Below are 57146 nucleotides of genomic sequence, written 5' to 3'. Positions count from 1 at the left end.
GACAGGGGTAAGCTGCCCGTATGACAGAGCCTCAGCGCCGCTTCACGATCTCCGTTCCCCCGGACGTGAGTCAGATCCTGGAGAGCCAGGGCAACCGCATGGCCAGTGCCTACGTCACCGAATCGGTGCGTCGGCGCAGGCGGGTGGAACAGCACAAGGAGTTGTTGCTCGCCTCCGGCATTCACGTCACTGACCAGGGTGTCGCCGAGGCTCGAGCCCGCCGCCTGGCCGTGGAGGCCGAGTGGCCCTCGGAGCGGTTCGAGGCGGAGCGCGCCAAGATCCGCTCCGCCATGGAGGCCGAGATGAACGGTGATGACACGGCACCCCGCGCCGACGCCGCATGACATCGCCGACAACACCACCAGTCCGGCTCATCCTGGACCGGTCGGCCCTGCTGGGATACGCCGTCCTCCGGACCGTGCACGTGGGTGAGCCCGTCCACGAGGTGATCGAGGACGGGGTGCGGTTCGGGGTGCCGGTGGTGGCAGCGGCCGAAACGTTGACCATGGCGACCGGCAAGGACCTGGCCCTGCTGCACAAGCTGCTGGCCTTGACTTCCTGCGCGCTGCTGCCCGAGCAGGCGGAGGATCTACCGGAGCTGACCTTCTGGCAGCGCAGGACACGCCGTTTCGACCTGGCCGCGGCCGCCGTGGCGGGCCTGACCCACGACGCCGCAGTGCTGACCAGCGAGGGGCCGGGATACTCCGACGGGGTGCCACTGATCCACTTTCCGGGATGAACGACGGCGGGCCGAGCGTCAGCTCCGGGCCCTGGCCCAGGAGAGGAAGCGTTCGGTCATCCGGGCCGGCGGATGATCCGGGTGGAGTTGGGTGAGCTGGTTCGTCGCCTCGTGCATCAGGGTGCCGAGGTAGATCAGCAGTGCGGTGCGGCTGGTCCGGTACTCCGTCAGCAGGGCGAGCTTGGCCGGCTGGCAGGGCCACTCCCTGCCACAGTTCCGGCACCGCCACAGCGGACGCATGGCGACGTGCGGGACGGGCGGCCGGACCACCATCACCGCCACCGCGCGGCGGGCCGCTGGTCTGTCGGGCTCAACACATCGACCTCCTCGGGGGCGGGGAAGGGGCCGCTCCCGCAAGGGGGAAACGGGAGCGACCCCGGGGACAGGGCCCGCCGCCGCCATTCCGGCCACCAGCGGACCCGCCACTGGTGACAGTGTGGTGACGAGGCGACTACCGTCGATACGTGCTCACGCCATTCGTGCAGCTCAGCGGTCCAGGTGAGCACCCATGAGGGACACGCCGGGCCAGACCGAGCGAAGGTTGGGGAATCGATGGGGACCGTCACCGACTACGTGCTGGAGGAACTGCGACTGTTCCGGACGGGGTCCGGGCTCAGCCAGGACGACTTCGGCAGGGGCATCGGCTATTCGGGTTCACACGTCAGCTCGGTGGAGACCGGCGGGCGGCCGCCCACGAAGGAGTACATGAGGGCGGTCGACACCCACCACCAGACCGGCGGACGCTTCCTTCGCATGCTGGACGGGTTGGCCCGGCTCGACGCGGAGCCGGCCTGGCTCCGCGAGTGGATCGAGTTCGAGCGGGAGGCGACCACGCTGCGCTGGTTCGAATTGGCCTACGTGCCGGGCCTGCTCCAGACCGAGCGGTACGCCCGCGCGACACTGGCCGGTGGCCGGTTCGACGCCGAGGACGTGGACCGAATCGTCGCCTCCCGGCTGGAGCGGCAGGCGATCCTGCACCGCCCGCGCCCGCCGCAGCTCATCGCCGTCCTGGACGAGGCGGTGCTGCGCCGGCCGGTGCTCGACCAGCCGGGCCTCATGGTCGAGCAGTGCGAGCACCTGACCGAGTTGGCGACGGCGGAGCATATCCAGGTGCACATCGTCCCGACGGATGCTGGGATGTATCTGGGGCTGGCCGGTCAGTTCATCATCGCCGAGATGCCGGACGGTGAGCGGGTGGCCCACGCGGACAACCAGCTCACCGCGCAGTTCGTCGATGCGCCGACCGACGTCGCTAAGCTGGCGAAGACGTGGGAGATCGTGCGGAACGAGGCGCTCCCCCGCCGGCAGTCAACCGAGCTGATCAAGGAAGTGGCGAAGTCATGGGCATGCTGACCCCACAGTGGCGAAAGTCGACCCGGTCCGGCGGCAACGGCGGGTCCTGCGTCGAGGTCGCCGACAACCTGCCGAGCGTGGTGCTGGTGCGCGACACCAAGGACCGCGACGGCGGCACTCTGCACGTCGACCCGACAGCCTGGAAGGCATTCGTCGAGTACGCCAAACAGCACTGAACCCGAAACTCGGAGAAGACACGCCGCGACCGGCCGCCTGCGCCGATCTTGCAGTTTCGGTCGCCGAAAAGCCTGGAATCCCCCCTTACGTCGGGACAGTAAGTGCAAGATCGCGGCCGGGTCCGGGCGATCATGGAGTTATGGTGCCTGGTTTGGGGTTATGCGCGGACTTTGTCGCCCACCACAACTCCATGATCGACGAGGCGCCGAGCGGCACTGACTTCGCCACGCGGCGCTCGTTCCACGGGCGGTCCTCCCGGACCAGGCATGCTGGGACGATGATCGCGCGCTTCAAGGACCTCTGTCTGGACGCCACCAACCCGCTCGCGCTCGGCGCCTTCTGGGCCCGGATGCTCGACGCTGACGTGGCCGATGCCGGCGACGACGACACCCGGGTGGACCCGCGCTCGGCGCGCTCCAGCGCCGAGTCGATCTGGGTGAACAAGGTGCCGGAGCCGCGGGTCGGCAAGACCCGCGTACACCTGGATCTGCGGCTGGCCGACGCGGACCCGGCGGCGCTGCTCGCGGACGGCGCCCGACTGGTCCGCGAGCAGGCCGGCGACGAGACCTGGTGGGTGTTGGACGACCCGGAGGGCAACGAGTTCTGTGCGTTCCCGGCCCGCGAGGGCACCCGGCCCGGCCCGTTCGAGCTGGTCGTCGACTCGACCGACCCGGCGGCGCAGGCGACCTGGTGGGCGGGGGTGGTCGGCGGCACCGTCGAGCACGAGTCGACCACCTCGTCGGTGGTCGGCGCGTCCGGGTTCCCCTGGGACTACTGGGTGTTCGTCGGGGTGCCCGAGCCCAAGGCGGTCAAGAATCGCCTGCACTGGGACGTCGACCTGGTCGACCCGGAGCCGATGGCGCTGATCGCGGCGGGCGCGACACTGCTGCGGGAGCCGTTCGACGAAGCGCACTGGTGGTGGGTGCTGGCCGACCCGGAGGGCAACGAGTTCTGCGCCTTCGCACCACGCCCCACCGGGTGAACGACCGACTACCGAGCGCGGGCGTCGTCGGCTAGCGTTTTCGTAGCGCCGTAGCCGGCGCGTTCGCCACTGCCGTCGACACGCCTCCGGCCGACCCCATGCCTGTCCGATCGGTTGGTAATCGCGGGAACGTCCCACCGCCGCTCCCCCGGTTCGGCAGGATCGTCCCAACGAGGAGGTGCCGTCGTGCAGGACACCCGCGCTCTCGCCCTGACGTTCGAGGTGAGCGGCCTGCCACCGGTCAAAACCGAAGCGTTGTCCATCTTCGCCGCCGGGCATCGGCAGGCGACGAGGGTCCGCACCTTGCTCCAGGCCGCCCTCGCCGCGGCCCAGCGCACCGGCTGGACGCCGTTGCCCGGGCCGGTCGAGGTTGACCTGGTGTTGCGCTGCCCGCCCGGGCACCGTACGTCCGACGCCAGCACCCTGCTCGGCGGCGTCTGCGCGGTGTTGCAGGACAAGAAGCGGGTGTCGACCATCGGCCTCGCGCACCTCGGCGTGCTGGTGGACGTCGCCCTCTACGACGACGACCGGCAGATCCGCCGGTTGTCGTACCACGAGGAACCGGCCGAGGAATTCTCGTACCAGGTGCGGGTCGCCGCCGTGCCGACCGGGGTTTGACCGACGTCCGCGGTGGGGTATCGCGGACGCCGACGAAGGGAGCACCGATGTCGGAGCCACATGTCACGCTCGACCCCCGCGGGCTCGACCCTGTGCAGCAGAAGCTGCGCGGCCCGCTGGAGGAGCAGCTGACCTCGGCGCTTCAGGCGGCCATCGACCGGGTCGGCGCCGACTACGCCGGCGAACCTGTCGAGCAGGTCTGCCAGCGACTGTTGGAGGAAACCCGCTCCGGGTTGCATCCCGACATCGCCGCCGGGTTCAACCCGGACATGGACGAGTTCTGCCGGGTGGCGGTGGCGATTGTCCGGCGCGAGGCCGGCTGAGCCGCAGCGCTCGTCAGTATCGGCCGAGCTGGGCGTACGGGCTGAGCACGATGCGCGGTGACAGGGCCGGGTCCAGCCAGGTGAGCACGTCGACCAGGTGACCGTGTGCGAGGGAGACGCAGCCAGCGGTGGCGTTGCCGGCGCTGGTGCTGAACTGGTGCAGGAAGATTCCGCTGCCCGCGTTCGGCACCGGCTTCGGCACGTTCGGCGCCATGTTGTAGGTGATCACCCCGAAGTGCGTGTACGCGGGGACCTCCTTCCACAGTGCCTCGCTGGCCCCACCCGGGTTGGTCGCACTGTGGTGGAAGGTGTTGTACAACGCCGACGACGGGTTCTCGTTCCACCAGTCACCGCTGACCAGCCGGTGGTAGGGAAAACGCACGCCCGGGTTGGCGGCGATGCCGTACATGGTGGGGCCGATCGAGTAGACGCCTGTCGGCGTGGTCGGCACCCCCTCCACGTGGTTGTCGCTGAAGCCCTTCGAGCCGATCCGGGCGGGCAACGACGCCGACGCGGGGTGCCAGCCGTTCCAGGTCCGCACGTACGCCTCCAGCGTGGCGTAGGTGGTGGTGTAGCTGCTGGCGCCGACGATGATCACCTGCTTCGTCTCCGCCGGCAGCGTGGTCAGCGCGCTGGCCCGGTTCTGGGGGCGGCTCGGCAACGGTCGCGGCGTCGGGGGGGTCGTGCCCCAGCCCGGCTGCACGCTCGCGCCGAGTGCGGGAGCGGCCGGGGTGAGCACGGCCGGGGCGGCCAGACCGGCCGCCGCGCCGAGCAGGAGAGATCTGCGCTTCATGCCGCCATCCTGACAGTCGAACCGACGCGCGGTGTGCCCCGCTGGGCAGTGGCGAACGATTCGCGGGGCGGGTCAGGACCGGGTCCGCAACTACCCGGCCCTGACCCTCGGCCGTCCGGCGGAGGAGCGGACAGCTCCGGCACCCCGCCGCGCGGGCGTGGCATGACGTCACGCGCCGCAACGGGGTGAGCCGGCCACTCCGCACTCAGCTCCACGGTGCTCACCCGCCGAACGCCGACGCGCCCCGACACACCCCGAAGGGCCGTGAGCGCCGGACCAGGTTAGGCGGGCTCCGACCGGCCGGACAAGCCGCGTCGGGCGGCCGGGGGCAGGACTGATCTCACGGTGAAAATCGGGCAGGTCGACGTAACGCGACCATGATCGCCGACGCTGTTTGGCTTCGGTACGGTCAGAAGTGCCGCAGCAGGTCCCGGAACGCGGCGAGCCGCAACACCCCGTCGTCGGTCGGGTCCAGCTCGTCGTCCTCCAGCACCCACGTGTTCGCGTTCGGGATGAACACCGCGTTCAGCCCGGCCGCCCGCGCCGGCACGATGTCGGACTTCGGGGAGTTGCCGATCATCCACGCGCCGGCCGGCGCGAAGCCGTGCTCCCGAGTGAGCCACCGGTACGTGTCGACGTTCTTCTCGGCGACGATGTGCGCGGCCCCGAAGTGGTGCAGCAGGCCGCAGGCGTCCAGCTTGCGCTGCTGCTCCTCCTGGTCGCCCTTGGTCAGCAGCAGCAGCTCGTGCCGGCCGGCCAGCTCGTCGAGCGCGTCGGCCACCCCGGGCATCAACTCCACCTGGTGCTCGACGAGGGCCACCGCCAGCCGGTCGATCTCCTGGCGTTCGGAGTCGGTGGCCGGCCGCTCGCGCAGCCGCTCCAGGCACTCCGCCAGGCTGCGCAGGAAGACCTTGCTGCCGTATCCGTGCGCCACCGCGTTGGCCCGCTCGATGTCGTCGAGAACGGTCCGCAGCTCGGCCCGGTCCAGGGTGGGGTGGTCCAGCCAGCCCAGGAAGTCGTCGATCACCCGCTCGAAGACGACGTTGTTCTCCCACAACGTGTCGTCCGCGTCGAAGATCAACACCTGTGCCTGCCGTCGCGCCGCCACGTCGACCGTCATGCCATTCCCTCCCCGCGCCCACCGCCCGATGGGCCGAGAGACAGGATAGGCGGCAGACAAACGGCGATTCCCATGATTTTTCCGCTCGACAGGTTCGGGACGGCTCTTGAGGAGTGCGGCATGTTCACCATGAAGTGGGTCACCGGCGTGGCGATGCTGGCCTGCGCCAGCGCGCTGGTGGGGTGCCAGGGCGGTGCGGACGAGGCGCCGCGCACCGCGGCGGGCACGCCGACGCCGTCGGGCGCCGCGACGGGTGCGCCGACGGCGGCGGCGCCAGCCACCTCATCGGCGGCGGCGACCGACCCGCTGCTGTCCGGCAAGCGCGAGGTCACGATCACCCGGGTGCAGGGTTCGGGGAAGGCGCTGGAGCTCAGCGGACGGATCGAGGAGGGCGGCGACACCGGCGGCCGCTCCCTGTTCGTGCCGACACCGATCGGCGGCGACCGGTACGTGATCAAGGCATTCGGCCCGAAGGAAGACCACCCCGCCAACGACGACCCGTCCTGCTGGCAGGTGAACGGTCTGGACATCGAACCCGAGCTGACCATCGGGGCCGTCGTCTGCGACCCGGACGACCCGATCCAGCGGTTCACCATCATCGCCAAGGGCAACGGCACGTACGCGATCGGCAGCGAGACCCGGTTCCTCCAGCACCTTCCCGGCAGCGGCCTGGTCCTCAAGGAGTTGGGCAACTCGAAGCTGAACACCACGTTCCGGTTCACCGACAACGGCCCGGCCGACCGCAAGCCCATCAACTGACCACCGTCGAGGGCGGCGGCCGCCTGGTCACGGCCACCGCAGCAGCCGTTGCGCGATCAACGCTTCGCGGTCCTCCTGCCCCTCGGGTCGGAGCCGGCCACCACGGGTGAGCATCACCACGCCGTGCAGCAGGCTCCAGCCCACCTCGGCGAGGGTGTCCGGGTCCCGCCCCTCGGCCAGCGGGGTCAGGGCCGCCCGCAACTCGGCGAAGACCGCCCGCGGCGCGGCCGGCACACCATCCACGCCGAGGGCCAGGTCGGGGGTCAGCGCGAGCATCGCGTCATAGACCTCCGGATTCGTGTACGCGAAGTCGAGGTACGCGGTCGCGACCGCCGGCCAGACACCCTCGGGGCTGCCGGCGGTCTCCGCATGCGCCTCGGCGAGATCGGCGGCCAGATCGGCGAAGGCGCACACCGCGACCGCGGCGATCAGCGCGTCCAGATCGGCGAAGTGCCGATAGATGTCACACATGTCGATCTCGGTCCGTTCGGCGAGCCGTCGGGTGGTCACACCCGCCCAGCCCTCCGTCTCGGCCAACTCTCGCGCGACCGTGACGAGGACGTCACGCCGGTCCTGTTCAGTGGCCTTCTCGGCAGGTCCGGGCACGTCCACGAGCGTAAGGGCGTACACCTGCCGTAGCGGCCGGGTGACGGATTGGTGACTGTTGTGGGTCGCCGGCCCCTTAGCTCGACGTGCCACAGCCTCCCCCTGGCTCGTTAGGCGAGGAGATCACCGCGACGGGAGGGCACGTGGTTCGGCGACACCGGCGCGTGGCGAGCCGATGAGGAGCACCCCCGACAGACTGTTGCGCAGCGAAGCCACCCGCCAGCGGGCCACCTTTCTGGAACTCTTCCTCGACCTGGTCTTCGTCTTCGCCCTCACCAGGATCTCGGCGCGGCTGATCGCCGACTTCACCGACGGCCAGCGCGGGGTGTACGCGGGCCTCGGCCAGGCTCTGCTGCTGTTCCTGGCGCTGTGGGCGGTCTGGTCGGTGACGGTCTGGTCGACAAGTTGGCTGGACCCGGATGCCCCGATCGTCCAGACCGTCATCATCATGACGTTGGTCGGCGCCATGACGATGGCCGTCGCCGTGCCACAGGGCTTCGGCACACGGGCCTCCCTCTTCGCCATCACCCTGGTGACCCTCCAGATCGGCCGAGTGGTGTTCTTCCACGTCGCCGGGCACGGCCGGCCGGACCCCCAACAGTCGATCCGGATCCTGTTCTGGTTCGGCTTGAGCGCACCGCTCTGGGTCGTCGGCGGGCTGGTAAACGACGGCACGGTTCGAGGGGCACTCTGGACCATCGCCGTGCTGACCGACTACGCCGGGCTGTTCCTCGGCTGGCCGACCCCCCGACTCGGCGCGCAACGGCTCGGCGTCCAGATGATCGCGGCTGAGCACCTGGCCGAGCGGTACCAACAGTTCCTCCTCATCGCTCTCGGCGAGGCGATCTTCGTCATCGGCCTCGCCTTCAGCGGCAGCGAGTTCCACAACGACCAGACGGGTGGGTTCGTCCTGGCGCTGGCGAGCACCGTCCTGCTCTGGCGGATCTACTTCCACGTGGCGGGAGGGATGCTGGGCGCCGCCGTCGACCGTTCCCGTAACCCGGCCCGACTCGCGACTGACATGGCGTTCGCCCACATGGTCATGATCGCGGGGATCGTGCTGACCGGCGTCGGCTTCGAGCTGTTCATCGCCGAGCCGCTCGGGCACCTCCCGGCGGCCTGGCTCATCGCCATCTTCGGCGGGCCGGTGCTCTTCCTCGCCGGACGATCGGCGCTCGAATACCAGGTCTTCGGTCGGGTCTCCCGGTCCCGGCTGGCCGGCCTGCTGGCCTTCGGCCTGCTGGCCTTCGGCCTGCTGATCCCGGCGGCACTGCACCTCAAGCCGCTCACCGCCGGCGCGGTCGCCGCCGTGGTGCTGCTCGGCGTCGCCGCAGCGGACGCCCGGCAATCTCGCCACCGGTCGCCGGAGACGCCCACGCCCCCGTACTAAGGTCTGTGTCGAAGCGCTGGTCAGCCGCAGAGAGCCTTGTTCAGGAACGCGTCGACGGCGTCGTCCGGGTCACCGGGGACGTCGGGCGTGAGCATGATCGTGACCTGGCGGCGCCGGTCTTCGGTCAGATAGGACCAGGACTGGTACGCCAGGGCGTCGCCGTCGTTGCCGTACACGCGGACCCCGCAGGAGGTGTCCCGCCACCAGGCCAGCCCCAGCCCGTACCTGCCGCCCTCGACACCCGGTGTCTTCATCTCCTTGAGCAGGTGATCCGGCAGGAGGCGCCCACCCAGCAGTGCGGCGAAGAACCGGTTGAGGTCGCTCGTCGTGGAGATCATCTCGCCACCTGCGCCCATAACCGACGGGTTCATCCTCGTGTAGTCGACGAGGCTCGTCTCGCCGTTCTGCAGTATCGGCACGTAGCCGTGCGGATGCGGGTCGGCGATCCGCGACGATGCCCCCGGCACCGAGGTGTCGCACAGCCGCAACGGTTTGATGACTCGGCGCTTGATCTCCTCGCCGTACGACCGGCCGGTGACCTTCTCGACGATCTGGCCGAGCAGGAGGTAGGCGGTGTTCGAGTAGGCGAAAGCCGAACCCGGCGGGTCGAAGACCGGCGGATTGGCCACCGCCCGCTGGACAAGCTCGGCCGGGCTCCAGGTCCGCCACCGGTTGTTCAGGAACTCCGGTTTCGGCGGCAGCGGCAGCGTACGCAGATAGTCGTACAGGCCGCTGGTGTGGTTGAGCAGCTGGCGCACTGTGATGCGGTGACCGTCCGGGACGACTCCGGTCAGCCATCGGTCGACAGTGTCGTCCAGCCGCAACGACCCCTCGTCGACGAGTTGCAGGACGACGGTGGCGAGGAACGTCTTCGTGATGCTGCCCACCCGGAATCGACCCCCCAGCGGGACCGGCCGTGGCTCGCCCAGTTCGGCGACTCCGCTGGCGCCTCGCCAGAGGCCATGCTCGTCACGCACCTCGGCCAACGCACCCACCGCCCCGGCGGCCACGACCGCGTCCAGCCGCTTCTGCAGTGAGCCGCGATCCGCCTCCTTCGATGCGGCGCTGGCAACGGCCGGCACCCCGATCACCGCCAGAGCCGTCGTCGCAGCTACCAACGCCCGATGCACTCGCTTCATCCCGACCCCCTGGGAACAGTTCGTCGAGATCGAGCCTGAACCAGTGGGCGGGACGGACATATCCGGGAACACCCGGGCCTACCCCTGAGAGCGGACCCGGACGAATCCAGGCGGTCGATCAGCGGCGCAGCGCCGTCTCGCTCCGCATGTGCGACAACTTCTCCGGGTTACGCACGGCGTAGACCCCGCTGATGAGACCGTCGTCGACCCGCAGCGCGAGGACCGTGTCGACCGCGCCGTCGAGCCGCAGAACCAGCGCCGGGTGACCGTTGACCTGGGCGGGGTGCAGCGACATGGTCGCCACCCTGGCGTGTGTGCTGCAGAGCAGGCGGGCCACCTTGTCGGCCCCGGCGACAGGCCGCAGCACGGCCTGCTTGATCCCGCCGCCGTCGCCGAGGAGCACGACATCCGGCGCGAGGACGTCGAGCAGGCCCTGCACGTCGCCGGTCTCGACCGCCAGCCGGAACGCGTCCAAGGCCCGTCGGGTGTCCGCCGGCGAGACCGTCCCCCGGGGCCGGCGCGCGGCTACGTGCGCCCGCGCACGGTGCGCGATCTGACGGACCGCTGCCGAACTCTTGTCGACCGCCTCGGCGATCTCGTCGTACTTAAGGTCGAAGACCTCCCGGAGTACGAACACCGCCCGCTCGGTCGGCGCCAGCGTCTCCAGCACCAGCAGCATCGCCATCGAGACGCTCTCGGCGAGTTCGACGTCGTCGGCGACGTCCGGTGCGGTCAACAGCGGCTCGGGTAACCAGGAGCCGACGTAGGACTCCCTTCGCCGGCCGACCGCCCGTAGCCGGTTGAGCGACTGGCGGGTGGTGATCCGGACCAGGTAGGCACGCTTGTCCCGCACCGCCGCAAGGTCTGCGTCCGCCCACCGCAGCCAGGTCTCCTGGAGTACGTCCTCCGCGTCGGCGGCCGAGCCGAGCATCTCGTACGCGACGGTGAAGAGCAGGTTCCGGTGGGTGACGAATGCGTCGACAGCGGTGTCCGCCCCAGCGTCCATGCGTTCTCCAGTCTCGTCGGTCTCGTCCGCGTCGCCCACAGGACACCACTTCCCCGTCTTCTGTGACAGCCGGGACCCGTGCGCCGTGTCACGTGTGCCGAGCCGTCACGGCGAGCGGGCCGGCGGTGTCTGGTGGGCGACCTGACACGAAAGGGAAGACTCATGAACCTGGCTCTGTGGATCGCGGCCGGACTGCTGGCCGCACTCGCCCTGGCCGGCGGCATCACCAAGACATTCGTACCCAAGGAGAAGTTGGCCGCGGCCAACGGCGGCGGGTGGACCGACGGTGCCAGCGTCGGCTTCGTCAAGACCCTCGGCGTCCTGGAACTCCTGGCCGCGGTCGGTCTCATCCTGCCCGCCGTGCTGGACATCGCACCGGTGCTGGTGCCGGTGACCGCCATTTGCTGGGTTCTGCTGATGGTCGGCGCGATGATCACCCATTTGCGCCACGGCGAGGCGAAGTTCATCGGGCTGAATCTGCTCTACCTCGCGGTGGCCGCGTTCGTGGCCTGGGGCCGCCTCGGGCCCGAACCCTTCACCGGCTGACCTGAGCCCACCACGCCCCGGGCTGATCGACAGTGCCCCGCTATCCTCGCGCGATGACGTCACGGACCCCGCTGCGGAGACGCACGAAGCACGTTCTCGTGGCCGTGTCCGTCACGCTGGGCTTGCTGTCGTGCCTGTGGGTCCTGTCGTTCCTGTGGTTGCAGATGTTCAAGACCGAGGGCTCGTTGCCGCCGAAGTCGCGGATGCCGGAGGTGCCGTCCGGAGCGACGATCGCCGACGAGAGCATGGAGTGCGCCTCCGGTGGATGCTGGCGAACGATCACCGTGGTGCCCGCTGCGGGGCAGTCCCCGGAGGACCTGGCGCGCCAGATGGGTCTCTCCGAGGACCTGAGTCTGCCGCCGACCCTCTTCGACCCCGCGTCTGTCTACGTGGGGGCCGACCCCAAGGACTGCAAGCTGATCGTCCACGTCGGCTATCAGTGAGCGCCAGGGCAGGACGCACGGTGTTCGCCCCGGCCAGGGCCCGGGTTGGGCCCTGGCCGGGACAGCTGGTCAGCCGATACTGCCGGCACGTCGCCGGCGCTGGCCCAGCAGCACCAGGACGATGCCGAGGAGAGCCAGCATCGCGCCGATGCCCAGCGGCGCGGCAACTGTGTCACCCGTCACCGGCAGGATTCGCGGCACGTAGCGGAAGGTGAGCTCGTTGGAGGCTCCCCCGTCGGTGCTCACGACGACAGTGGTGTTCCGGGCCGCGCAGGCCGGCGTGCGGAAGGTCAACGAACGCCCGTCCGGCGCCACGGTGACCAGGCTCGCCGCGATCGTCTGGCCGCAGATGGTGACCACGGTCCGGCCTGGAACGAAGCCGGAACCACCGACCGTCACGGTCGTGCCGCCACCGGTCGGCCCCTGACCCGGGGTCAGCTCGTCGATGACCGGCGCGGCGATCCGGTAGGCGAACCCGTTCGGCTCGACGACGTCGTCACCGGGCAGTTGCACCGTCACGTCCACCGGGCCGGGCAGGCCGGGTGGGGTGACCACTGTCAGCGAGGTGCCGCTCGGGTCCACGACGAGGTTGGTCCCCGGCGTGTTGCCGAAGTTCACGCCGGTCGCGCCGGTGAGGCCGGTCCCGGTGATCGTGACAGTGGTGCCACCGGAGGTCGGCCCGGACGTCGGCGTCAGACCGGTCACGTCGGCGTCACCGCCGTCGGCCAGGTACGTGTAGTCCAGTGGCGCCGCCGAACCACTCCCGGTGGTCACCACCACCACCGCGGGGCCGATCGCGCCGGCCGGGGTGACCGCCGTCAACGACGTACCCCCCGCGTTGACCGTGATGTCGGTGGCGGGCGCACCGTCGAAGGTGACTGTCGTGCCACCGGGGCTGAAGCCAGCGCCGGTGATCGTCACCGTCTGACCACCCGACTCCGGACCCTCGTCCGGTGTGATCGACGCGGCGACCGGAGCCGCCGACACATAGGTGAACCCGTCCGGCACGGTCGCGTCCGCGCCCGGGATCAGCACCGTCACGTCCACCGGGCCAGGCAGGCCGGGCGGGGTGACCACGGTCAGCGAGGTGCCGCTCGGGTCCACGACGAGGTTGGTTCCCGGGTTGTCGCCGAAGCTCACGCCGGTCGCGCCGGTGAGGCCGGTCCCGGTGATCGTCACCGTCGTACCACCGGTGTTCGGGCCGGTGTTCGGCACGATCGAGGTGATCGTCGGCGCGATGTACGTGAACGTCGGCGCGGTCACCCTGCCCGCCGGGAACACGAGCTCGACCAGCGCCGGCCCGGCGGGGTTCGGCGGGGCGACCACACTGATCGTGGTGCCGGCAGGGTCGACGGTGAATCCGGTGCTGGGCAGGCCATTGAAGTCCACAGCTGCCACACCGTTGAAGCCGGTGCCGGTGATCGTCACCGTCGTACCACCTACGGTCGGGCCGGACGGTGGCGTGAGACCGGTGATCACGGCCGCGCTGCCGTCGGCCAGGTACGTGTAGCCCAGCGGTGGCGCCGTGCCGTTCACCGTACTGGCCACGACCGACGCGGGGCCGACCGCGCCGGCCGGCGTGACCGCCGTCAACGAGGTGCCCGCGGGCGCCACCGTGACGCCGGTCGCCGGCACGCCGTCGAACGTGACAGTGGTGCCGCCCGGAATGAAGCCCGTACCGGTGATCGTCACCGTCTGGCCGCCCGACTGCGGGCCCTCATCCGGGCTGATCGTCGCGGCGGTGGGCGCCGCCGGCGGACGTTCGCAGTTGGCCTCGGCCACGATCACGGTGCCGACCGGGATGGTCGTCGGCACGCCGAGGATGGTGCCCGACAGGGTGAGGACGGCTCGCACGGTGACCGCTGTGGCACCGGTGGCGGTGGTCGTCTCGGTCCGGGTCAACGAGGCGTTCAGGCTCGCCCCCACCAGACCCGGTACGACCACGGCCGCGCTGCCCACGACGGCGGGGTCGTTCGCCGTCAGCGTCACCGGCGAGCCGAAGAGCTCCAGCCCGTTGAGTGTGGTGGCGGCGTTGGTCGCGCCGACCTGCGGGCAGGTAGCGGTGGCGGTGACCTCGGTGGCGTCCAGCACGTCGACGCCGAGCACTGTCAGGTTGAAGCCGTCGACGCTGGCGGACGCCGACGACGAGGCCGCCGCCCGGGTGGCGGTGACCTCCTCGACGGTGCCGCCGGCTGTCACCCCGAGCGCCCCGGGCGTCGAGATCGCCAGCAGCGTCTCGGTGTCGGTGCCGCCAGCGGCCGGCGCGGTGGCCGTGCCGATCGCGGCGTCGGCGGTGATCACAGCCGTGCCGAGCACCTCCGCCGACAGGTCGACGACGACACCTCTGGCGTTCGCGTCACCCGGTGCTGCCCGAGCCGGCGTCCCCGCTCCCAGGGTCGCCAGGCCGGCGACCAGCATCGCCGTGGATGCGGTCGTGATTCTTCGCAGGACAGAACTCACCGATTCCCCCGTTCAGTTCGACTGACGGGCCTGCTCGGTGTGTTGGCACCCGTCAACGAGCGAACGAGACAGAAAGGTACAAGTTATGGCATTTCCGACATTGCGCAGTTGTGGGCGGGGCAAGGGCGGGCGGGGTCAGCGGCGGAGGGTGAGGATCAGGTCGGCGACCAGGGCCGTCCAGCCGGTCTGGTGCCAGGCGCCCAGGCCGGCACCGTTGTCGCCGTGGAAGTACTCGGGGAAGGCGATCAGGTCGCGCCAGTCCGGGTGGGTCTGGAACATCTGAGCGGCACCGTAGATCGGCCGTCGACCCCAGTCGTCCTGAGTGAAGAGCGCGATCAGCCGGGCCGAGAGGTCGTCGGCGATCTCGTCCAGGGTGTGCTTCACCCCGGAGCGGGTCGGGTACTCCACCTGGAGGTCGTCGCCGAAGAACGCCGCGTAGTCACGCAGCGCGCTGATCAGCAGGAAGTTCGTCGGCATCCAGATCGGACCGCGCCAGTTCGAGTTGCCCCCGAACAGTCCGCTCGTCGACTCGGCCGGTTCGTAGCCGACGGAGAACTCCTGCCCGCCGAGGGTCACCGAGAACGGCTTGTCCAGGTGCGCGCGGGACAGCGTACGGAGGCCGAAGTCGGAGAGGAACTCGTCCGGGTCGAGCATCCGGGCGAGCAGGCGGACGACCTGCTCCGGGCCAACCATGGACAGCAGTCGCTGCTGCCGACCGTCGGGGCCGAGGCGGCGGGTGCCGATCACCTGGGCGTACTCCGGGCGGTTGGTCAGGAACCAGCGCAGCCGGGCGCCCAACTCCGGTAGGTGGTGCAGGGTCCTCGCGGTGAGCCGGGTGGTGGCCGCCAACGGCAGCAGCCCGACGACGGAGCGGACCTTCAGCGGCACCTTCGTGCCGTCGGCGAGGCGCAGCACGTCGTAGAAGAAGGCGTCCTCCTCGTCCCACAAACCCTGCTCGTACGCGGCGGCGGCGATGTAGGCGAAGTGCTCGAAGAACTTGGTGGCGGTGTCCACCCAGGTCCTGTCGTGTTCGGCGAGCACGATCGCCATGTCCAGCAGGTTGAGCGCGTACATGCCCATCCAGCCGGTGCCGTCGGACTGTTCCAGCACACCGGCGACCGGCAGCGCCGCCGAGCGGTCGAACGGCCCGACGTTGTCCAGCCCGAGGAAGCCGCCCTCGAAGACGTTGTTGCCGCCGGTGTCCTTGCGGTTGACCCACCAGGTGAAGTTGAGCAGCAGCTTGTGCATCACCCGGGCCAGGAACTCGTAGTCCCGACCGCCATCGATCTCGAACACCTTCAGCGCCGCCCACGCGTGCACCGGCGGGTTCACGTCACCGAACGCCCACTCGTACGCCGGGATCTGCCCGTTGGGGTGCAGGTACCACTCGCGGAGCAGGAGCAGCAGTTGCTCCTTGGCGAAGGTCGGGTCGACCCGGGCGATGCTCACGCAGTGGAAGGCCAGGTCCCAGGCCGCGTACCAGGGGTATTCCCACGGGTCTGGCATGGAGATGACGTCGAAGCTGGTCATGTGCCACCAGGCGCTGTTGCGCCCGTGCCGACGCCCGGCCGGCGGTGGTGTCGAACCCGGGTCGCCTTCGAGCCACCGTTTGACGTCGAAGTGGTAGAACTGCTTGCCCCACATCAGCCCGGCGATGGCCTGCCGGGCGACCAGCGCCTCGTCGGGTGTGGCGGCCGGCGGGATCACTCCGGCGAAGAACCGGTTCGCCTCGGCCCGTCGCGCCCAGACCACTGCCTCGAAGCCGTCGCTGAGGTCGGCCGGGGGCGGCGGCGCGGCGGCCGGCGGCGAGGCGGTGCGGGTGAGCCGCAGCCGGATCTGGCGCTGCCCACCGGCGGGCACGTCGAGCACGTAGTGCAGCGCGCCCTTGGTGCCCTCCCGGGCCGGGTTGACAGTGGCCGCGCCGTTGACGACGTGGTCGTTGATGCCGTCCTTCGGGTACGGGGAGCGGCCGGGCAGGCCCCAGAGCCGTTCGGCGTTGGTGTCGTTGTCGCAGAGCAGCGGCACCGGCCCACCGTCGCCCTCCAGCAGCAGTTGGCCGAACACCCGGTGCTCGCCGACGAGCCGGGTGCCCTGGCCGGTCAGCTTCGGGATCCGGTCACCACCGGGCAGGCCCCAGGACCAGGTGTTACGGAACCACAGGGTGGGCAGGACGTGCAGGGTCGCCGCCCGGTCGCCCCGGTTGGCGACGGTCACCACCATGCACAGGTCGGTCGGGGACGCCTTGGCGTAGTCGACTGTCACCGCCCAGTACCTGTCGTCGTCGAAGATCCCGGTGTCCACCAACTCGTACTCGGTGTCGTCGCGGCCGCGCAACGCGTTCACCGCGACGAGTTCGTCGTACGGGAAGGCGGCCTGCGGGTAGTGGTAGCGCCAGCGCATCCAGGAGTGGGTGGGCGTGGAGTCCTCGTACCACCAGTACTCCTTGACGTCCTCGCCGTGGTTGCCGCCGTCGCCGCCGAGGCCGAACATCCGCTCCTTGAGGATCGGATCCTTGCCGTTCCAGAGGGCCAGGGCGAACGCGAAGGTCTGTCGTTCGTCGCAGACGCCGGCCATCCCGTCTTCATTCCACCGGTAGGCTCTGGACCGCGCGTGGTCATGCGGGAAGTAGTCCCAGGCCGTACCGTGCTCGCTGTAATCCTCCCGTACCGTCCCCCACGCCCGTTCGGACAGATAGGGACCCCATGCTCGCCAGTCCTGCTCCCCCGAGTCGGCCTGGGCGAGCCGGAGCCGCTCAGCGTCGGGTGGCGAGGCGTCGGAGGACGATCGGTCAGTGATCACGTGCACATCTTTGACGTCGCCTCGGTACTTGACCACAGCGGCCATTCTCGTCGTGGCGTGTTACACCTTGCCGCCGGTGGAGGAAAGTTGATCGACATTCATTTCGGCCCGCAGGTGTGCGGCGATCTGACCAGCGCGGCCAGCCGGGAGTGGCTGGTCCCCGACGGCCTCGGCGGCTATGCGATGGGCACTGTCGGAGGGCTGCGGACACGTCGGTACCACGGTTTGTTGGTGGTTCCTGGCGAAACGCCGGCGTCCCGCCAGGTGGGACTGGCCAGTCTCGATCCGGCGGTCACCCTGCCGTCCGGCGCGCGGGTGCGCCTCGGCGCGCACGAGTGGGCCTCCGGCGACGTGGACCCGCGCGGGTTCGAGCTGTTGGAGCGCTTCGACCTGGTCGACGGGCTGCCCCGGTGGCGGTGGCGGATCGGCGCTGTGGTGATCGAACGGGAGGTGGCCATGCTTCCCGGCCGCTCCTGCGTCGCTGTGGTGCACCGACTGGTCGCCGGTGGTCCCGTCCGGCTGGAGCTGTCGGCCGCCTGCACCTGGCGGGACGCGCACGGTGAACGGCGGGCCGACGGCCCGATCCCGCAGGTCGAGGCGGTGGCCGACGGCGCGGTCGTCGAGGGCGCGTACCGGCTCGCCGGGCCGGGTTGGGCGCCCGAGGGGCAGTGGTGGCTGGGCGTGCACCACCGCGAGGAGGCCAACCGAGGGCTGCACCCGGACGAGGACCTGTGGTACGCGGGCCGCTTCGCCGGCGAGTTGGAACGCCCCGGCGACACGGTGTCGGTGCGGGCCTGGGCCGGTCGACTCGACGAGGAGCCGCCGCCGGCAACGGAGATCGTGGCGGCGGCGCGACGGCGCAACCGGCGGGTGGTGGCGGCGGCGAAGCCGGCCGACGACGTGGACGCCACCCTGACGCTGGCCGCCGACGCGTTCGTGGTGCGCACTCACCAGGCGGCGGTGGACGTGGTGGCCGGGTACCCGTGGTTCGGGGCCTGGTCGCGGGACACGATGATCTCGTACGAGGGGTTGTTCCTCTGCACGGGTCGCGCCGACGAGGGGCGGGAGCTGCTGCGGGCGTACGCGGCGACGCTGTCCGAGGGGATGCTCGCCAACACGGCCGACACCGGTCGGGTGGAGTACAACACAGTCGACGGCACGCTGTGGTTCCTGCACGCGGTGAGCAGGCACGTCACCGTCACCGGCGACACCGACCTCGGCGACGAGCTGCTGCCCGCGCTGCGTGCCGTGATCGACGCCCACGTGGCCGGCACCCGGTACGGGATCCGCGTCGACCCGGCCGACGGGCTGCTCACCCAGGGCGCCGCCGGCACGGCGCTGACCTGGATGGACGCCCGGGTGTACGGGGTGCCGGTCACCCCGCGTACCGGCAAGCCGGTCGAGGTCAACGCGTTGTGGATCAACGGACTGGCCGGGCTCGCGGAGCTGGCCGAGCTGGCCGGGCAGGACGCGGACGAGCTGTGGCGACGCCACGGGCAGGCCACCGCCTCGTTCCGGGAGCGGTTCCCGGCCCCGACGGGCTGGCTGCACGACGTGCTGGACGCGCCCGCGCCGGCGTACCCGCTGGGTGGCGCCGCCCTGCACGACGACGACGCGTTGCGCCCCAACCAGCTGTTGGCCTGGTCGCTGCCGTACGCGCCGTTGGAGCCGGACGAGGCGACGCTGCGGCGGATCGCGGAGGGGCTGCTCACCCCGCTCGGGCCGCGCAGTCTCGCCCCGGACTCCACCGAGTTCGTGGGCCGGCACCGGGGTGGCCCGGCCGACCGAGATGGGGGCTATCACCAGGGCACGGTCTGGCCGTGGCTGCTCGGCCCGTACGTGGACGCCGCGCGTCGAGGAAAGATGTCCGTCGATGACTCATTCGTCGGCATTGAGTCACATTTGATGGAATACGGGTTAGGCTCGGTGAGCGAGACGGCCGATGGCCTCGCGCCGCACACCGCTACCGGCTGCCCGTTCCAGGCATGGTCGGTGGCCGAGCTGCTGCGGGTGCGGCGAAAGAGCCAGTAGCGCTTTACACGACCGCAACGGTGGTGTCGCCGCTGGTTATCGCGATCCCGGCAGGATTGGCCCCGATCCAGACGCGACGGCGACATCGATTCCGGTGTCGGTCGGCGCGCGCCCGGGGACAACTCAAAGGGGGCCGCATGGCACTCGACGCCCACGTGATCGACATCAACCCCGCCCGGCAGCTGCGGGTGCTGATGCTCTCCTGGGAGTACCCGCCGGTGCTCGTCGGCGGTCTCGGTCGACACGTGCACGCCCTCTCCGTCGCCCTCGCCGCCGCCGGCCACGAGGTCACCGTCGTCACCCGCCACTGCGAAGGCGCACCCCTGGAGGAGTACGCCGACGGCGTGCGCATCCTGCGCGCCCCCGAAGACCCCGTCGCCTTCCCCCTCGCCACCGGCTCGCTGCTGGCCTGGACCATGGCCTTCAACCACACCCTCACCCGCACCGCCCTACGCGCCACCCAGGCCGGCTCGTACGACGTCATCCACGCCCACGACTGGCTCGTCGCCCACACGGCCGTCACGCTCGCCGAGCACCTGGACCTTCCCCTGGTCACCACCATGCACGCCACCGAGGCCGGCCGGCACCAGGGCTGGCTGCCGGAGGAGATGAACCGCACCATCCACGGCGTCGAACACTGGCTCAGCAGTTCCTCCATTCGGGTGATCGCGTGCTCCGGGTACATGCGCGACCAGGTGACCGCGTTGTTCGACGTACCGGCCACCCAGGTCGACGTGGTGCCCAACGGGGTCGACGACCGGGCCTGGCGGGCCCGTCCGCGCGCTGTCGCGTCAGCCCGGGCACGGTTCGCCGGGGACGGCCCGTTGATCGGGTACGCCGGGCGGCTGGTCTACGAGAAGGGCGTCCAGCACCTGGTGCACGCCGTACCCCGGCTCCGCGAACGGCACCCCGGGCTGCGCGTGGTGATCGCCGGCGACGGCCCGTACCGCACCGAGTTGGAGGCCGAGGCCCGCCGGCTGGCGCTCAGCTCGACAGTCCGGTTCACCGGGTTCCTCGACTCCACCCAACTGCCGGCGATGCTCGGCGCCACCGACGCGACAGTGGTCCCCAGCCTCTACGAGCCGTTCGGCATGGTGGCACTGGAGGCGGCGGCCGCCGGAGCGCCACTGGCGGTGGCCCGTACCGGCGGCCTCGCCGAGATCGTCGAGTCCGGCGTGACCGGGGTGACGTTCCCACACAGTGACCCGGACGCGCTCGCCGGCGCGGTCGGTCAACTGCTCGGCGACGAGGTCTTCGCCCGGCGGCTGGCCCGCCGGGCCCGCACGATGGTCGGCGAGCGGTACGGCTGGGCCACCATCGCGGCCCGCACCGCCGCCAGCTACGCCACCGCCCGACGCGAACACGGCCCCGTGCAGGCCCGCCGCGCCGCCGCCCGACTGGCCGGCGGGCGGACCAGGCTCGCCATCCCGGAGGGGAACCTGTTCGCCGCCGCCGCCGAGCACGCCGCATGCTGAGCTGAGTCGGACGACCGATAGGTGACTTCCGATCCGCTGGTTAGGGTGTAGCCCGGACAGCGGCTGAGGAGGAGCGTGCACAGGTGCTGATCGCCGGTCGGTACCGGCTGCTCGACCTGGTGGGTCGCGGGGGCATGGGTCGGGTGTGGCGTGCCCGCGACGAGATGCTGCACCGCGAGGTGGCGGTCAAGGAGATCGTCCCACCGAGCTGGTTGGACGATCGCGAACGGGCCGAGGTGCGCTCGCGCACCATGCGGGAGGCACGCGCCGCGGCCCGCCTCAACCACCCCGCGGTGGTCCGGCTCTACGACGTCGTCGCGGTCGACGGCAGCCCATGGATCGTCATGGAGTACGTCCCGTCCCGCACCCTCCAGGACGTCGTGGACGCCGAGGGGCCCCTGGAGCCGGCCCGCGCGGCCCGGATCGGCCTGGCCGTGCTCGACGCGCTGCAGGCCGCGCACACCGCCGGGGTGCTGCACCGCGACATCAAACCGCAGAACGTGCTCGTGGCGCACGACGGTCGGGTGATGCTCACCGACTTCGGGCTGGCCACCTTCGACGGTGGCGACGGCGCGATGACCCGCCCCGGCATGGTCCTCGGCTCCCCCCAGTACGTGGCCCCGGAGCGGGCCGCCGAGGGGGTGTCCACGGTGGCCGCCGATCTGTGGTCGCTCGGCGCGACCCTGCATGCCGCAGTGGAGGGGCAGTCCCCGTACGCCCGCAGCACCGCGATGGCCACCCTGAGCGCGCTGGCTGCCGGCCCACCGGATCCGGCCCCGCACGCCGGGGCGCTCGCGCCGGTGCTCGACGGGCTGCTGCGCCGCGACCCGCGCGACCGCCTCGACCACGACACGGCCCGTCGGTTGCTCAGAACGGCCGCGACCGGCCGTGCCGACGGGGCGTCGGCGACCGACCGGTCATCGGCCGACGGGCCGGCCCCACGGTCGGTTGGCCAGCCCGCAACGGCCGACGACCCTGACGACCAGGACCCCACCGTTCCGCTGCCCGACCCGGACGCCCCGGCCGCGGCCGGCGCTGCCTCCCCCACGCCGGCCCCGGATCCGGCGGCCGCCGGGCGTACCGCGCGTCGGGTGGCGGTGGTCGCCGTGGCGCTGCTGGTCGCCGTCGTGGCCGGCGTCGGCACCGCGCTGACAGTTGCCGGTGACAAGCCCAGCGACATCACCGCCTCGTCCTCCCCGCCGCCGAACCGTCCGCCCAACGGCGGGCCGTTCGGCCCCGGCCCACCGCCCGGCCCGCCGCCGAATGGGCGCGACATCCCCCCGCCCCCGTTCGCCTGTGTCCGCCCGGACATCGCCGGTACGGCCGTGCAGGCCGGCACACCGAACTCGGGCGAAGAGTTCCGGCCGCCGCCCGGCTGGGTGTGGCACGCCGACACCGCCGGCTTCCGGGTCTCCGTACCGGCGACGTGGCTGACCTCCCGCGACGGCACTGTGGCGTGCTTCCAGGACCCGGCGACCGGCCGGGCCTTCAGCGTCGCCGAGGGTGGCGCCGTCGATCCCCTGGAGCGGCTGCGGACCGCCCGCGAGGCGGCAGCCGGGGCCGGTTCCCTGCCGGGGTACGACGAGATCCGGCTCGCGGCGGGCGATGGTGGAGCCGAGTGGGAGCTCCGCTGGCAGACACCGCACGGGCCGTGGCTGCGCGCCCGGCAACAGATCCTCGGCGCCAACCGCTGGACGTTGGGTTGGATCACCCGGGACGAGGACTGGGCCGGGGCCGCCGCCGACTGGGATCTGGTGCGAAAGAGTTTCCGACCACCCCGCTGACCTGCACCGTATGGCCATGATCGGGACCACCGTCCGGCGTGGATCGAGGCCGCTCAGTGGATGAGAAAGCCGACATTGGTGGCTATCGTGGATCCCGGGGTGACCGAGGGGGAGCGACCGTGCATCAGTTGCTGATCGCGGGTCGGTACCGGCTGCTCGACCTGGTCGGCACCGGCGGAATGGGCCGGGTGTGGCTTGCTCGCGACGAGATGTTGCATCGCGACGTGGCGCTGAAGGAGGTCGTGCCGCCGTCCTGGCTGGCCGAGACCGAGCGCGAGGAGTTGCGGCTCCGAACCCTGCGTGAGGCCCGCACCGCCGCCCGGCTCAACCATCCCAACGTGGTCCGCCTCTACGACGTGGTGCACGACCGGGACAGCCCCTGGATCGTGATGGAGTACGTGCCGTCGCGGTCGGTGCAGCAGATCATTAGCGCCGAGGGACCACTGAGCCCGCAGCGCACCGCCCTGATCGGGCTGGCGGTGCTCGCCGCGTTGCGCGCCGCGCACACCGCCGGAGTGCTGCACCGCGATGTGAAGCCGCACAACGTGCTGGTGGCCGACGACGGGCGGGTGGTGCTCACCGACTTCGGGTTGGCCACCTTCGACGGCGGTGACGGTGCGATGACCGGGCCCGGCACGGTGCTCGGCTCGCCGCAGTTCGTCGCCCCCGAACGGGCCCGCGAAGGGGTGTCCGACGCCCGTACCGACATGTGGTCGCTGGGCGCGACGCTCTACGCGACGGTCGAGGGGAAGTCACCGTACGCACGCTCCAGCGCGATGGCGACGCTCAGCGCGCTGGCCACCGAACCACCGGATCCGATGCGTCGGGCCGGTCCGCTGCGTCCCGCCCTCACCGGCCTGTTGCAGCGCGACCCCTGGCGGCGGTTGACCGCCGCCGAGGCGGAGCCACTGCTGCGCAGCGCCGCGGCGAGCCACGACGAGCCCGCCGGGTCGGTCCGGTCCTCGGCGGTCGCGGCGGTCCGCAGCGCCGGCCGGGCCATCGCACCCCGCCCGGTCGAACCGGTGGTCCCGTCGGACGAGCCGGCGACGCCGATCCCGCGCCCGCAGCGCCGACCCCGCCGGCGACGGCGCCTGATCGCCCTCGGTGGCGCGGCCACGGCCCTGCTCCTCGCGGGAGGCGTCACGCTGGCCCTGGTCAACCGGCACGACGAGCGGACGCCACCGTCCGGCTCCGGTGGTGGCGCGCCGACCTCCCGGCCGGCGGCGTTCGCCTGCGCGTCGCTCCCGCCACCGTCGGCGACCCCGGTGGTGTCGGTGTCGCCCCCGAGCGACGTGAAATATGGGCTGCGCGAGGGTTGGACCTGGTACGACGACCCAACCGGGTTTCGGATCGCCGCGCCGGTGGGTTGGGCGCGCTGGACCGAGGGCCCGGTGACCTGCTTCCGGAAGTCCGGAGGGTCCCGGGTGCTCAGCGTGGAGGCGGGGCCGGCCCGAGCGGACCCGGTGGCGCACTGGAAGGCCGAGGAGGCTCGACTGACCGCGAGTGAGGCGCTGCCGGACTATCGCAAGGTGGACATCTCCGCGATGGACATCTTCGAGGGGGGCGCGGTGTGGGAGTGCGGCTGGCAGAACGCCCTGGGCGTTCCGGTGCACAGCTTCCGGCTGCTGGCCAACACCTCGGCCGACCGCTCCTACACCGTCTCGTGGTTGACAGAAGAGTTCGACTGGCAGGTCAACGCGGCATACTTGCCGATGATCCGGCAGAGCTTCACCCCCACCCTGTGACGCGGTCCGATGTGGACCTTCCGGGTGATGCCCCTGCGGCGCCGACGCTGACTACAGTGGCGTAGTTTTGGGCGCTCAAGATCCCTGGGGAGGGTGAGCCGAGATGATGGGACCGCAACACGCGCTGTCCGGCGCGGCGGTGTGGCTGGCTGGCTCCTGGGCACTGGAGCAGTTCGCCGACTACCACCAGTCGCCGCTCGCGTTGGCGGTGGGCACCGCTGTGTGCGCCGGTGGCGCGCTCTTTCCCGACCTCGACATGTCGGGCAAGGTGACCAAGAACCAGGGCGGGGCCACAGTGGCCCGCACCTTCGGGGTCTTCTCGCTCTTCGCCGCCGAGGTGATGGAGAAGATCTCCCTCGGGGTCTACTACGCCACGAAGCTCAGCAAGGACCCGCGGCGCAGCAACGGGCACCGGACGCTGACCCACACGCTGCCGTTCACAGTGCTTGTCGGTTGGGGCACCACCGCGCTCTGCGCCGCGTACGGCAAGTGGGCGGTCATCACCATCCTGTTCTTCATGTTCGGCCTGGCGTTGCGCGGGTTGTTCGACGAGTGGGCCGAGCGGGCCGGATGGGTGATCATCACTCTCGCCTCGGCCGGGGCGGCCTGGTTCACCTTCGCCAACCTGCCGGGCGGACGCGGTTATCCGCTGATCGGCACCGCGCTGGGCATCGGCTGCTTCGTGCACATCCTCGGCGACATGATCACCCGAGCCGGCGTGCCGATCCTCTGGCCGATCCCGATCAAGCGCCGCATGTGGATGATGATCGGCCTGCCGAACAGCATCGCCCTGCGCGTCGGCAGCAAGGCCGAAGTGGTGGGGATGCGCATCGCACTGACAGTCGTCTCGGCGCTCGCGACCGTCGGCCTGATCGCGCCCTCGGTGCTGAGCCGATTCGACATCGACATATGACCGATCCGGCACCGGCAGTCCCGCCGGTCGCGGACGAGCGCGTACCGGAGTTCTGCCGCGCGCTGGGGCTGCCCGGCCTCGCCGACGTGCACGTGCACTTCCTACCGCCGCGACTGCTGCGTCGGGTGTGGGCCTACTTCGACGCCGCCGGGCCGCTGGTCGGCACCGAATGGCCGATCCTCTACCGCTGGAGCGACGCCGACCGGGTCGCGCACCTGCGCCGGCTCGGCGTGCGGGCGTTCAGCGCGTTGGCGTACGCGCACCGGCCGGGCATGGCGGCGGACCTCAACCGCTGGACACTGGATTTCGCCCGCGACACCCCGGGGTGCCTGGCCTCGGCCACGTTCTACCCCGAGCCGAAGGCCCCCGGGTACGTCGAGTCGGCCCTCGCCGAAGGTGCCCGAGTGTTCAAGCTGCACCTGCAGGTCGGCGGCTTCGCGCCGACCGATCCGGCGCTGGACCAGGTGTGGGGGATGTTGTCGGACGCGGGGACGCCGGTGGTGGTGCACGCCGGGCACGCCCCGGTGGGGACCGCACACACCGGGCCGGATCCGTTCGCCGCCCTGCTCGCCCGCCACCCTCGGCTGACCGCCGTGGTCGCGCACATGGGCGCCCCGGACTACCGGGCCTTCCTGGACCTCGCCGAGACGTACGAGCGGGTCCGGCTGGACACCACAATGGCGTTCACGCCCTTCTTCGATCAGTTCGTCCCCTTCCCCGCCGACGAGTTGCCCCGGTTGCGCGAGTTGGGGCTGGCCGGCAAGGTGCTGCTGGGCAGCGACTTCCCGAACATCCCGTACCCGTACGCCGAGCAGGTGACCGGGCTGGCCCGACTGGACCTGGGCGACGACTGGCTGGGCGCGGTCTGCTGGAACAACGCCGCCACCCTCTTCAACCTCCCCTGACCCGCGCCCCCCGCCGCCCATCGGCTCCGCGATCTTGCACTTTCTGTCCCGACACAAGGTGCACATCCCTCCGTATCGGCAACAGGAAGTGCAAGATCGGCGCGGTCTGCTCGTTGCCCGAACGCTGTCTGAATTCTTTTCGACATCGGCTATTGACGTCGCCGTAACAGGTGGCCTAGCGTCCTGTCGAACCGCTTCGTCGAAACGCTTCGACGAAGCTCGGGAGCGGTCCCACCCCAGGCCGGAGGAGGTGCGCGGTGGCCACCATGCACGACGTCGCCCGCCTCGCGCAGGTCTCGGTCAGCACCGTCTCGTACGTGCTCACCGGCACCCGGCCGATCTCGCAGGCCACCCGCAACAAGGTGCTCGCCGCGATGGCCCAGCTCGACTACCAGCCCAACGCGATGGCCCGAGGGCTGGCCAGTCGCCGCAGCCGGATCCTCGGCCTGCTGATGCCGATGGACGAACGCGGGCTCGGCGCCACCGAGACCGCCTTCGTCACCGGCGCCGCCGCCGCGGCCAGCGTCGCCGGCTACCACCTGGTGCTCTCGCCGGTCGGCGGGGGCAACCTCGACGACCTGCGTCGGCTGGCCAGCCAGCGGATGCTCGACGGGGTCGTGCTGATGGAGGTCCAACTGGCCGACGAGCGGGTCACAGTGCTCCAGGAGGCCGGGGTGCCGCTGGTGCTGATCGGCCGTACCGGCGACACCAGCACGCTCTCCTACGTCGACATCGACTTCGACCAGACCGTCCGGGAGGCCGTCGCGCACCTGGTCGGCCTCGGGCACCGGCGGATCGTCTACGTCAACCACTCGGCCGCCACGCTGGCCAGCGGTTACGGGCCCGCGCTGCGTACCCGTGACGCCTTCACCGCGGCGATGACCGGGCACGGCCTGGAGCCGGTGATGATCGCGGCCGAGGACAGCGCCGCCGGCGGGCGGGCCGCGCTGGCCGCCGCGTTCGCGCGGGCCCCGGAGCTGACCGCGGTGTTGGCCATGAACGAGACGGCGATCTTCGGCATCCTCGGCGAGTTGACCGGCCGCGGCTTGTCCGTGCCCGACGACGTCTCCGTCGTCTCGATGGTCACCTCGCCGCAGGTCGCCGAGTTGGCCACCCCGGCGCTGACCGCGATGACGTCACCCGGTTCGGCGCTCGGCCGGATCGCGATCGAGGCGCTGACGCGCCACCTGGACGGCCCCGCTGACCTTCGGCACCAGCAACTGCTGCCGTGCGCGTTGGAGATCCGAGGGTCGACCGCCGCGCCACGGCGGCCGGCACTTGTTACTTCTGGTCCAGCGTCGAGCGACGGCGACTGACCAGTGAAAACGGCCCGCCATCGCGCTGCAACGCGACGACGGGCCCCGTGAAGTACCGGCTAGTACTCAACGAGGAGGATAGTAATGCAGCGATTCCACCGGCTCGTCGCCGCGATCGCCCTGGCGGCGACCGCGACGACCACCGTGGCCGCCTGCGGCGGTGGTGACAACGGGGACAACAGCGACGCCAAGGTTCTGAAGCTCTGGCACTACGAGAGCGAGAACAGCGCCATGGGGATCGGCTGGAACCGGGCTATCGAGCTCTTCAAGTCCGAGCACCCGGGCGTCGAGGTGCGCTTCGAGCGCAAGGCGTTCGAGCAGATCCAGCAGAACGCGGGCATGATCATCAACTCGTCCGAGGGCCCGGACATCATGGAGTACAACAAGGGCAACGCGACCGCCGGGCTGCTCTCCTCCCAGGGCCTGCTGGCCGACCTGAGCAGCGAGGCAGACAAGCGCGGCTGGGCCGGCAAGCTCAGCCCCAGCCTGCAGACCACCGCCCGGTACAGCGACAAGGGCGTGATGGGCTCCGGCAAGTGGTTCGGTGTGCCGAACTACGGCGAGTACGTCACGGTCTACTACAACAAGGACCTGTTCCAGAGCAACGGCGTCAAGGTCCCGACCACCATGGCCGAGATGACCGCCGCGATGGACACCTTCGTCGGCAAGGGCGTCACCCCGCTGGGCATGGCCGGTGCCGAGTACCCCGCCGGGCAGCTCTTCTACCAGCTCGCCCTGTCCAAGGGCGACCGGCAGTTCGTCGACAACTACCAGCTCTACAAGAACCCTGTCGACTTCAAGGCCGACCCGCTCAAGTACGGCGCTGAGACCTTCGCCCAGTGGGTGCAGAAGGGCTACGTCGCGAAGAACTCGGCAAGCCTCAAGGCCGAGGACATGGGCACCGCCTTCATCGCCGGCAAGGTTCCGATGATCGTCTCGGGTAGCTGGTGGTACGGCCGTTTCAAGACCGAGATGAAGGCCAACTGGGACACCTTCCTCTTCCCCGGCAACACCCTGCAGGCCGGCTCCTCCGGCAACCTCTGGGTCGTCCCGGAGAACAGCAAGGCCAAGAGCCTGGCGTACGACTTCATCGACATCACCCTGCGTCCGGAGATCCAGGATCTGATCGGCAACAACGGTGGTGTTCCGGTCGCCGCCGACGCGTCGAAGATCAGCGACCCGAAGGACCGCAAGCTGATCGAGGACTTCAACACGGTCAGCAAGTCCGACGGGCTCGCCTTCTACCCGGACTGGCCGGTCCCCGGCTACTACGACGTGCTGGTCTCCGGCTTCCAGGGTCTGATCAACGGCTCGAAGTCGCCCGACCAGGTCCTCGACGCGATCGCCAAGCCGTACGCCGATGGCGTCAAGGAGATCACCGGCAAGTGACACGGCGAGCGGCGGGCGCGACCGGCACGACCGGCGCGCCCGCCCGCCCCGCCGGGAAGGATCTTCCATGGCAGTCTCCGAGACGGTCGCCGCCACACCGCCGGCCGCGACCCCCATCCCGCCCGCGCCCAGCCGCAGACGCCGCGGCCGCAACGCGGCGTACTGGCTCTACCTGCTCCCCGGAGCGGTGCTCTTCCTCCTGGTCATCGGCGCACCGCTGCTCGGCACGCTCTACCTGTCGTTGACCAAGTGGTCAGGCATCGGCGACCCCACCTGGATCGGCCTGGACAACTATCAGCAGTTGCTGCACGACGACGTGTTCTGGGCGTCGTTCCGCAACACCGTCTGGATGCTCGTCGCGATGGTGGTGGTGCCCACGGTGCTCGGGCTGCTGCTCGCCGCGGTGCTCTTCGACGTCATCGGCCGCCGGTTCAAGCCCCGCACGGCCGCCGCGCTGCGGGCCGCGTTCTACCTCCCGCAGGTGCTGCCCGTCGTGGTGGCCGGCATCGTCTGGGGCTGGATCCTCCGCCCCGACGGCGCGTTCAACAGCCTCCTCGACGCGGTCGGTCTCGGCGCGCTACGCCACGACTGGCTCGGTGACCCGGGCACCGCCCTGCCGGCCGTGATGGCCGTGATGATCTGGGTGCAGATCGGCTACCCGGTGGTCGTCTTCATGGCGGCGTTGCAGCGGGTCGACCCCGAGCTGTACGAGGCAGCCGAGGTCGACGGCGCGAACTGGCTGCACCGGTTCCGGGCGATCACCCTTCCGCAGATCCGGCCGGAGACCTTCGTGGTGGCCCTGACCTGCACGATCGCCGCGTTGAAGGTGTTCGGGCCGATCTTCGCCCTGACCCGGGGCGGCCCGGACAACGCCACGAACGTGCCGTCCTACTTCGCCTACTACACGTTCTTCAAGAAGCTGCAGGTCGGTTACGGCTCCGCGATCTCCACGGTGCTGACACTGATCATCGTGGTGGTGGCCGGTGTCTTCATCTGGATGCAGGCCCGCAGCGAGCGCCGGGACCGGGGGTTCTGACATGGCCGTGATCACTCCAGCGCCGGTCCGCGCGCCCGTCCGCGATCGACACCACCGCGGCGTCAGCCGCTGGGTGATACTCGCCCTGGTCATCCTCGGCGCGCTCGTCATGCTGGTGCCGTTCGCGTTCATGCTGCTCAACGCGTTCAAGTCGCCCGGCGACTACTCGTCGGGCGGCCCGCTGAGCTGGCCGACGGAGTTCTACACAAAGGGTCTGCGCACGTACTGGACCGAAGTGAACTTCCCGCTCAAGTTCTGGAACTCGGCGGTCATCGCCGGCTCGGTGGCAGTGCTCGGCGTCGCCGTCTCACTGCTCAACGCGTACGCGCTGGGCATCGGCCGGGTCCGTGGCCGGCTGTGGATCGTCGGGCTCTTCCTGCTGGCCAACATGCTGCCGCAGGAGGCGCTGATCTACCCGCTGTACTACGTGGCCAAGGAGGTCGGGCTCTACAACACCCGACTCGCGGTGATCATCATCTTCACCGTGATCCAGAGCGCGTTCGGCACCTACCTGCTCGCCTCGGTGATGGGCACGTTCCCGCGCTCGCTGCTGGAGGCCGCCGCCCTGGACGGCGCCGGCAAGTGGACGGTGCTGTGGCGGGTGGTCTTCCCCAACCTGCGGCCCACCCTCGCGGTGCTGCTCATCTTCTTCTTCATCTGGACGTGGAACGAGTTCCTCATCCCGCTGGTCATGCTGATCGACAACCAGACGCAGACCATTCCGGTCGCGCTGGCGTCGTTGCAGGGCGACCGGCTGATGGACGCGCCGACCACAAACGCCGGCGCGCTGATCAGCCTGGTGCCGGCCATCCTCTTCTTCCTCATCTTCCAGCGCACTCTGGCGCGCGGCATCACGGCAGGAGCCGAGAAGTGAAGTTCACCGACGGGTACTGGCAGCTGCGCCCCGGCGTCAGCGTCCTGCGCCCCGGCACAGTGGAGTCGGTCGAACCGGACGAGCGTGGCTTCACCGTCTTCGCACCGACCGGTCCGATCACCGGACGCGGCGACACCCTCAACCGGCCCCTGGTCACCGTCCGGTTCTTCTCCCCCGCCCCCGGCGTCATCGGGGTGACCATCGCCCACCACACCGGAGGGCTGCCCCGCGAGCCGCACTTCGGGCTGAGCACCGACGAGACGCACCCGGTCACCGTCGACGTCACCGGGCTCAGCGCGACGCTGACCACCGGCGAGCTGACCGCGCGGGTCGCGCTCATCGACGGGTGGCGGGTCGACTTCCTGCACGGCGACCGGCTGGTCACCGCGTCCACCGCCCGCAGCATCGGCGTCGTCACCGACGCCGAGGGCCGCCGGCACGTGCACGAACGGCTCGCGCTGGGCGTCGGTGAGACGGTGTACGGGCTGGGCGAGCGCTTCGGCCCGTTCGTCAAGAACGGGCAGACCGTCGACATCTGGAACGCCGACGGGGGCACCGCCAGCGAGCAGGCGTACAAGAACGTGCCGTTCTATCTCAGCAGCGCCGGCTACGGGGTCTTCGTGGACCACCCGGAGCACGTGTCGTTCGAGGTCGGCTCCGAGGTCGTCACGCAGACCCAGTTCAGCGTCGAGGGCCAGTCGCTCACCTACTACGTCATCGACGGGCCTCAGCCGAAGGACGTGCTGCGCCGGTACACCGCGCTCACCGGCCGGCCGGCCCGGATCCCCGCCTGGTCGTACGGCCTCTGGCTGTCCACGTCGTTCACCACCTCGTACGACGAGAAGACGGTGACCGAGTTCGTCGACGGGATGGCCGAGCGCGGGCTGCCGCTGTCGGTGTTCCACTTCGACTGCTTCTGGATGCGTCAGTTCCACTGGGTCGACTTCGTCTGGGACCCGGCGACCTTCCCCGACCCGGAGGGGATGCTGCGCCGGCTGCACGAGCGTGACCTGAAGGTGTGCGTCTGGATCAACCCGTACATCGCGCAGCGCTCGTACCTCTTCGAGGAGGGCCGCGAGGCCGGTTACCTGGTGCGCAACCCGGACGGCTCGGTCTGGCAGTGGGACAAGTGGCAGGCCGGCATGGCGCTTGTCGACTTCACCAACCCGGACGCGGTCCGCTGGTTCACCGGCAAACTCAAGGCGCTGCTGGACATGGGCGTCGACTGCTTCAAGACCGACTTCGGCGAGCGCATCCCGACCGACGTGGTGTGGCACGACGGCTCGGACCCGCAGCGGATGCACAACTACTACTCGTACCTCTACAACAAGGCGGTCTTCGAGCTGCTGGAGACCGAGCGCGGCGAGGGCGAGGCGGTGCTGTTCGCCCGCTCGGCCACCGCGGGCGGGCAGCAGTTCCCGGTGCACTGGGGCGGCGACTGCGAGTCGACGTTCGTCGCGATGGCCGAGTCGCTGCGCGGCGGGTTGTCCCTGGCGGCTTCCGGCTTCGGCTACTGGAGCCATGACATCGGCGGCTTCGAGGGCACTCCCGACCCGGCGGTGTTCAAGCGGTGGGTCGCCTTCGGGCTGCTCTCCTCGCACTCCCGGCTGCACGGGTCCGGCTCGTACCGGGTGCCGTGGGCGTACGACGAGGAGGCCGTGGACGTGCTGCGGCACTTCACCCACCTCAAGCTCGGCCTGATGCCGTACCTGGCGGCCGCCGCCCAGGAGGCACACCGCGACGGCACGCCTGTGATGCGGCCGATGTTCCTGGAGTTCCCGGACGACCCGGCGACGGCACACCTGGACCGGCAGTACATGCTCGGCCCGGACGTGCTTGTCGCCCCGGTGCTCAGTGCCGACGGCGACGTCACGTACTACGTACCCGCCGGCACCTGGACGCACCTGGTCACCGGCGCGCAGGTCACCGGCCCGGCCTGGCTGACCGAGAAGCACGGCTTCGACAGCCTGCCGGTGCTGGCCCGACCGGGCGCGGTCATCCCGTTCGGCTCCCGCACCGACCGACCGGACTACGAGTGGGCCGACGATGTGCGGCTGCGGGTGTACGCACCGACCGAGGGGCAGCGGACCCGGGTACGGGTACCGTCACCCGGCAACGGACCGGGCGCCGAGTTCGACGTGCGCTACGAGGGTGGGACGGCCAGCGCCGAACTGGTCGCCGGCACCTCGACGGGCTACATCTGCGAGATCCAGGGGACGGAACGATGACGCAACACCACTTCCCGGAGAGCTTCGTCTGGGGGTCGGCGACGGCCGCGTACCAGATCGAGGGCGCGCCGACCGAGGACGGGCGCGGACCGTCCATCTGGGACACCTACAGCCACACCCCCGGTCGGACCCTCAACGGTGACACCGGTGACGTGGCCGCCGACCACTACCACCGGTGGGCCGACGACCTCGGGCACATCGCCGACCTCGGGCTCGGCGCGTACCGGTTCTCCATCTCCTGGCCCCGGGTGCAGCCGGGCGGCTCGGGCCGGTTCAACCAGGCGGGCATCGACTTCTACTCGCGGCTGGTGGACGGCCTGCTGGAGCGGGGCGTCCGCCCGGTGGCCACCATGTACCACTGGGACCTGCCGCAGGAGCTGGAGGACGCCGGCGGATGGGCGGCGCGGGAGACCGCGTTGCGCTTCCAGGAGTACGCGGCGGGCATCGTCGGTGCGCTGGGCGACCGCGTGCACACCTGGACGACGCTCAACGAGCCCTGGTGCTCCGCGTACCTGGGTTACGCCTCCGGGGTGCACGCGCCGGGCCGGACCGAGCCGGCGGCGGCTCTGGCCGCGGTGCACCACCTCAACCTCGCGCACGGCCTGGCCGGTCGGGTGGTCCGGGAGCTGGCCCCGTCCGCCGAGCTGTCGGTGACGTTGAACCTGCACGTCATCCGGGGCGCGTCCGACTCGGCTGCCGACCAGGACGCGGTCCGGCGGATCGACGCGTTGGCGAACCGGGCGTTCCTCGGCCCGATGCTGGACGGGGAATACCCGGCCGACCTGCTGGCCGACACCGCCTCCGTCACCGACTGGTCGTTCGTCCACGAGGGCGACGAGAAGCTGATCGCGGTGCCGCTGGACGTGCTCGGGGTCAACTACTACTCCAGCACCCTGGTCCGGGCCTGGGACGGGGTGTCGGCCCGTTCCGACGCCGACGGGCACGGCGCGTCGACCTCCACGCCGTGGGTCGCCGCTGACAACGTCGACTTCCTGCCGCAGCCCGGCCCGTACACGGCGATGGGTTGGAACATCGACCCGCCGGCCCTGACCGAGCTGCTGCTGCGCCTCCAGCGCGAATACCCCAGCCAGCCCATGATGATCACCGAGAACGGCGCGGCGTTCGACGACGTGGTGTCGGCCGACGGGCACATCCACGACGACCGGCGGATCGACTACCTGCGTCGGCACATCGGCGCGATGGCCGACGCCCGCGCGCAGGGCGCGGACGTGCGCGGCTACTTCGTGTGGTCACTGCTGGACAACTTCGAGTGGGGCTACGGCTACGACCGTCGCTTCGGGATCATCCGGGTCGACTACGACACCCAGGTACGCACCTGGAAGGACAGCGCCCACTGGTACCAGCGCCTCGCCGCCACCGGCGAGCTGGACCAGGCACAGGACTGACGAAGAGCGTGATGCCGGTGAGTCCTCATGATGACTCACCGGCATCACCCACATCGGGGAGCCTGGCAGGACGGGCCCCTCAGACCCCGACCCGCTGCGGGGGCACGGTGAGCCCGTACAGCTCCATCAGCTCCGGGGTGTCGATCCGGCTGCCGTCAGCGACCGAGTCGCAGGCGATGTCGACGATCTGGTCCTTGTGCGCCAGCAGGTACGGCCGGGCGCCCACGTCGGCGCTGGCCAGGGTGGCGATGCCGGGCCAGTGCCGGCGGCCGAACAGCATCGGGTAGCCGCGCAGCCCGTCGTAGGTGGCGCAGACCAGCACGTCCGGGTACGGCAGCGCGGCCACCCGGCTGACCGCCGTGGCGCTCAGGCCCGGCATGTCGACCGGGACCACCACCACCGCCTCGATCCCCTCGTCGTCCATGGCGGCCAGGCCGGCCCGGATCGACGAGCCGACGCCGGTGCCCCACGCCTTGTTGATCACAACTATGGCCTTGCCCAGATCGGCGGTCTTCTGGACCTGCTCGGCGGCGGCACCCAGTACGACCACGATCTGCTCGCAGCCCGCCTCGGTCATCGTGTCGATCATCTGATTGACCAGGGGCTTGTCTCCCTGGTGCAGCAGCGCCTCCGGACCACCGATCCGTCGTCCCCCGCCTGCGGCGATGATCATTCCTGCGATCCGGTTCAGCTGCGCCCCCTCCAGCACGGGACGGACCGTGACCGATCCGTCCCCTCCTACGGACACTGCAACGAGGACGGCCAGCCGAGGGTGGCGGGGCGAAAAGGAGAAATAGCACAACCGTTACACGGCCGGCATCCCCCGACACGGGACCCTCCGTCGGTCAGGCCGCGTCGGCGTAGCAGTCGACGATGGACAGGTCCAGCGGAAACCGGACCGGCGTCGCACCGAAGAGCAGCGCGGAGGCTCGCTCGCCGGACCGGTTGACAGCCTCCGCGACCGCGTCCGCCTGACCGGCGGGCGCGTGCACGACCACCTCGTCGTGCTGGAAGAAGACCAGCTCCGCATCGGTGCCGGACAACTCCGTCCGCAGCGTGGCCAGCAACGTGGACGCCCACTCCGCCGCGGTGGCCTGGATGACGAAGTTGCGGGTGAAGCGCCCCCGGGACCGCGCGGCCCGCGCCCGCGGACTGTGCGGGTCGGCCGCCCCCTCCGGGTCGGAGGGCTCGTCGTCGAGATCACCGAACCCGGCCGAGCCGGGCGGGCACGTCCGCCCCAGCCACGACCGGACCAAACCACCCGTCTCGCCGGTACGCGCGGCCGCCTCGACGTAACCGAACGCCGTCGGGTAGCTGCGCTTCAGCACCGCCAACGCGGGCACCGCAGCCCCACCGGTCTGCCCGTACATCGCGCCGAGCAGGGCCACCTTGGCCTTGGCCCGGTCACCGCCGAACGAGTCCCGGGCCAGCGCGGCGTAGAGGTCACCGGCACCGCCCGCCGCCGCCAGCCGCGCGTCGCCGGACACCGCGGCCAGCACCCGAGGCTCCAACTGGCCGGCGTCGGCGACCACCAACCGCCAGCCCGGATCGGCCACCACCGCCCGCCGGATCACCTTGGGGATCTGCAACGCGCCACCGCCCCGGGTGGCCCACCGGCCGGAGACGACGCCACCCGGCACGTACTCCGGTTGGAACCGGCCACCCCGCGCCCACTGATCGAGCCAGGCCCAGCCGTGCGCCGTCCAGATCCGGTAGAGCTCCTTGTATTCCAGCACCAGCGGCACCGCCGGATGGTCCACGCCACGCAGCACCCAGGCCCGGGTGTTGGGCAGCTCCACCCCGACCCGGGCGAACGCCTTCAGCAGCTCCGCCGGGGAGTCGGTGTGCAGGCGGCGTACGCCGAGCGCGTCGGCGATCCGGGCGGCCAACTCGGCAAGTCGGCGTGGCGGCCCACCGACTGGGGACGCCTCACCGAGCAGCTCGTGCAGGATCTCGTTGTGCACGTCGGCACGCCAGGGCAGCCCGACGACGCCCATCTCCACAGCGATCAGCGCGCCGGCCGACTCGGCGGCCACCAGCAACCGGAACCGGCCGGGGTGCTCGGTCGCGGTGATACGGGCGAGCTGGTCGGCGTACACCCGGGTCAGTGCCTCGATGCCCGGGCCCGGCGGACCGGGCACTGTGTCGAAGAGCGCGCCCTGGCCGTGCCCGGGCGGCGCGGCGGCGCGCGGCGGCGGGTCGGGCGGCACCGCCGAGCCGGTCAGCCGGGCCCAGGCGGCGGCCAGCGAGCGGGGCTCGCCCCAGCGGCCCGCGTGCCCGAGCAGCAACGCCTCGGTCAACTCCACGTCGTGACAGCGATCGACCCGGACGCCCGCGCGCAGCAGCGTCGGGTAGACCGCCGGAGCGGTCGACCAGACCCAGCGCGGGTGCCCGGCGGCCTCGCGCGCGGCGACCGCGGCGACCAGGTCGTTGACGACCTCGGGCGGGCCGGTCGGCCGACCGGCGGCGTCGAGCGGGCACAGCACTCCCCCGCCCCGCTCGTCGGACACCACCGCCACCAGCACGAACGTGATTCTGCCTCTTCCCTGCGACAGAAACGGAGGCGCACCTCACCATGATCGGGTCGGCAGGGTGTCGGGGCCGGTCGGTAGCGTGACCAGGTGCCTCCGCAGATCCCGCATCCCGATCCTGGCACCCCCGACACCCGCGGTCCGATGCGTTACCTCTGGTGGCTGGTCCGCTGCCAACCCTGGCGGGTGCTGCGCGGCAGCCTGATCGGCACGGCCTGGATGATCGGGCTCTCGGCCCGGCCCTACCTGATCTATCGTGCCGTCGACGACGGGCTGCGCGCCGGCGACACCCATGCCCTGGCGCAATGGGTCGCGGCGATCGTCGTCGCGGGCGTGGCCCTGTCCTACCTGGGCATCATGCGGCACCGCACGATGACCTTCATCCGGGAGGACGCCAAGGCCCGCTCGGCGGAGGTCCTGCTGCGTCACCTGTCCCGGATCGGCGCGGTGCTGCCCCGCCGGGTCGGGGCGGGCGAGGTGTCCACCATCGGTGGCTCCGACATCGACTGGACGGCGCAGGTGCTGACGCTGACCGGGCCGGGCGTCGGCGCGATCATCGCGTACGGGGTGATCGCCGTGGTGCTCTGGTCGATCTCCCCGATGCTGGCGCTCTGCGTGCTGGTGGGGGTGCCGGTGGTCGGTCTGGTCGTGGGGCCGCTGCTGCGCCGCCTGGAGCGGGCCGAATCGGTCTACCGCCGGCAACAGGGCGCGCTCACCGCCCGATCCGGTGACATCGTGGCCGGGCTGCGGGTGCTCGCCGGGGTGGGCGGCCGGGACCTGTTCGCCCGGCGGTACGCCGCCCGGTCCCAGGATCTGCGCGCCGAGGGTTACCGGGTCGGCGCGGTCAACAGCTGGATCGACGCCGCGACGGTCGCCATCCCCGGCTTGTTCCTGGCGGCGGTGGTGTGGTTGACGGCCCGGATGGCGGTGACCGGTGACGTCACGATCGGCGAGTTGGTAGCCGTCTACGGCTACGTGGCGACCCTGATCGTGCCGGTCTGGTTTCTGCTGGAGGGTAGCCACCAGCTCATCCGGGGTCGGGTCGCCGCCCGGCGGATCGCCGACCTGCTCATCGTGACACCTGACGACGTCGGTGGCCCGGGTCGCCGGTGGCCGGATGCCGTGCCGGAGGCACGCCGGCCGGGCTCCGCGCCGGAGGCACGCCGGCCGGATGATCCGCGCGCGCCGGACGGCCCGGCCGACCTGCACGACCCGGTGACCGGCCTGACCGTGCGCGCCGGCCGGCTGACCGGCGTGGCGGCAGACGATCCGGCGGCGGCCGTGGCGTTGGCCGACCGGCTCGGCCGGTACGTCGCCAGCGGCGTCACCTGGGGCGGCGTGCCGCTACGCGAGGTCGCCCTGGACGAGGTCCGCGCGCGGATCCTCGTCGCCGACCACGACTCGTACCTCTTCGCCGGCACGCTGCGCGACATCCTGCGCGCCGGGGCCGACGATGACGAACGCCTCGGAGCGGCCCTGCGGACCGCCTCGGCGCAGGACATCGTCGACGCCCTGCCCGCCGGGCTGGACACCCCGATCGACGCCCGAGCCCGGACGCTCTCCGGCGGTCAGCGCCAACGGGTCCGCCTGGGCCGGGCCCTGAGCAGCGAGCCGGAGGTGCTGATCCTCGTCGACCCGACATCGGCGGTGGACGCGCACACCGAGGCGCGGATCGCCGAGCGTCTGCGGGCCGCGCGGGCCGGGCGGACCACAGTGGTGATCGCCACGTCACCGCTGCTGCTCGGCCGGGCCGACCTGGTCGCGCACCTGAGCGCCGGCCGGATCACCGCCACCGGCGACCACGCCGACCTGCTCGACCGCGACCCGGCCTACCGGCACCTGGTGGCCCGCGGCAGCGAGGACCCCGATCCGACGCAGTCCGCCGACACCGAGGAGGCGTACCGGTGAGCCGGCTGCCGGTGGCCGACCGCGGCACCGTACGCCGGGCCCTGCGCGACATGATCAGCCGGCACCGGCGCGCCGTCGGGATCGTGCTGGCGTTGCACAGCGCCGCCGCGGTCGCCGGGCTCGCCCCGCCGTGGCTGCTGGGCACCATCGTCGACCGGGTCACCGCCGGCGCGGGCGTGGCCACTGTGGACCGGCTGGCGCTGGCCATCGCCGGCTGCGTCCTGGTCAGTGCCCTGCTCTCCCGATACGCCCAGTACGCCGGCCACCGCTTCGGCGAACGCGCCGTCGCCGAGCTGCGCGAGCAGTTCGTCTCCCGGACCCTCGGGCTGCCCGTCTCGGTCGTCGAACGGGCCGGCTCCGGTGACCTGGCCACCCGCAGCTCGGTCGACGTGTCGACGGTCGGCACCACCGTCCGGGACGTGGTGCCCACCATCGTCATCGCCACGGTGCAGTTGACGTTGCTGTTCGGGGCGGTCTTCCTGCTGCACCCACTGCTCGGGCTGGCCGCGCTGGCCGGGCTCCCGTCGATCGTGGCGGTGACCCGCTGGTACCTGCGCCGGGCCAGCTCCGCGTACCTCACCGAGGGCGCGGCTGCGGCCGAGCTGACCGAGACGCTGACCACCACCGCCGAGGGCGCCCGCACGGTCGAGGCGCTGCGCCTGGCCGACGACCGGATCCGGCACGGCACCAGCCGCATCACACTGGTGTGGCGGGCCCGTCGGGCGACCCTCGCGCTGCGTACCGTGTTCTTCTCGGTCGTCGAGGCCAGCTATCCGCTGCCGGTCGCCGTGGTCCTGCTCGTCGGTGGCTACCTGCTCTCCCGGGACATGGTGTCACTCGGCGCGGTGGTCGCCGCCGCGCTCTACCTGCAGCAGGCGATCGACCCGTTGGACCGGCTGTTGCAGTGGACGGAGCAGGCGCAACGCGGCTTCGCGTCGTACGCCCGGGTGCTCGGCGTCGGCCTGGTCCCACCAGAACCGCCCGGCACGACGGCCTCGTCACGCGGTGAGCGGCTCGTCGTCCGTGGGGCGCGGTTCTCCTACTCCGACGACGGGCCGGACGTGCTGCACGGCATCGACCTGCAGGTGCAGCCCGGTGAGCGGCTGGCCGTCGTCGGTCCGTCCGGCGCCGGCAAGTCCACACTGGCCCGACTGCTGGCCGGGATCGACGCGCCTCGGCACGGCGTCGTCAGCATCGGCGGCTGCCCGGTCACCGACCTCGACCCGGCCGAGCGACGCCGCCGGATCGCCCTGGTCACCCAGGAGCACCACGTCTTCATCGGCTCGGTCCGCGACAACCTCTCCTTCGCCGCGCCCGACGCCTCCGACGCACAGATGCGCGCCGCGCTGCTCACCGTGGGCGCCGAGTGGTTCGCCGAGCTGCCCGACGACCTGGACACCCAGCTCGGCGACGGGGCCCGTCAGCTCGGTGCGGCCGAGGCCCAGCAGCTGGCGTTGGCCCGGTTGGTGCTCGCCGACCCGCACACGCTGATCCTGGACGAGGCGACCGCCGCGCTCGATCCGTCCACCGCCCGACGGACCGAACGCGCGCTGGCCGCGGTGCTGGTCGGGCGGACCGTCATCGCGATCGCGCACCGGCTCAACACCGCGCACGACGCTGACCGGGTCGCCGTGCTCGCGGACGGCCGGATCACCGAGATCGGCAGCCATGACGAGCTGGTCGCTGCCGGTGGCGCGTACGCCGCCCTGTGGCGCTCCTGGCACACCCGCGTCGACGAGCGGTGAGGCGCCCTACTTGACCGCGCCGGAGGTGAGGCCGGCCTGGATCTGACGCTGGAAGACCGCGTACACGATGATCATCGGGAGGATGGCGATGGTCAGCGCCGCGAACAATCCGGACCAGTCCGCCTCGTAGCCGGCGTTGACCGAGATGTCGGCGATGCCCTGGGTGAGCACCCACTTGTCCTTGGCGTTGGAGAGCAGCACCAACGGGAGCTGGTACTGCGCCCACTGACCGATGATGTTGAAGATCGCGACGCTGATCAGGCCCGGCTTCGCCATCGGCATCATCACCTTGAAGAACAGCCGGCTGTGCCCGCAGCCGTCGATCATCCCCGCCTCGGCCACCGACGACGGCAGCGTCTTGAAGAACGCGGCCAGGAAGAACACGGTGAAGGGCAGGGAGTACGCGGTGTAGACCAGCACCACGCCGGTGTGGGTGTCCAACAGACCCAGGTTCTTCACCACGAAGAAGAGCGGCACCAGAGCCAGGAAGACCGGGAAGGCCAACCCCGAGACGAAGAGGAAGTAGACCGCCCGGTTGCCCCAGAACTTGTAACGGGCCAGCACGTACGCGGCCATCGAGCCGAGCAGCATGGTGAGGAACGTGCTGCACGACACGACGATCACGCTGTTGAGGAAGTACCGCCCGACGTGCGCCTTCGTCCAGGCCCGCCCGAAGTTCTCCCAGCGCAGCTCGGCCGGGAGCGTCCACGGGCTGCTGAAGATCTCGCTGGTGTTCTTGAACGCGGCGAGGAAGGTCCAGAGGATCGGCACGATCACGATCACCGCCCACACGGCGAGCGCGACGTGCCCCAGGCCGGAGAAGAGCTTTACCTCAGAGCGGGGGCCCTTGCCTCCCGGCCCGGCGGGGGCGGACGGGTCACCGGTCTTCGGCGGAAGCGCCGCCGGGGTCGGCGGCAGCGTCGACTGCGGATTCATCAGTACTCCACGCTTTCCCGCTTGGTGAGCCGCAGCGTCAGCGCCGCGAACGTGAGGGTGAGGAAGAACAGCGCCACGCCCATCGCCGAGGCGTAGCCGTACTTCGAGTAGACGAACGCGTTGCGGTAGATCTCCATGGCCAGCACCGTGGTGGCGCCGTCGGGGCCGCCACCGTCCACCGAGAGCACCGCCACGATGGCGAACGCGTCGAACGCCGCGATCCCGAGGTACACCCAGGCCACCTGGAGGGTGTCCCACAGCAGCGGCAGGGTGACCCGGAAGAACAGGGTCACCTTCGTCGCCCCGTCCATCTCGGCGGCCTCGTAGATCTCACCGGGGATGGAGGCCATCCCGGCCGAGAAGAGCACCACGTAGAAGCCGACAGCCTGCCAGACCAGCACCGCGATGATCGACCACAGGGCCAGGTTCGGCTTCACCAGGAAGAGAACCGGCTCCAGGCCGAACTTCATCAGCACGCCGTTGATCAGGCCGGACTCGTTCGGCCGGTACACCATCTGGAACAACACCGCGATGATGGCCACCGCCAGGACCTGGGGGAAGAAGAACACCACCCGGTAGAACTTCGCCCCCCAGACCCCCTGGCGTTGCCCGCCGCTGCTCTTGCCACCCACGTTGAGCAGGAAGGCGAAGAACAGGGCGATGGCAATGGTGATCAGCGGCAGGGCAAGCAGCAGTACGCCGTGGTGCTGGACCGCCTTCCAGAAGGCGCCGTCGTCGAGCAGCCTCCGGTAGTTGTCGAAGCCCACCCACTGCGGGGCGGACAGCCCCCGCCAGTTGGTCATCGAGATCTGGAACGCCTGAGCGTACGGCCAGATCACGAATGTCACGTACAGCGCGACCGGGGCGAACAGGAACCCGATCACGAATGGATACTTGCCGTGCCGCATGACCCTAGCTCCGATCGATCAGCGCTTGAACTTGGTGACGGAGCTGTCCTTCTTGATGGCGTCGGCGCGCTTCTGGATCCGCTCCACGAAGGCGTCCGCGTTGATCCGGCCGAACATCAGCTCGTTGGTGGCGGTACGCGCCTCCGTGTCGAGCTCCTTGTACCAGCCGTCGAAGTACAGGTTGAACACGTCCTGACCGGCCGCCTTGAGCGCGGCCTGCGAGCTGGCCACACCCGGCGGGAAGGCGAAGCCCTCCGAACCGGCGGTGACCACGGTCGGGGCCTTGACCACCTCGGTGAAACCCTTCGCGCCCGCCTTCGACAGCATCTGACGCATGTACTCCAGCCCGCCCTTGGGGTTCTTGCTCTTCGCCGAGACAAAGTAACCCTCACCGGCGGTGGCGCGCAGCGCGGTGGCCGGCAGCTTGTCCGAGGCGGTCAGGCCCGGCACCGGCATGAGCTGGTAGTCGAAGCCGGCCGGGGTGTCCTTCTTCTGCTCGCCCTCCAGCCAGTCACCGCTGGGGTACAGGGCCACCTTGTACTGGTTCTGCCGCAGCTGCACGTCGGTGTGCTTGAGGCCCTCGAAGCTCTTGTCGCTGAACTTCGCCCCGACCTCGGCCCACGCGGCGGCCGCCTGCTTCACGGCGTCCTGCTTCCAGGCGCCGTCCTCCAGGTTGTCGATGTTCTTCAGCACGTCCGTGCCGCCGATCTTGGCGGCCTGGGTGAGGATCACGTTCCACTGGTAGTAGGCCGCGTTCGCGCCGGCGTAGCCGTACGGGGTGATGCCCTTGGCCTTGATGTTCGTGAGCAGGGTGATGAACTCGTCCCAGCTCTTCGCCGGCGCCCAGCCGTTGTCCTTGAAGAGCTTCGACGAGTACCAGATGCCGAAGACAGTGGAGACGTAGTACAGGACAAACGGCTTGCCGTTGAACGAACCGGCCTCGATGGTGCCGGGCACCACCGTGTCGCGGACCTTCTTGGCCGGGTCGTCGACCGACGGCGCGTCCCACAGCTCGGTGAGGTCCTGGAGCTGACCGTCGGCGACGAGCGCGCCGAAGTCCATCAGCTTCTCGCCCGAGTTGTTCACGAACTCCGGCGGGTTGCCGGAGGCGAACCGCGGCTGGAGCACCGTGGAGACGGCCTGGGTGGCCTGGTGCTTGATCTCCGCCTTGGGGAACGCCGTCTTGTACAGCGGCTCGTGCACGTCGGTGGCGTACTTCTCGCCGTAGCCACCGTTGAAGATGACCACCTCGATCGCGGCGTCCTCCTTGACGCCCAGCGGGTTCTTCTCGCTCTTGGTGCCGCCGGCGACCTGCTCGTTGTCACCGTCGCTGCCGCTGGTGGCGCAGGCGCCGAGCAGGCCGATGGCCGGAGTGGCGAGCATGCCCACGGCGGCGGCACGACGAAGCACCGTGCGACGGTCGAGTGCGGCCGGGTGTTCGGGGGTAATCGACATCGTCGTCTCTCCTTGTGGAATTCGGGTCATGCGGTACGCCGGAGACGTCCGGCGTACCGCGACTCGAGGGCGAGGTTGTGCTCGTCCCCGCCGGGGACGTTGGCGGAGAGGTAGATAGGGGGTACCTCCCCGGCCTGGTGGAACCGTCGTACGACCTCTGCGGTCAGCAGCTGCGCCAGCAGCGCCGTGGTGACCGAGGAGACCGCACAGACCGCGCCGCCGCCCTCGAGCGGCAGCAGTGCATCGCCGTACGGCGCGCCATTGTCCAGCACGACGTCGGCGAGGTCGGCGAGCCGATGCCCGGACGGGTGCCGTGGAGCCACCCGTGCGGTGTGCTCGACCGAGGTGACCGCGATCAACGGGTGACCGCGCTCGGTGACCAGCGCCGCCAGCTCGACCACCGAGCCGTTGATGCCGGATTGGGACGCCACCACGAACACGTCGCGCGGCTGGGGCGCCGCGAGCGCGTAGATCTGGTGGGCGATGGAGGGATCACGTTCCAGCTTGGGGTCGGAGAGCACGTCGCGCGGGGCGTCTCCGTGCATCACCAGGTCCCGTACCGAGAGCCGGTTGGTGGGCACCAGGCCGCCGGCACGGGCGACCAGCTCGGCGGCGAACGCCTCCGAGTGCCCGGCGCCGAACGCCTGGAGCACCCCGCCGTCGCGCAGGCTGTCGGCGATCAGGTCGGCGGCCCGGGTGATCCCGTCGGCCTCCGAGTCGAGCAGCCGGTCGAGCACCGGGCGGACGGCGTCCGCGAACCCCTGGGCGCTGATCATGAAGGGACCCCTTTCGCTGCCTTGTGCCCGTCGACGGCCTGCGCGGTCCGCCGGAAGGCCGCGTGCGCGCGGTCGTGCGTGCGTTGGGCGACGGCGATGTAGAGCAGGTCGAGCACCACCAGCTGGGGGTGCCGGGCGGAGAGCGCGTCCGGCCGGAAGGTGGTCGCCTGGCTGGCCGTGAGCAGCACGATGTCGGCCAGCTCGGCCAACGGTGAGCGGGGGAAGCCGGTGAGCGCGAGCGTGGTGGCGCCCCGGCTGCCCGCCTCGGCGAGCATCTCGATCGTCTCCCGGGTCTGCCCGGTGTGCGAGATGCCGAGCGCCACGTCCCCCGATCGCAGCAATGCGGCGCTGGCCAGGCCCTCGTGCACGTCGTTCCACGCCCACGCCGCCACACCGATGCGATGCAGGCTGAACTGCATCTCCTCGCCGACCAGGGCGCTGCCGCTGGCGCCGAAGATGTTGACCCGGTTGGCGCCGGCGATCGCCACCGCGGCCCGCTCCACCTCGGTGAGGTCGAGCAGGGTTGCGGTGTCGTGCATGGCCCGGGTGTCGGCGGCCATGATCTGGTCGAGCACCCGGGCGAGCGGGTCGCTCGGCTGGATCTCCCGTCCGATGTCGATGGTCCAACCGGCCGAGCGCGCGCGGCCGGTTTCGGAGGCGATGCCCAGCCGCAGGTCGGCGTACCCCTCGAAGCCCATCGCCCGGCAGAAGCGGGTGATGGTCGCCGGTGAGGTGCCGCTGCGCTCGGCCAGCTCGACGATTGTCGAGCGGGCGGCGGCCTCCGGGTCGCTGAGCACGTGCTCGGCGACCCGGCGCAGGGCGCCTGTCAACTCGCTGAGCCCGTTGCGGACCCGAGCCAGCACTCCGTCGGAGGCCGTCCGCCGGTCGATCACCTCGGCGTCGACCACCGCGGTCCCCGCGGCGGTGTCCACCTCGTGATCAACCATGGGTCGCCTCAGCTTTCCGAAAAGACTGTTAACTGTTAGTGGTAAAAGTTCTTACTGAACGGCCCCCTGTGTCAAGACTGTGGGCGAAGTTTTCAAACTGTTACCTGCTGCACAGCCCCTCGCGCCCGGCCCAACTTGCCCCGCACGACGCCGCCGACCAGCATGAACACGCCAGATCGCCGCTTCACGCAAGGAGACCCGTGCCGATGTCCGACACCGTCGTGGTGGGTCTCGATGTCGGCGGTACGTCCACCCGGGCGACCGTCCTCACCCTCACCGGGCAACGCGTCGGTGCCGGCCGCGCCGGCGGTGGCAACCCCACAAGTCACGGCGCCGAACGTGCCGCCGCCGAACTGCTGACCGCGCTGCGCGAGGCGCTCGCCGACGTCGACCCGACACGGGTGGCCGCCGGCACCATCGGGCTCGCCGGAGCCGGCCGGCTGCTCGCCGACCCGGCCGGCCGGGCCGCCTTCGACAGGACCTGGCACGACGCCGGCCTGCGTTGCCCGTACGAGGTGCACGGCGACGCCCTGGTCGCCTACGCCTCCGGCACCGCCGCCCCGGACGGAACCATCCTCATCGCCGGCACCGGGGCGATCACCGCCCAGGTCCACGAGCTGCGACTCGACCGGATCGCCGACGGTCACGGCTGGCTCCTCGGCGACGCCGGCTCCGGCTTCTGGCTCGGTCGCGAGGCGGTGCGCCGACTGCTCGCCGACCTCGACGCCGGACGTGGTCTTGGCGCGCTGACCACCACCGTGCTCACCGAACTCCTGGGCAGCGCCGACATCGCCGCCCGCCCCCGGGACACCGTCGACGCCACCATCCAGACGGTGACCCGACGACCCCCCATCGAACTGGCCCGGCTCGCACCGCTCGTCGTCGACGCCGCCACCCACGGCGACCCGGTCGCCACCGCGCTGATCACCGAAGCCGCCGCGCACCTCACCGAGAGCGTGAGCCGCATCCGCACCCCCGGGGCGGTGACGCCTGTCGTGCTCGGCGGCGGCCTCCTCACCGCGGACACCCCGCTCGCCGCCGCCGTCCGGGCCGAGATCACCCGGCACTGGCCGGACGCGCCACTGCGTACCGCCGGAGACGGGGCCGCCGCCGCAGCCTGGCTCGCCGCCCGCGGCCTGCCCGAGGTGACCGACCCGGCCGCCCTGCACGCCCGCCTCTTCCCCACCCCCTGACCCACCACCCCGCGCCTGGCCGGGTCGCGCCCGGACAGGATCGCGCTCGAACCAGGATGTAGTGGCCTCACGCCCGCGAGGAGGGGACCACATCCAGGATCGAGCACGATCAAGGCGCTGATCGGGATCGGTCAGGGGTGGGTGCGTATTACTTGAGTTGGCCTGCGGTTGGGCCGGCCTGCACCTGGCACTGGAACGCCACCTGGGCGGCGAGGACCGGGAGCACCTCAATGCTCAGTCGGCGGCGAAGAGTCCGGAATGGCCCTGGCTGACCGAGAGCGCGAACAGTCTCTGCGCCAGCATCCACGTGGACTCGTCGCCTCGCGACAGCACCTGCGCCAGCAGGAACTGGTTCCCGTGGCTGCGGACGGTGAAGATCGCGACGCTGATCAGTATCGGACGCACCACTGTTCAGGTCTGGGTGGGGAACCCGAGGTTGACCCCGCCGTGCCGCGGATCCAACCAGCGGCTGGTGACAACCTTGCCCCGGGTGAAGAACCGCACCCCGTCCTCGCCGTGGGCGTGCAGGTCACCAAAGAGGGACGACTTCCAGCCGCCGAACGAGTGGTACGCCATCGGCACCGGAATCGGCACGTTGATCCCGACCATGCCCACCTCCACCTCGTGCTGGTAGCGCCGGGCCGCCCCGCCGTCGTTGGTGAAGATCGCCGTGCCGTTGCCGTACGGGCTGGCGTTGACCAGGTCCACCGCCTCGTCGTACGAGCCGACCCGGACCACGCTCAGCACCGGCCCGAAGATCTCGTCGGTGTAGATCGACATGTCCGCTGTCACCCGGTCGAACAGTGTCGGGCCGAGCCAGAAACCATCCGGGTCGCCATCCGGTGTGACGTCCCGCCCGTCCACCACCGGCACCGCGCCGGCGGCGACACCGGCGTCCACGTAGGAGCGCACCCTCGCCGCGTGCGCGGCGGTGACCAGCGGGCCCATGTCGCAGCCCCGTCGACCGTCGCCGGTGCGCAGACCGGTCACCCGCGCGGCGATCCGCTCGACCAGCGCGTCGGCCACCGGCTCCACCGCCACCAGCACCGAGATGGCCATGCACCGCTCCCCCGCCGAGCCGAACCCGGCGTTGACCGCCGCGTCGGCGGCCAGGTCCAGGTCGGCGTCCGGAAGCACCACCATGTGGTTCTTCGCCCCACCGAGCGCCTGCACCCGCTTACCGGCGGCCGTTCCGCGCTGGTAGACGTACCGGGCGATCGGGGTGGAGCCGACGAACGACACCGCCCGCACCTCCGGGTGCTCCAGCAACGCGTCGACCGCCTCCTTGTCGCCGTTGATTACGTTGAGCACCCCGTCGGGCAGGCCGGCCTCGGCGAACCACTCGGCCAGCAGCAGCGCCGCGCTCGGGTCCTTCTCACTCGGCTTGAGCACCACCGCGTTGCCGCAGGCCACCGCCACCGGCACGAACCACAGCGGCACCATCACCGGGAAGTTGAACGGGGAGATCACCGCGACCACCCCGAGCGGCTGCCGGATGGTGTACGAGTCGACCTCGGTGGACACGTTCTCGCTGAACGCGCCGCGCAGCGCCGAGGGCAGCCCGCACGCGTACTCGATGACCTCCAGGCCACGCTGCACCTCGCCGGCGGCGTCGGCGAGGACCTTGCCGTGCTCGGCGGTGATCACCTCGGCGAGCCGGTCGCGGCGGGCGTGCACCAACTCGCGGAAGGCGAACAGCACAGCGGACCGCCGCGCCAGCGACGCGTCCCGCCAAGCCCGCGCCGCACGGGCGGCGGCCCGCACCGCGACGTCGACGTCCGCGGTCGAGGCCAGCTCGACCTCGGCGGTACGCCGACCGGTCGCCGGGTCGAACACGTCGCCGCGGCGCTCGGACGTGCCGCCGACCCGCTTGCCGTCGATGAAGTGACCGATGCTCATGCCGCCACCCCCGCAGCCGAACGGATCGCGTCGACGAGGATCGCCAGGCCCTCGCGGGCCTCCTCCTCGGTCAGCGTCAACGGTGGACCCATCCGCAGCACGTTGCCGTGCAGGCCGCCCTTGCCGGTCAGCAGACCGCCTTCGCGGGCGGCTTCGAAGACCCGGTTGGTCAGCCCCGGGTCCGGCTCGCTGCTGCCCCGTCGGACGAACTCGACGCCGAGCATCAGCCCCTTTCCGCGTACCTCGGCGACGCAGTCGAGACCGCCCACGGCGGACCGCAGGCCGTCGGCGAGGATCGCGCCGACACGTGCCGCGTTCGCCTGCAGGTCGTGCTCCAGGACGTAGTCGAGCACCGCGTTGCCGGCCGCCGTGGAGATCGGGTTGCCGCCGAAGGTGGAGAAGCTGATGGCCGGCACCGACTCCAGCACCTCGGCCCGGCCGACCACCCCGGCCAGGACGAACCCGTTGCCGATGCCCTTGGCGAAGGTGAGCAGGTCCGGGGTGACGCCGTGCGCCTGGTAACCCCAGAAGTGCTCCCCGGTACGCCCCCACCCGGTCTGCACCTCGTCGGCGATGAAAAGAATGCCGTGTTCGTCGAGGACCTTCTTCCAGCCGGCGAAGAGCCCGTCCGGCGGGTGCACGAAACCGCCCACACCCTGGATCGGCTCGGCGATCAGCGCGGCCACGTCACCGGCGGTCTGGGTGGCCAGCACCTCGCGCAGGTCCTCGACCGCCGCGTCGACCTGCTCGTCCTCGCCGAGCCGGGCCAGCATGCCGCGCACCCGGTCACCGGAGTGCAACCAGGCCACCTGGAGCGGGTTGAGGCCGCTGGCCGACCAGTTGCGGTTGCCGGTGACGCCCATCGCCGCGTACGACCGACCGTGGTAACTGTTGCGCACGGCCAGGATCTGGTGCGAGCGGCGGTGGTTGGTGGCGACCAGCAGCGCGGCCTCGTTCGCCTCGGTGCCGGAGTTGGTGAAGAACACCCGGGCGTCCGGGATGCCGGAGTGGTGGGCGATCTTCTCGGCCAGCTCCACCTGTCGGCGGATCAGGTAGAGCGTCGAGGTGTGCACGATGCCGGTGGCGAGCTGCCGCTCGACGGCCTCCCGGATCTCCGGGATGTCGTACCCGATCATGTTGGTCAACACGCCGCCGAAGAAGTCCAGGTAGCTGCGACCCTGCGCGTCGGTCACCCGGCGGCCCGAGCCGGACACCAGCTCGATCGGCTCGGCGTAGTACAACGGCATCCAGGACGGGAGCACGGCCCGGTGCCGGGCCAGCAGGTCGTCGGTCATCGTGGCAACCCTTCAGCGGCGTTCGTGGATACCGCACGCTCCCACCGCCGGTCGATGCGAACAACTGTCAGCCTGTAGCGCATGGGCGTCTCGACCTGACAGCACGTCAACGGTTTCCACGGCAAGGGTTGGCCTTGACCCATGATTTCCGCAGCACTCATGGGAAAAACCCACTGGATCCGCAGTCTGGTCACCCGCCGCTACCCTGGGTCGGTCCACTGTCGCCGGGGAGGCCACACGGTGCGCATCGAAGAGACGATCGCCGAGCTGGAGCGCGTCGCCGCGCGCGAGGTGGGCCGGGGCAGCGAGGCGCTGGCCGAACCCGCGGCCGGCGGACTGTTGGCCGCCGCCCGGTCGCTCGCCGCCGGGGCGCCGGACGCCGCGGTGTTCACCGGGTTCTTCATCCCCGGCGCCGAGCCACCCGCCGCGGAGACCGACGGCCCACTCGGCGCGGTCCAGATCGCCGCCGCGCTACGCCAGCTCGGTGGCCGGTGCCGGCTCGTCACCGACGAACCCTGCGCCCCGGTGGTCGAGGTGGCCGCCGCCGTCGCCGCGCCGGGCCTGCCGGTCGACGTGGCGCCGCTGCGGGGGTACGACGAGTGGGCCGCCGCGCTCCTCCCCGAGTACGGCCGGCTGACCCACCTCATCGCCTGCGAACGCGTCGGGCCCGGGATGGACGGTCGACCGCGCAACATGCGCGGCGACGACATCGGCGCGCACACGGCACCCCTCGACCGGCTCTACACCTCCGGGTCGGCGTACCGGATCGGCATCGGCGACGGTGGCAACGAACTCGGCATGGGCCGCCTACCAGCGGACCTGATCGGACGGGTGGTCGCCTCGGGCGAACGGATCCGGTGCGTGGTCGGCGCGGACGCGCTGCTCGTCGGCGGCACGTCCAACTGGGCCGCCGCCGCCCTCGTCGGCGCGCTGTCGCTGCTCCGCCCCGAGGTGCCCGAGCTGCGGACGCTCCTGGAGCCCGCCTGGTCGTACGACCTGCTGACCGCGATCGTGCGCGCGGGCGCTGTGGACGGCGTACGTCGCCGCCCCACGCTCAGCGTCGACGGCCTCGACTGGCCCGCGTACGCCGAACCGCTCACCCGGATCGCCGAGCTGGTCAGGGCAGGCCGGTAGGTGTCTGTGGCTCGGTCGCCCGCCGCAACGCCCCCGGCGGGCGGCTCGCCTGCGCGACCCGGCGGGGACGCAACGGCAGGTGCAGGACGGCAGCGACCACCGCGAACACCGCCCAGCCGGCGCCCAGCGCCACGCCCGACGAGACGTCCTGAAGGTAGTGGTAGCCGGTCAGGAAGCCGACCAGCGCGAGGCTGTTGCGGGCGAAGTGCCTACTGAACTCGGCCAACTGCCGGCGGGCCTCGACGGCGACGAGCACCCCCGAGTACGGGAACGTCACCACCATGCCGCGCAGCACGGCGCCGAGCAGCGCGGTGAGGATCGCCCCAACGAAGATCACCACCAGCTTGAGCAACGGCGGCAGCCCGTCCGGGCGAGCCTCCGCGACGGCGGCCGCCTCCACAGCGGAAGCGCCGCGCGGGCTGTCGCTGTCGCTGGCGCGACGGCGTAGCAGCAGGACGGTCGCCAACCAGAGCGCGAGCGTGCCGGCGAGGGCCACCTCAAACGGGATGTCGACGGCCAACAGGCCGGCGCTCAACGCCACGTACACGGCGATCCCCGCGACGTCGGCGAGCAGGATCGGCCAACGCCACAGCTGGTGGGTGACCGCCACGGTGACGAAGAAGAGGTTGAGCCCGACCACGCCGAGCACCTGCGCGCCGCCCACCGGATAGTCCGTGCTGACCAGGGCTAGCGTCATCGGCAGCGGCAGACTGTAGACCAGCGCGCGGAGCCGGACGGAGCGGATCACGCTGACCGCCCAGACCACTGCCGTCACCAGCAGGACCGCGCTCCACGTCATGGCTCTCCCGTCCCCGCCCCGATGGGGGCCGTCAGTCCTGGAAGGTCGCGGCGTTCACGCAGCTGTCGAACACACGGGTGAGCCGGGCGACGTCCGTGCGGTTGACCGAGAACTGATTCTCGCCGATCTCGCCGTGCGCGGTCATGTGGGCCTCCCAACAGCTCGACCCGTCCCACAGTGTCAGGTTGACGTACAGGTTCGGACTGACCACACCGAGAGGCAGCAGACCCACCCGCGCCCCGGCCGCGCGCTGCCGTTGCACCAACGCGGACAGCTCGTCGGTCAGCGTGGCGTAGACGAAGACCCGGGTGATCTGAACACCCCGTTGCAGGGCCTCCTGGTTGGCCTCCCAGTAGCGCCGGCCGATCTCGCTGCGCCACCAGCTCAGCTCCCCGCTCACCCGGGGCATCACGTTTGTCAACGCGTCCAGCCGCCGCACGCAGGTGCGGGTCGCCCCGACCAGGTCCTCGTCCTCGTCGCCGCGCCGGATGATCCGACCGTCCGCGAGCTGCTCGGCCTCCAGCCGGAACTGCTCGTAGCGCCGCTGAGCCTCCACCTCGACCCGGGTGCCCGCGTGCTGCTCCGCCGCCTCCCGCATGGCCCCGGCCAGCTCCGTGGTGGTGCGGACCAGCCAGGGCGGGCCGTCCAGCAGGGTACGCAGGTGGAAGCGGCGCTCCGCGCGGGCCAGTGAGTCGACCAACAGCGAGATGGTGACGCCCATCAGGCCGGCCAACAGCGACTCCACCCCGGAGGCGGCGTTGGTGAGGTCGAGCGCGAGGCTGAGGGTGATCGACAACGTGATGCCGACCAACGCCACCGGGTCGGTGTGCGCCACCAGGCGGACGAAGCCCGCGGTGGAGCTGCCGCTGTCCCGCACTCTTTGCCGGGCCACGTCACGGGTCATCGACATCCCCCAATCAACCGCTTCCGCCAGCGTAGACAGCAACCACAACCACCGGCCCCACCGCGCCGGGCGGTAGCATCCGGCAGGTGCACAGAGCGGACGCGGCGCCGTCGACCGGGACGGACGACGAGCGGATCACGGCGGAGAATCGGGCCTGGGTCTGCTCCACCCCGCTGCGCGGCCTGGTCGCCCACTTCGGCGGCACCTGGCCCGACGGTGACCTCAGCGAGGTGCTCGGTTACCTCGACGACTTCTCCGCCCGCCACTGGGACTTCCGGGGCGGCCGGGAACGACCCGACGCCCGGGAACCCGACCTCGACCCGGCCACCGCGAAACTGGTGCTCGACGCGGCCGCCGCGCTCGGGCTGATCCAGCCGGTGCCACCGGCCCGGTCGGCGTACGCCCATGTGGTGGTGCTCGGCGGCCTGGCGCACGCCTGCGTACGCCGCGTCGGCTACGCCGCGCACCTGCTCCGCACCGGCCTACCGGTGAGCGGCGAGGTCGCCGTCCTGGGCAGCTTTCGGCCGCTGTCGGACTGGGAGCGCCGCACGCTGGCCGACGCGGGTCTGCCGGCCGACGAGACCGAGGTGGACGTGCTGGAAACGGCCGTCCGCCGGGTGTTCGGGGTGGCCGCCCCGACCGAGCAGGCGGGTGTCGACGCCGGCCACCCGCACCACTCCTGGTCGTCGCGGACCTACCGGCCGGACGGGCTGCCGCCGATCCGGGTGCTGGCCGCGCCGTCCAGCGAACCGGACCAGCGGCGTGCGCACACCGCCGACACCCAGCGGTTCTGGGCCGGGCACGTCCGGCTCGCCCCGGGCGACGAGGTCCTGATGGTCACCGCGCCGATCTACGTGCCGTTCCAGCACTGCGACGCGCTGCGCACGCTGGCCCTGCCCTACGGGTGTGCCATCGACACGGTCGGCGTGGACCCGACGCTTGCCGACCTGGCGGTGCTGCCCGAGCAGACACTCACGCCGGGGCGATACCTCCAGGAGATCCGCTCGGCGATCCGCTCGATGCGCGCCCTGCACGCCGGGCTCGACCGGCGCTGAGGCGGGCTCAGCGGGCGGTGTCGGCGACGGCCTGGGCGAAGACCTCGGAGCGGTGCTCGAAGTTGCGGAACCGGCCGTAGCTGGGGGCAGCCGGGGACAGCAGCACCACCCCACCGGCCGGGGTCACCTCACGGGACAGCCGGACCGCGTCCACCAGGTCGCCGACCAGTTCGGTACGCACCTTCGGCAGGCCGGTGAGCACCTCGACGATGCGGGCCCCGCTGTCCGGAATCCCGATCACGGTCAACTCACGCTCGGCAAGGTGCTCGGCCAACGGCGTGTAGTCCAGACCCCGGTCGTTGCCCCCGACGATCACCGTCAGCGGCCGCCCGTCGTACGCGTCGATGGCGTGCATGGCCGCGTACGGGCTGGTGGCCAGGGTGTCGTCGACGAACGTCAACCCGGACGGGTCGGTGATCTCGGTGAGTCGGTGGGCCAGCCCCTGGAACTCGGCGACCGCGACGGCGAGGTGGTCCTTGTTGGCCAGCACGTCCACGCCGAGCGCGTCGAGGACGGTGAGCGCGACGCAGAGGTTGCCCTCGTTGTGCCGGCCGACCAGCGGCAGCACGGCGCGGGGGAAGAGCGGCTGGTCACCGACGTGGAACCACTGCGTGCCGTCGACGCCGGTGGCGACGTGGGTGGTGTCGGGGCGGCCGGCCCGGACCGCCGGCAGCTCACCCAGCTCCGCGGCGAGCCGGGGGTCGCCCCCGTTGACCACGATCGTCTGCGGGTCGTGGGCGAGCAGGTTGAGCTTGTCCCGGTAGTACTCCCGTTCCCCGCCGTGCGCGTCCAGGTGCTCGGGAAAGAGCGCGGTGACCACGGCCACCCGGGGCGAGTCGGCGAGGTCGCTGCACTGGTAGCTGGACAGCTCCAGCACGTACAGCTCCGCCTCCGGCAGGTCCAGGGTCGGCACCCCGATGTTGCCGCCGAAGACGTTCGGCCGGCCCATCGCGGTGAGCAGGTGACTGATCAGGCTGGAGGTGGTGCTCTTGCCCTTGCTGCCGGTGACCCCGACGGTGCGCGCGGCGTGGTCGGCCATCCACAACGCGGTGCCCTGGGTAACCATGATCCCGCGGCGGCGCAGCTCGACCAGCCACGGGTGGGTCTGCGGCACGCCCGGGGAGCGGACCACCACGTCCGCGGCGGCCAGCCGTTCGAAGCCCGCCTCACCAGTGACCAGCGGCGCCGCCTCGGCCAGGGGGCCGTCCCAGGGCAGCGACAGGAAGTTCGCGCTGTCGTCGACGGCGACCAGCTCGGCCGGGCCGTGCGCGGCGATGGCGGTCACAGCGGCCCGGCCCTCCCGACCGGTGCCCCAGACGGCGACGGTACGTCCGCGCAGGTCAGAAAGGCGCACGGGGCTCTCCTCGTGGGTCACGGCGGCGGCAGGGCGGGCCCGGTCCGGACACGGCCGGACGAACCAGGGCCTAGTATGGCGTGTGCCCAACGAGCAGCTCCGGCGGATGGACGCCTTCACCTTCCCGTCCTACTCGATCGACTTCGCCACCGGCGAGGTGTTGTTCGACTACGCCCTGACCGGCCCGGCCGGTGAGCAGCGGTTCACCGAGGTGATCACACTTCCGCTGCCGGCGGAGCCACCCTCGGACGAGACGGTGGCGACCCTCAACCGGGTGCTGGAGGTGCTACACCTGGTCGCCGGGGTCAGCTACTACAAGGCCGCCGCGCCGCCCCGACTCGTGCTGCCGGCGCCGCTGGGCGCGGCCACCGTCGACTACGTCACGGCCGTCTACACCAAGGGCCTCGCGGAGTACGCGTACCGCAACCAGCTGCCGCACGTGCTCCAACTGCGCCCGGAGGTGCCGGCCGGCTCGCCGGAGCCCCCGCGCGTGTACGACGACTCCGACCGTCGGCCGCTCTCGGCGGTCGGCGGCGGTAAGGACTCGATCGTCAGTCTGGAGGCGCTGCGCCGCGCCGAGCTGGACCCGGTGCCGTTCTCGGTCAACCCGAACCACGTGATCGTCGCCGTCAACGAGGCGTCCGGGCTGGTCCCGCTGGCCGCCCGGCGGCGCATCGACAGGGTGCTGTTCGACCTGAACGCCGCCGGCGCGCTGAACGGGCACATCCCGGTCACCGCCATCAACTCCCTGATCGCGGTGGCCACCGCCGTCCTGCACGGGCTGGGCCCGGTGGTGATGTCCAACGAGCGTTCGGCGTCCGACCCGAACCTGGTCTGGAACGGCCACGAGATCAACCACCAGTGGTCCAAGGGCGTCGAGGCGGAGGGACTGCTGCGGGCGTCGCTGGGCGAGCACGCCGGCCTGACCGACCCGTACTTCTCCCTGCTGCGTTCGCTGTCCGAGCTGCACATCGCCCGGCTGTTCGCCGAGTTCACCAGGTACGACGACGTGGTGACCAGCTGCAACCAGGCGTTCAAGCTTCGCGACGCGAGTGAGCGCTGGTGCCGTGACTGCCCGAAGTGCCGCTTCGTGTTCCTGGCCATGGCGCCGTTCATGCCCCGGGAGCGGGTGGTGGGCATTTTCGGCGGCGACCTGCTGGCCGACGAGTCGCAGATCCCCGGCTACCGCGAGCTGCTGGGCGTGGACGGGCACAAGCCGTTCGAGTGCGTGGGCGAGGTCGAGGAGTCGGTGGTGGCCCTCGGCCTCCTCGCCGAGCAGGACCAGTGGCGCGACGCCCCGGTGATCCAGGCCCTGGTCGACGCCGTCCCGGAGACGGCCTGGTCCGCAGTGGCCACGTCCGATGTCTTCACCCCCGGTGGCCCCAACCACATCCCCCCGACCTACGCAAAAGCCCTGGCCACCCTCACCTAACTCCCGCCCCGGCCCGGTCGGCTGGGAGGTCGCCCTGGTCGTCGTCGGCCGGGGCGGCCTACCGGGCATCCTGCGGCCCGCCCCTGGGGAGCGTGTCCCTGCCTGCTCCTTTGGAGCTGATGTCGTAAACGATTCAGGGCCTGGTTGACCCGACCCGAGCCGAGCCGAGCGAGCCGAGCCGAGCGAGCCGAGCGAGCCGAGCCGAGCGAGCCGAGCCGAGCCGAGCCCAGCGATTCGTTCATGGCATCAACTCGATAGCGTGCCGACCCCCTATGCCCACCCCCACGCCAGGCCGACCCCGCCCGTGTCGATCATGGCGATGTGGTGGGCGCACCAGACGTTTCGCGAGTTCTGCACCCCCGCCACAACCCCTTGGCCGACGCGGGCGGGGCGGGGGCGGGGCGGGGGCGGGCGGGGTTAGTCCCTGTCGCCTCTGGCGATGCGGCCCGTTCCGGGCTGAAAATCGTGGTGGTCGCTCGCTGACGTCGTATCTCCTTGGTCCGTGTGAGGTCGTGGGTTA

The 57146-nt window shown here is 71.1% G+C and carries 50 protein-coding genes; 29 read left to right on the top strand and 21 right to left on the bottom strand.

What is annotated here, in order from left to right; translation table 11 throughout:
* The first annotated feature begins 20 nt into the window (after positions 1-20).
* The gene (locus KBX71_RS06360; protein ID WP_210817080.1) at positions 21-344 is read left to right on the top strand and encodes a hypothetical protein; all 324 of its coding nucleotides are present in this window, start codon (positions 21-23) and stop codon (positions 342-344) included.
* Positions 341-739 carry a hypothetical protein gene (locus KBX71_RS06355; protein ID WP_210817079.1) on the top strand — a complete coding sequence of 133 codons (399 nt, stop codon included), beginning with the start codon at positions 341-343 and terminating at the stop codon, positions 737-739. Before KBX71_RS06360 ends, KBX71_RS06355 begins: the two co-directional genes overlap by 4 nt.
* Positions 740-757: 18 nt before the next feature.
* Here the strand turns inward: KBX71_RS06355 and KBX71_RS06350 are convergent, their stop codons facing one another.
* Positions 758-1012, bottom strand: coding sequence for a flavin reductase (locus tag KBX71_RS06350; RefSeq protein WP_124816218.1), 255 nt, complete (start codon positions 1010-1012; stop codon positions 758-760).
* A gap of 279 nt (positions 1013-1291) precedes the next feature.
* Here KBX71_RS06350 and KBX71_RS06345 point away from each other — a divergent pair, with 279 nt between their 5' ends.
* The 5 genes from KBX71_RS06345 (at position 1292) to KBX71_RS06325 (ending at position 4192) form a co-directional block, all read left to right on the top strand.
* Positions 1292-2092, top strand: coding sequence for a helix-turn-helix transcriptional regulator (locus KBX71_RS06345; RefSeq protein ID WP_210817078.1), 801 nt, complete (start codon positions 1292-1294; stop codon positions 2090-2092).
* Positions 2086-2268, top strand: a complete 183-nt coding sequence (locus KBX71_RS06340) for a DUF397 domain-containing protein (protein ID WP_203121782.1) — start codon at positions 2086-2088, stop codon at positions 2266-2268. The genes KBX71_RS06345 and KBX71_RS06340 overlap by 7 nt, the downstream gene beginning before the upstream one ends.
* Positions 2269-2546: 278 nt before the next feature.
* On the top strand, positions 2547-3251 hold the full coding sequence (locus KBX71_RS06335; protein ID WP_210817077.1) for a VOC family protein: 705 nt from the start codon (positions 2547-2549) through the stop codon (positions 3249-3251).
* Between the two features lie 186 nt (positions 3252-3437).
* Complete coding sequence (locus KBX71_RS06330; RefSeq protein ID WP_210817076.1) at positions 3438-3869, top strand: hypothetical protein; 432 nt, start codon at positions 3438-3440, stop codon at positions 3867-3869.
* A gap of 47 nt (positions 3870-3916) precedes the next feature.
* Positions 3917-4192, top strand: a complete 276-nt coding sequence (locus KBX71_RS06325) for a hypothetical protein (RefSeq protein WP_124816228.1) — start codon at positions 3917-3919, stop codon at positions 4190-4192.
* A gap of 13 nt (positions 4193-4205) precedes the next feature.
* Here KBX71_RS06325 and KBX71_RS06320 read toward each other — a convergent pair whose 3' ends face one another.
* Together KBX71_RS06320 and KBX71_RS06315 are read right to left on the bottom strand one after the other, a co-directional pair.
* Complete coding sequence (locus KBX71_RS06320) at positions 4206-4985, bottom strand: L,D-transpeptidase (RefSeq protein WP_210817075.1); 780 nt, start codon at positions 4983-4985, stop codon at positions 4206-4208.
* Positions 4986-5394: 409 nt separating this feature from the next.
* Positions 5395-6105, bottom strand: coding sequence for an HAD family hydrolase (locus tag KBX71_RS06315; RefSeq protein WP_210817074.1), 711 nt, complete (start codon positions 6103-6105; stop codon positions 5395-5397).
* Between the two features lie 120 nt (positions 6106-6225).
* Here KBX71_RS06315 and KBX71_RS06310 point away from each other — a divergent pair, with 120 nt between their 5' ends.
* Entirely contained in the window at positions 6226-6864 is a 639-nt protein-coding gene (locus KBX71_RS06310) for a hypothetical protein (protein WP_210817073.1), read from the top strand.
* 27 nt (positions 6865-6891) lie between these two features.
* On the opposite strand, the gene KBX71_RS34515 is transcribed toward KBX71_RS06310, so the two are convergent.
* Positions 6892-7470, bottom strand: coding sequence for a TetR/AcrR family transcriptional regulator (locus KBX71_RS34515; protein WP_307846981.1), 579 nt, complete (start codon positions 7468-7470; stop codon positions 6892-6894).
* Positions 7471-7645: 175 nt separating this feature from the next.
* Between KBX71_RS34515 and KBX71_RS06300 the strand changes: the two genes are divergently transcribed.
* A complete protein-coding gene (locus KBX71_RS06300; RefSeq protein WP_210817071.1) occupies positions 7646-8860 on the top strand; it encodes a low temperature requirement protein A in 1215 nt (404 codons plus the stop codon).
* Between the two features lie 20 nt (positions 8861-8880).
* On the opposite strand, the gene KBX71_RS06295 is transcribed toward KBX71_RS06300, so the two are convergent.
* Positions 8881-9999 (bottom strand): serine hydrolase, encoded by a 1119-nt coding sequence (locus KBX71_RS06295; protein WP_210817070.1) that lies wholly within the window; start codon positions 9997-9999, stop codon positions 8881-8883.
* 118 nt (positions 10000-10117) lie between these two features.
* Positions 10118-11005: an RNA polymerase sigma-70 factor gene (locus tag KBX71_RS06290; RefSeq protein WP_210817069.1), complete on the bottom strand. Its 888-nt coding sequence runs from the start codon at positions 11003-11005 to the stop codon at positions 10118-10120.
* Positions 11006-11167: 162 nt separating this feature from the next.
* On the opposite strand from KBX71_RS06290, the gene KBX71_RS06285 reads away from it, so the two are divergent.
* On the top strand, positions 11168-11551 hold the full coding sequence (locus tag KBX71_RS06285) for a DoxX family protein (RefSeq protein WP_196925597.1): 384 nt from the start codon (positions 11168-11170) through the stop codon (positions 11549-11551).
* Between the two features lie 53 nt (positions 11552-11604).
* A complete protein-coding gene (locus tag KBX71_RS06280; RefSeq protein WP_210817068.1) occupies positions 11605-11994 on the top strand; it encodes a hypothetical protein in 390 nt (129 codons plus the stop codon).
* A 69-nt stretch (positions 11995-12063) separates the two neighbouring features.
* On the opposite strand, the gene KBX71_RS06275 is transcribed toward KBX71_RS06280, so the two are convergent.
* Positions 12064-14412 (bottom strand): IPT/TIG domain-containing protein, encoded by a 2349-nt coding sequence (locus KBX71_RS06275; RefSeq protein ID WP_210817067.1) that lies wholly within the window; start codon positions 14410-14412, stop codon positions 12064-12066.
* A 177-nt stretch (positions 14413-14589) separates the two neighbouring features.
* On the bottom strand, positions 14590-17298 hold the full coding sequence (locus KBX71_RS06270; protein WP_210817066.1) for a glucosidase: 2709 nt from the start codon (positions 17296-17298) through the stop codon (positions 14590-14592).
* A gap of 42 nt (positions 17299-17340) precedes the next feature.
* Between KBX71_RS06270 and KBX71_RS06265 the strand changes: the two genes are divergently transcribed.
* The 12 genes from KBX71_RS06265 to KBX71_RS06210 all read left to right on the top strand — a co-directional run bounded on the left by KBX71_RS06265 (position 17341) and on the right by KBX71_RS06210 (position 34355).
* Positions 17341-19284, top strand: coding sequence for an amylo-alpha-1,6-glucosidase (locus KBX71_RS06265; protein WP_210817065.1), 1944 nt, complete (start codon positions 17341-17343; stop codon positions 19282-19284).
* A gap of 137 nt (positions 19285-19421) precedes the next feature.
* Positions 19422-20759 carry a glycosyltransferase family 4 protein gene (locus KBX71_RS06260; RefSeq protein WP_210817064.1) on the top strand — a complete coding sequence of 446 codons (1338 nt, stop codon included), beginning with the start codon at positions 19422-19424 and terminating at the stop codon, positions 20757-20759.
* 83 nt (positions 20760-20842) lie between these two features.
* A complete protein-coding gene (locus KBX71_RS06255; protein ID WP_307846980.1) occupies positions 20843-22543 on the top strand; it encodes a serine/threonine-protein kinase in 1701 nt (566 codons plus the stop codon).
* 119 nt (positions 22544-22662) lie between these two features.
* On the top strand, positions 22663-24288 hold the full coding sequence (locus tag KBX71_RS06250; protein ID WP_307846979.1) for a protein kinase: 1626 nt from the start codon (positions 22663-22665) through the stop codon (positions 24286-24288).
* A gap of 103 nt (positions 24289-24391) precedes the next feature.
* Positions 24392-25201 (top strand): metal-dependent hydrolase, encoded by an 810-nt coding sequence (locus KBX71_RS06245; protein ID WP_210817063.1) that lies wholly within the window; start codon positions 24392-24394, stop codon positions 25199-25201.
* Positions 25198-26106: an amidohydrolase family protein gene (locus KBX71_RS06240; RefSeq protein ID WP_210817062.1), complete on the top strand. Its 909-nt coding sequence runs from the start codon at positions 25198-25200 to the stop codon at positions 26104-26106. The genes KBX71_RS06245 and KBX71_RS06240 overlap by 4 nt, the downstream gene beginning before the upstream one ends.
* Before the next feature lie 266 nt (positions 26107-26372).
* Complete coding sequence (locus KBX71_RS06235) at positions 26373-27422, top strand: LacI family DNA-binding transcriptional regulator (protein ID WP_247683057.1); 1050 nt, start codon at positions 26373-26375, stop codon at positions 27420-27422.
* A gap of 84 nt (positions 27423-27506) precedes the next feature.
* On the top strand, positions 27507-28811 hold the full coding sequence (locus KBX71_RS06230; RefSeq protein ID WP_210817060.1) for an ABC transporter substrate-binding protein: 1305 nt from the start codon (positions 27507-27509) through the stop codon (positions 28809-28811).
* Between the two features lie 67 nt (positions 28812-28878).
* Positions 28879-29847, top strand: coding sequence for a carbohydrate ABC transporter permease (locus KBX71_RS06225; RefSeq protein ID WP_210817059.1), 969 nt, complete (start codon positions 28879-28881; stop codon positions 29845-29847).
* Between the two features lies 1 nt (position 29848).
* Positions 29849-30721 carry a carbohydrate ABC transporter permease gene (locus tag KBX71_RS06220; RefSeq protein WP_210817058.1) on the top strand — a complete coding sequence of 291 codons (873 nt, stop codon included), beginning with the start codon at positions 29849-29851 and terminating at the stop codon, positions 30719-30721.
* The gene (gene yicI / locus KBX71_RS06215; protein WP_210817057.1) at positions 30718-32949 is read left to right on the top strand and encodes an alpha-xylosidase; all 2232 of its coding nucleotides are present in this window, start codon (positions 30718-30720) and stop codon (positions 32947-32949) included. Before KBX71_RS06220 ends, yicI begins: the two co-directional genes overlap by 4 nt.
* On the top strand, positions 32946-34355 hold the full coding sequence (locus tag KBX71_RS06210) for a GH1 family beta-glucosidase (protein WP_210817056.1): 1410 nt from the start codon (positions 32946-32948) through the stop codon (positions 34353-34355). The genes yicI and KBX71_RS06210 overlap by 4 nt, the downstream gene beginning before the upstream one ends.
* A 79-nt stretch (positions 34356-34434) precedes the next feature.
* On the opposite strand, the gene KBX71_RS06205 is transcribed toward KBX71_RS06210, so the two are convergent.
* Entirely contained in the window at positions 34435-35028 is a 594-nt protein-coding gene (locus tag KBX71_RS06205; RefSeq protein WP_210817293.1) for an NTP transferase domain-containing protein, read from the bottom strand.
* Between the two features lie 172 nt (positions 35029-35200).
* Positions 35201-36910, bottom strand: coding sequence for a bifunctional 3'-5' exonuclease/DNA polymerase (locus tag KBX71_RS06200; protein ID WP_210817292.1), 1710 nt, complete (start codon positions 36908-36910; stop codon positions 35201-35203).
* A 120-nt stretch (positions 36911-37030) separates the two neighbouring features.
* Between KBX71_RS06200 and KBX71_RS06195 the strand changes: the two genes are divergently transcribed.
* Positions 37031-38794, top strand: coding sequence for an ABC transporter ATP-binding protein (locus KBX71_RS06195; protein WP_247683055.1), 1764 nt, complete (start codon positions 37031-37033; stop codon positions 38792-38794).
* A gap of 50 nt (positions 38795-38844) precedes the next feature.
* On the top strand, positions 38845-40539 hold the full coding sequence (locus KBX71_RS06190) for an ABC transporter ATP-binding protein (protein ID WP_247683054.1): 1695 nt from the start codon (positions 38845-38847) through the stop codon (positions 40537-40539).
* A 6-nt stretch (positions 40540-40545) separates the two neighbouring features.
* On the opposite strand, the gene KBX71_RS06185 is transcribed toward KBX71_RS06190, so the two are convergent.
* From KBX71_RS06185 to KBX71_RS06165, 5 genes are read right to left on the bottom strand one after another with little or no spacing between them, the layout of a single operon-like run.
* Positions 40546-41475, bottom strand: a complete 930-nt coding sequence (locus KBX71_RS06185; protein WP_210817054.1) for a carbohydrate ABC transporter permease — start codon at positions 41473-41475, stop codon at positions 40546-40548.
* Entirely contained in the window at positions 41475-42383 is a 909-nt protein-coding gene (locus tag KBX71_RS06180) for a carbohydrate ABC transporter permease (protein ID WP_124821807.1), read from the bottom strand. The genes KBX71_RS06185 and KBX71_RS06180 overlap by 1 nt, the downstream gene beginning before the upstream one ends.
* 18 nt (positions 42384-42401) lie before the next feature.
* Positions 42402-43838, bottom strand: a complete 1437-nt coding sequence (gene ngcE, locus KBX71_RS06175; protein WP_210817053.1) for an N-acetylglucosamine/diacetylchitobiose ABC transporter substrate-binding protein — start codon at positions 43836-43838, stop codon at positions 42402-42404.
* Positions 43839-43864: 26 nt separating this feature from the next.
* Positions 43865-44614 (bottom strand): sugar isomerase domain-containing protein, encoded by a 750-nt coding sequence (locus tag KBX71_RS06170; RefSeq protein ID WP_210817052.1) that lies wholly within the window; start codon positions 44612-44614, stop codon positions 43865-43867.
* On the bottom strand, positions 44611-45561 hold the full coding sequence (locus KBX71_RS06165) for a MurR/RpiR family transcriptional regulator (RefSeq protein WP_210817051.1): 951 nt from the start codon (positions 45559-45561) through the stop codon (positions 44611-44613). Before KBX71_RS06165 ends, KBX71_RS06170 begins: the two co-directional genes overlap by 4 nt.
* Positions 45562-45767: 206 nt before the next feature.
* Between KBX71_RS06165 and KBX71_RS06160 the strand changes: the two genes are divergently transcribed.
* Positions 45768-46754, top strand: a complete 987-nt coding sequence (locus tag KBX71_RS06160) for an N-acetylglucosamine kinase (protein WP_210817050.1) — start codon at positions 45768-45770, stop codon at positions 46752-46754.
* Between the two features lie 234 nt (positions 46755-46988).
* On the opposite strand, the gene KBX71_RS06155 is transcribed toward KBX71_RS06160, so the two are convergent.
* The 3 genes from KBX71_RS06155 to KBX71_RS06145 are packed head-to-tail and all read right to left on the bottom strand — an operon-like array spanning position 46989 to position 49948.
* Positions 46989-47162: a hypothetical protein gene (locus tag KBX71_RS06155; protein ID WP_210817049.1), complete on the bottom strand. Its 174-nt coding sequence runs from the start codon at positions 47160-47162 to the stop codon at positions 46989-46991.
* Positions 47163-47165: 3 nt separating this feature from the next.
* The gene (locus tag KBX71_RS06150; RefSeq protein ID WP_210817048.1) at positions 47166-48653 is read right to left on the bottom strand and encodes a CoA-acylating methylmalonate-semialdehyde dehydrogenase; all 1488 of its coding nucleotides are present in this window, start codon (positions 48651-48653) and stop codon (positions 47166-47168) included.
* Positions 48650-49948, bottom strand: coding sequence for an aspartate aminotransferase family protein (locus KBX71_RS06145; protein WP_210817047.1), 1299 nt, complete (start codon positions 49946-49948; stop codon positions 48650-48652). The genes KBX71_RS06150 and KBX71_RS06145 overlap by 4 nt, the downstream gene beginning before the upstream one ends.
* A 240-nt stretch (positions 49949-50188) precedes the next feature.
* On the opposite strand from KBX71_RS06145, the gene KBX71_RS06140 reads away from it, so the two are divergent.
* Positions 50189-51082, top strand: a complete 894-nt coding sequence (locus KBX71_RS06140; RefSeq protein WP_210817046.1) for a glutamate cyclase domain-containing protein — start codon at positions 50189-50191, stop codon at positions 51080-51082.
* Here KBX71_RS06140 and KBX71_RS06135 read toward each other — a convergent pair.
* Entirely contained in the window at positions 51066-51881 is an 816-nt protein-coding gene (locus KBX71_RS06135) for a hypothetical protein (protein WP_210817045.1), read from the bottom strand. The genes KBX71_RS06140 and KBX71_RS06135 overlap by 17 nt on opposite strands.
* A 31-nt stretch (positions 51882-51912) precedes the next feature.
* Positions 51913-52785: a hypothetical protein gene (locus tag KBX71_RS06130; RefSeq protein ID WP_210817044.1), complete on the bottom strand. Its 873-nt coding sequence runs from the start codon at positions 52783-52785 to the stop codon at positions 51913-51915.
* 86 nt (positions 52786-52871) lie between these two features.
* Here KBX71_RS06130 and KBX71_RS06125 point away from each other — a divergent pair, with 86 nt between their 5' ends.
* Positions 52872-53840, top strand: a complete 969-nt coding sequence (locus KBX71_RS06125) for a hypothetical protein (protein ID WP_210817043.1) — start codon at positions 52872-52874, stop codon at positions 53838-53840.
* 7 nt (positions 53841-53847) lie between these two features.
* Here the strand turns inward: KBX71_RS06125 and murD are convergent, their stop codons facing one another.
* The gene (gene murD / locus KBX71_RS06120) at positions 53848-55194 is read right to left on the bottom strand and encodes a UDP-N-acetylmuramoyl-L-alanine--D-glutamate ligase (protein WP_210817042.1); all 1347 of its coding nucleotides are present in this window, start codon (positions 55192-55194) and stop codon (positions 53848-53850) included.
* A gap of 82 nt (positions 55195-55276) precedes the next feature.
* Here murD and KBX71_RS06115 point away from each other — a divergent pair, with 82 nt between their 5' ends.
* Positions 55277-56626, top strand: coding sequence for a hypothetical protein (locus KBX71_RS06115; protein WP_210817041.1), 1350 nt, complete (start codon positions 55277-55279; stop codon positions 56624-56626).
* The last annotated feature ends 520 nt before the right edge of the window (positions 56627-57146 follow it).

The organism is Micromonospora sp. D93, from assembly GCF_018070365.1.
In the GTDB taxonomy this organism is placed as follows: domain Bacteria; phylum Actinomycetota; class Actinomycetes; order Mycobacteriales; family Micromonosporaceae; genus Micromonospora; species Micromonospora ureilytica.
This window is presented reverse-complemented; position numbering and strand designations above follow the sequence as displayed.

Excerpts from the sequence above, each read along its gene's own strand:
- KBX71_RS06360 (WP_210817080.1), top strand. The coding sequence starts at position 21 with ATGACAGAGCCTCAGCGCCGCTTCACGATCTCCGTTCCCCCGGACGTG.
- KBX71_RS06355 (WP_210817079.1), top strand. The coding sequence starts at position 341 with ATGACATCGCCGACAACACCACCAGTCCGGCTCATCCTGGACCGGTCG.
- KBX71_RS06350 (WP_124816218.1), bottom strand. The coding sequence starts at position 1,012 with ATGGTGGTCCGGCCGCCCGTCCCGCACGTCGCCATGCGTCCGCTGTGG.
- KBX71_RS06345 (WP_210817078.1), top strand. The coding sequence starts at position 1,292 with ATGGGGACCGTCACCGACTACGTGCTGGAGGAACTGCGACTGTTCCGG.
- KBX71_RS06340 (WP_203121782.1), top strand. The coding sequence starts at position 2,086 with ATGCTGACCCCACAGTGGCGAAAGTCGACCCGGTCCGGCGGCAACGGC.
- KBX71_RS06335 (WP_210817077.1), top strand. The coding sequence starts at position 2,547 with ATGATCGCGCGCTTCAAGGACCTCTGTCTGGACGCCACCAACCCGCTC.
- KBX71_RS06325 (WP_124816228.1), top strand. The coding sequence starts at position 3,917 with ATGTCGGAGCCACATGTCACGCTCGACCCCCGCGGGCTCGACCCTGTG.
- KBX71_RS06320 (WP_210817075.1), bottom strand. The coding sequence starts at position 4,985 with ATGAAGCGCAGATCTCTCCTGCTCGGCGCGGCGGCCGGTCTGGCCGCC.
- KBX71_RS06315 (WP_210817074.1), bottom strand. The coding sequence starts at position 6,105 with ATGACGGTCGACGTGGCGGCGCGACGGCAGGCACAGGTGTTGATCTTC.
- KBX71_RS06310 (WP_210817073.1), top strand. The coding sequence starts at position 6,226 with ATGTTCACCATGAAGTGGGTCACCGGCGTGGCGATGCTGGCCTGCGCC.
- KBX71_RS06300 (WP_210817071.1), top strand. The coding sequence starts at position 7,646 with ATGAGGAGCACCCCCGACAGACTGTTGCGCAGCGAAGCCACCCGCCAG.
- KBX71_RS06295 (WP_210817070.1), bottom strand. The coding sequence starts at position 9,999 with ATGAAGCGAGTGCATCGGGCGTTGGTAGCTGCGACGACGGCTCTGGCG.
- KBX71_RS06290 (WP_210817069.1), bottom strand. The coding sequence starts at position 11,005 with ATGGACGCTGGGGCGGACACCGCTGTCGACGCATTCGTCACCCACCGG.
- KBX71_RS06285 (WP_196925597.1), top strand. The coding sequence starts at position 11,168 with ATGAACCTGGCTCTGTGGATCGCGGCCGGACTGCTGGCCGCACTCGCC.
- KBX71_RS06280 (WP_210817068.1), top strand. The coding sequence starts at position 11,605 with ATGACGTCACGGACCCCGCTGCGGAGACGCACGAAGCACGTTCTCGTG.
- KBX71_RS06275 (WP_210817067.1), bottom strand. The coding sequence starts at position 14,412 with ATGCTGGTCGCCGGCCTGGCGACCCTGGGAGCGGGGACGCCGGCTCGG.
- KBX71_RS06270 (WP_210817066.1), bottom strand. The coding sequence starts at position 17,298 with ATGGCCGCTGTGGTCAAGTACCGAGGCGACGTCAAAGATGTGCACGTG.
- KBX71_RS06260 (WP_210817064.1), top strand. The coding sequence starts at position 19,422 with ATGGCACTCGACGCCCACGTGATCGACATCAACCCCGCCCGGCAGCTG.
- KBX71_RS06245 (WP_210817063.1), top strand. The coding sequence starts at position 24,392 with ATGATGGGACCGCAACACGCGCTGTCCGGCGCGGCGGTGTGGCTGGCT.
- KBX71_RS06240 (WP_210817062.1), top strand. The coding sequence starts at position 25,198 with ATGACCGATCCGGCACCGGCAGTCCCGCCGGTCGCGGACGAGCGCGTA.
- KBX71_RS06235 (WP_247683057.1), top strand. The coding sequence starts at position 26,373 with ATGCACGACGTCGCCCGCCTCGCGCAGGTCTCGGTCAGCACCGTCTCG.
- KBX71_RS06230 (WP_210817060.1), top strand. The coding sequence starts at position 27,507 with ATGCAGCGATTCCACCGGCTCGTCGCCGCGATCGCCCTGGCGGCGACC.
- KBX71_RS06225 (WP_210817059.1), top strand. The coding sequence starts at position 28,879 with ATGGCAGTCTCCGAGACGGTCGCCGCCACACCGCCGGCCGCGACCCCC.
- KBX71_RS06220 (WP_210817058.1), top strand. The coding sequence starts at position 29,849 with ATGGCCGTGATCACTCCAGCGCCGGTCCGCGCGCCCGTCCGCGATCGA.
- KBX71_RS06210 (WP_210817056.1), top strand. The coding sequence starts at position 32,946 with ATGACGCAACACCACTTCCCGGAGAGCTTCGTCTGGGGGTCGGCGACG.
- KBX71_RS06205 (WP_210817293.1), bottom strand. The coding sequence starts at position 35,028 with ATGATCATCGCCGCAGGCGGGGGACGACGGATCGGTGGTCCGGAGGCG.
- KBX71_RS06195 (WP_247683055.1), top strand. The coding sequence starts at position 37,031 with ATGCGTTACCTCTGGTGGCTGGTCCGCTGCCAACCCTGGCGGGTGCTG.
- KBX71_RS06190 (WP_247683054.1), top strand. The coding sequence starts at position 38,845 with ATGATCAGCCGGCACCGGCGCGCCGTCGGGATCGTGCTGGCGTTGCAC.
- KBX71_RS06185 (WP_210817054.1), bottom strand. The coding sequence starts at position 41,475 with ATGAATCCGCAGTCGACGCTGCCGCCGACCCCGGCGGCGCTTCCGCCG.
- KBX71_RS06180 (WP_124821807.1), bottom strand. The coding sequence starts at position 42,383 with ATGCGGCACGGCAAGTATCCATTCGTGATCGGGTTCCTGTTCGCCCCG.
- ngcE (WP_210817053.1), bottom strand. The coding sequence starts at position 43,838 with ATGTCGATTACCCCCGAACACCCGGCCGCACTCGACCGTCGCACGGTG.
- KBX71_RS06170 (WP_210817052.1), bottom strand. The coding sequence starts at position 44,614 with ATGATCAGCGCCCAGGGGTTCGCGGACGCCGTCCGCCCGGTGCTCGAC.
- KBX71_RS06165 (WP_210817051.1), bottom strand. The coding sequence starts at position 45,561 with ATGGTTGATCACGAGGTGGACACCGCCGCGGGGACCGCGGTGGTCGAC.
- KBX71_RS06160 (WP_210817050.1), top strand. The coding sequence starts at position 45,768 with ATGTCCGACACCGTCGTGGTGGGTCTCGATGTCGGCGGTACGTCCACC.
- KBX71_RS06150 (WP_210817048.1), bottom strand. The coding sequence starts at position 48,653 with ATGAGCATCGGTCACTTCATCGACGGCAAGCGGGTCGGCGGCACGTCC.
- KBX71_RS06145 (WP_210817047.1), bottom strand. The coding sequence starts at position 49,948 with ATGACCGACGACCTGCTGGCCCGGCACCGGGCCGTGCTCCCGTCCTGG.
- KBX71_RS06135 (WP_210817045.1), bottom strand. The coding sequence starts at position 51,881 with ATGACGTGGAGCGCGGTCCTGCTGGTGACGGCAGTGGTCTGGGCGGTC.
- KBX71_RS06130 (WP_210817044.1), bottom strand. The coding sequence starts at position 52,785 with ATGACCCGTGACGTGGCCCGGCAAAGAGTGCGGGACAGCGGCAGCTCC.